We start from the raw sequence: 56334 nt of genomic DNA, 5'->3' as shown, positions 1-56334 counted from the left end.
GGTCCGCCGCTTCCACGGCCCGCGCCGCGACGTCGCGCACGACGGTTTCGTGCTCACCACCTACGGCACGATGCGCCTGGACGCCGACCGGCTCGCCGACGTCGACTGGGGCATGGTCGTCGCCGACGAGGCGCAGCACGTGAAGAACCCCGCCTCCGACACCGCCAAGGCACTGCGCCGCATCCCGTCCCGCGCTCGTGTCGCCCTCACCGGCACCCCGGTGGAGAACGCCCTGTCGGAGCTGTGGGCGATCCTGGACTGGACCACCCCCGGCCTGCTCGGCACGATGGCGCAGTTCAAAGCCCGCTGGGCCACGCCCATCGAGGCCGACCACGACCGGGAGACCGCGGACCGGTTCGCCCGCCTGGTGCGGCCGTTCCTGCTGCGCCGCCGCAAGACCGACCCCGGCATCGCGCCCGAACTGCCGCCCAAGACCGAGACCGACCAGCCCGTCGCGCTCACCCGTGAACAGGCCGCGCTCTACGAGGCGGTCGTGCGCGAACTCATGGCCGAGGTCCGTGAAGCCGACGGCATCGCCCGCCGCGGCCGCATCGTCAAACTCCTCACCGGCCTCAAGCAGGTGTGCAACCACCCCGCCCAGTACCTGAAGGAACCCTCGCCCAAGCTCGCCGGCCGCTCGGGCAAGCTGGAACTGCTCGACGAACTGCTCGACACGATCCTCGCCGAGGACGGCGCGGTGCTCGTGTTCACCCAGTACGTCGCCATGGCACGCCTGCTCGAACGGCACCTCGCCGGTCGCGGCATCGCCACCCAGCTCCTGCACGGCGGCACACCCGTCCCGGCCCGCGAGGACATGGTGCGCCGCTTCCAGGACGGCGAGTGCCCGGTGTTCCTGCTGTCGCTCAAAGCCGCCGGCACCGGCCTCAACCTCACCCGCGCCGACCACGTCGTGCACTACGACCGGTGGTGGAACCCGGCCGTGGAGGACCAGGCCACCGACCGCGCCCACCGCATCGGCCAGACCCGGCCCGTGCAGGTCCACCGGCTCATCGCCGAGGGCACCATCGAGGACCGCATCGCCGCGATGCTGCGCGCCAAACGCGACCTCGCCGACGCCGTGCTGTCCCGCGGCGACGCCGCGTTCACCGAACTGTCCGACGACGAACTGGGCAACTTGGTCGAACTCAGGAGCGGCACATGAGCGACCGCGTCAAAGGCTTCCCGGCGTTCGGCAAGGGCGTGCGCCGCGCCGGCTCCTGGTGGGGCAAGGCATGGCTGCAGGCACTGGAGGACACCTCCCTCGACCAGGCGCCGCTGCGGCAGGGCCGCAAATACGCCCACGCCGGGCTCGTCGGCACCATCACCGTCAGCCCCGGCCGCCTCGCCGCCACCGTCTACGACGTCGAGGACACCTACCAGACCTCCGTCCACCTGACCCCGCTCACCGACGACGAGTGGCGCCGGTTCCTCACCCAGATCGCCGCCAAAGCCGGCCACCTCGCCGCGCTGCTGGACCGCGAGATGCCCCGCGAACTCGTCGACGCCGCCGACGACGCGGGCGTGCCGCTGCTGCCCGGCATCGGCGACCTGGACCCCGAGTGCACCTGCCCCGGCTGGGAACTGCCCTGCAAACACGCCGCCGCGCTGTGCCACCAGGCGTCGTGGCTGCTCGACGCCGACCCGTGGGTGCTGCTGCTCCTGCGTGGCCGCGACCAGGACGAAGTCGTCGCCGGCGCCCGCCCCACCACCGGCGTGCTCGCCACCGCCGCCTACGCCGAACCCGTCCGGGACCTGCCCGACGACCCGCCACCCGGCGAACTCGGTCCACTACCGGAGTTCGAACCCGCACCCGGCCTGGACGTCGACGTGCTCCGGCTGCTCGTCGCCGACGCCGCCGCCAAGGCCCGCGACGTGCTCGCCACCGGCCACTGGCCCGCCCCCGACGACCGCCGCGACCACATCCGCATGGCCGCCACCCACCCCGCCCTGCGCGACCGCCTCGACGCCGAACCCCGCGCCGTCCGCGCCTGGCAACAAGGCGGCGCCACCGCCCTCGACGTCCTGGAACACCCCTGGACCCCCACCAAGACCGACACCGCCCGCGCCCGCGCCGCCTGGGACAGCGGCGAACTCCCCGAACCCACCGTCTGGCGCAACCGCTGGACCGTCCACGACCGCCAACTCCGCTACGGCCCCGACGGCCGCTGGTACCCCTACCGCACCACCGACGGCGACTGGTGGCCCACCGGCACCCCCCACCGCGACCCCGCCGCCGCCCTCACCGACACCGACTGACCCCGACCGCTCCCGGCACGGACCCCCGTCGGGGCGCAGTACCGCTGCACACCGGCCGGGGGGCTCAGCACGCAGGTGTGGTAACCGGTCACGCGGTCGTCAGGGCAGGACGGCAACGATCGCTGTGGCGAACTCGGTGGCGAGCCCGCAGACATCTGCCGCCGTCGCTCCTCTGCCCGGGCTCACGATGATCCGGAAAGACTGGTCGGTGCCGACCGAGACGTACATGGTGCGTCCGACATCGCGGCCGTGCGTAACGGTACCCGTCAGCGCCTTGTGCCCGCCGATCTGCGACGGCGTGAGGTGCTGGTACTCCGCGGCAGTCGTGTGGTCGATCGAGGCATACGGTGTGAACGCGATCAGCCCCTTGGCCGTGAACCACTGGCAGGACTCACCGTTGAGATCCGTCTCCGTCGGGTCGATGACCACGCCGAGTTCCACCGTGTTCTCCCGGCCGAGGGCCTGACACGGTTGCCGCTCCAGGTCGGCGAAAGACGTCACGGCGCCAGGTGCCGTCGTGGTGGCCTGTGACGGCGACGTGCTCGGGGGAGTTTCGCCGCTGCTCGCGGTGACGAAGCCTCCCGGTGAGTTGATGTAGAAGTGGATGTCCGCGGTCGGATCAGCCTGCTCCATGAGCAGGAGTTGGGCGACGATCCGGTTGCCTTGGGCGTCGTCGATCTCTGAGCCCAGCACGATCGTGCGTTCCCGCATCAGTCGCTGCGCGACTTCCGCGGGGATCGCCAACGCAGGGTCCACAGTGTCAGCCGGAAGAACATCCACCCACCGTAGGGCGGAGAGGAACACCGACGGGACCTGGTGACCTGATGCTGCCAGACCTGGCCGGCTCCCGGGGGGATCAACGGAACCGCGGCGCGACGTGCGCGTTCCCCCGGTCCGGAAACCGGTTGGCGGGCCGTGGGGGAGTCGGTACCTTCGGGTCGATCAGACGATCAAGGAGGATGACATGACGTGCATGGTTTCCCGTGGAGTCGCGACCGCTCCGACCAGGGAGCGCGCCGGCCGCTGACCCGCTGCCGCATCGGTGATCGGCAGCAGCTGTAGCGACGGCACGCACTCCTCGTCCGTGGGCGGTCTTCGCCGGCCCGGGTCCGTCTCCCGAGCCGGTCGGCACCGCGTTCGCGGTGCCATGAAGCCGTGAACCGCACTCCATGAGGAGAAAACCGTGCATCCCGCACAATCGTCATCCGCACGATCATCGTCATCCGCACAGCCGCTGACGGCAGCCGAAGGCGGGCCGAGCGCGGTCACGCGTTCCGGCGCGACCGTCACCCGTCCCGCCCAACGCTGGACCGCGACCGTCCACGCACTGCTGCGCCACCTGGAGGACGTCGGGTTCACCGGCGCGCCCCGCGTGGTCGGCGACGGTGTCGACGCCGACGGCAACGAGGTCCTGACCTACCTCGACGGCGCCGTCGTGCACCCGCACGCGTGGTCCGACGAGGGCGTCCGGCTGGCCGGCGCGCTGCTGCGCGACCTGCACGCCGCCACCGCCGACTTCCGGCCACCGCCCGACGCGGTGTGGCAGTCCTGGTGGATGCACCACACCGGCCCGGACACGGTGATCGGACACTGCGACGCCGGCCCCTGGCACATCGTGGCCCGCGACGGTCTGCCCGTCGGGCTCATCGACTGGACCCTCGCCGGGCCGGTCGACCGCCTCGACGAGATCGCCGCCGCCGCGTGGTGGAACGCCCAGTTGCACGACGACGACGTCGCCGAACGCAACAACCTGCCCGACGCGGCCCACCGCGCCCGGCAGCTGCGGCTGTTCCTCGACGGCTACGAACTGCCGGCGGGGGACCGGGAGGGCCTGATCAGCCGGATGATCGAGTTCGCCATCCGGGACTGCGCCGCCGAGGCCACCTACGCGGGGATCACCCCGGAGTCGACCGACCCGGGGCCGCTGTGGGCGCTGTCCTGGCGGGCCCGATCGGCGGGGTGGATGATCCGGCACCGCAACCTGCTGGAAGACGCCATCCGGCGTTGACCGGCATCCGTTCCCGCCACTAGGGGGTGGGTCGCGGACCATCGGGACTCCGGTGGTCCGCGACCCGGCCCCGCAAAACCCGGCCGCAAACCCGGATCGGAGGCGGCGCGGCAGGCCGGACGGGTCCGCCGTCACCGCCGAAGCGATGACGCCACCGGACCGCCGTCGGACCCGACCTAGGTGATCACGCCCGGCATCACGGCGGCCGTGCGCTTGCGGCGCAGCCACACCTTGCGGGAGCCGTCGCCGAACAGCAACGTCCGCGACAACTCCCACCCCGCGAACTCCGCGTGGATCGTCAGCTGCGTCGTCGCCGTGCGACGGGAGACACCGGCCGGCAGCCGCAGCGGCCGGTACTCCCAATCCCCGTCGACCACCCCGTCGCTCGTCATCCGATCACCTGCATCCCTCGGCCGTCCCCGGACGCGACGAACACGCGCCCGCTGGCTGGATCAACCGCCACCGAGTCCGGCTGGCGGACCGTGGCGAACCGGTGCCGCTCCACCGGCTCGGCGCCGGCCACGTCGAACGCCACGACCTCGTTGCGCTCGGTGAGGGTGATCCACACCAGGTCGCGCGTCTCGTCGTAGACCATCCCGTACGGCGCGCCCTGCAGCGGGTAGCGCAACCGCATGATCAACGGGCCGGTGGAGAACGCCATCAGCTCACCGCCGCGCGTGTCCACCACCCACACCCGGCCGAACCGGTCGGCCACCGCGTTCGTCGCGCCCTCGCCCGCGCGCAACCCCGCACCCGGGCCGTCGGCCGTCGGATCCAGGTCGAACACCGCGCTGCGCGGCCGGTCGAGCACCACTGCCGCGCCGCCCGCCGCGACCAGCCGGTCCGGGCTGGAGATACCGCGCACCACGTGGTCGCCCACGCTCACCTGCCGGGCGTCGCGCTGCGCCACCAGGGTCCGGCCGTCCACCCGGGCGATGTCCACCGGGCCGCCGTCCACGGCGCGCTGCGACGTCGTCCCGTCGGGCCGCACGGTCACCACGACACCGGCGGGCACCACCGCCTCCACCGCGTCGCCCGCGGCCACCAGCCGCTCCGCCGGACCGGGCAGGGACACCACGACCGGGTCACCCACCGGGTCCACCGGGTACAGGGCCACCGACGGGGGATCGGTCAACGCCACCGCCACACGTCCGCCCGCGACCGCCACCGCCGTCGCCCGCCCCAGCGGCACGATCCGACCCTCCGGCGCGGCGGACTGCTCCGGCGACACGGCCGGCCGGGCCGGCTCCAGCCTCGCGGCCACCTGCAACGGATCGCTCGGGCTCTCCTCGGTCGCACACCCCGAGACCACCACGGCCCCGGTGAGCACTACCGCCGCCAGTCGGCGCAACGTCGGACCTCCCAGTCAACCCGTCCAGCCCTCCCAGCATCCATCACCGGACCGTCATCGTCACGCAGGGGGCGGGTGTTGTCGTTGGTCTGGGAAGGTGATAGTCGGTCATCACCCGTACCCCGGAGCGCTTCACGACGACTATCCCCAGTGAACGGGGAGGCGTCGCGATGACGGTCGAGGAGCTGCGCAACAGGCACGTGCAACTGCTGAGGGACCGGCGGGTGGTCGACCACCTCGACCACCGGGACCACCGGGACGGTGTCGCCGACACCGCCGCGCGCTACCACACGTGGACCCAGGTGGCCGCCGATCCGCTGCCCGGCAGGCTCGCGCGCCTGGTCGACGTGCGCGTCCGGCCCGCCGCCTACCAGCCCGAACACCTGCACGACCGGCAACGCACCCTCGACGCCCTGCAACCCGAGGTGCTGCACCTGGCCCGCACCGCCGGCCACCCCGTCGACACACCGGTGTTCGCGGGCGTGTTCCCCACCGGCACCCTCGACGCGCTCAGTGTCCCCGTGCCCGGCCGCGGGGTCCTCGTCCTGGTCAACACCTCGCTGCTGGACCTGCTCGGCGCCGTGTTGAAGATCATGACCGGCGCGCTGCCCAACTACGGCACACCCCTGCTGACCTCCGAACAGGCGTCCTACGCGCTGGCCGAGGCCGTCAACGCCCACTTCTACGGCAACGGGGCGGTCCAGGCCCGGCCGCTGCCCGAACTGTCCGGACAACGCCTCGCGCTGGTCGGGCTGATGGCCCGGCGCGCCACCCAGTTCGTGCTCGCCCATGAGGTCGGGCACGTGCTGGCCGGACACCTGGTCCACGCCCAGCGCCGCACCGACCCCCACACACCCGTCGGCGCCCTCGACGCCCAGTCCGTCGGCTGGCCCCGCGAACACGACGCCGACCGCCTCGCCGCCACGATCATGCTGCACACCCTGGACGACCTCGGCCCCCGCGAACTCGACGCGCACGAACCGTGCCTGGTCGGGGCGGTGCTGCTGGTGCTGTTCCTGCACGAGGTCACCGACCGGCTCGCCGACGAACTCGGCCTGGCCGTGCCGTTCGCGGGCAACCACCCGCCGCCCGTGCGGCGCATCCAGACCCTCGTCGAACACCTCGCCGGCCGCGTCCGCACACCCCGCGCGCTCGACCTCGCCGCCGATGTCGCCACCTGGCTGGAAGACCAGCTCGGCGGCGTCCGCGAATGGTTCCGGCGCATCGACGAGGTCCTCATCTGACCGGGCACCGATCCGACGGCGGGCGCGCCCCGACAGCGCGCCCGACACCACGCCTCACGTCAGGCGGGTGACCTTGCCGGTGTCGAGCTGGTAACTGGCCGCCACCACCTTCACCCCGTGCTCGGCCACCGCCGTGCGGATCGTCGCCGACCGCTCCTGCATCAGCGACGCCACCCGCTTGGCCTGGTTGTCCACCGCGGTGGCCAGGAACCGCGCCTCGTCGGCGTCCGGCGGCGTGGACAGCACGGCCGGCTCGATCGACCGGACCAGCGTGCTCACCTCACCCGACACCTCCGCCCGGCCCCGCACCACGTCCACCGTCGCCGACACCGCGCCGCACTTCGCGTGGCCCAGCACGACCACCAGCGGCACGCCCAGGTGCTCCAGCGCGTACTCGACGCTGCCCAGCACGCTGTTGTCCAGCACCTCGCCCGCCGCGCGGATGGTGAACAGGTCGCCCAGACCCTCGTCGAACACCAACTCCGGCGGCACCCGCGAGTCCGCGCACCCGAGGATCACCGCGAACGGGTGCTGGCCCGCGACCAGCGACTCCCGCCAGTTCAGCGACTCGTGCGGATGGGTCTGGTGGCCCGTGACGAACCGCTGGTTGCCCTCCGCGAGCATGCGCCAGGCGCTTTCCGCGTCGAGGGAGGTGGCCCCCGGGACGGAAGATCCCGTCCGGGCCGATGCGGGCGCCCCGGCGGCCATCAAGGTCGCCGCGGTCCCAGCCGTGATGCCGAACAACCGCCGCCGCGTCACCGCGGTCGGCTCACCACTCGATTCACGCACAGGGCGAAAGTAGCCCCCATCCGGCCCAGCCGGTGACGCCGGGTCACGGAAGTCACAAATTCCATCACGGAAAGTGATAATCCGCCCACTCGGGGCTTTCGCGCCCAAACCCGACCGTTTCGGACAGGACGCCCGAATCAGCCCGTCAGCCCATCGGCCGTTCCGGATAGCCGAACTCCACCGCGCTCACGTCGTCCAACGCCGCCCGGATCGCCGGCGGCAACGTCAACTCCTCCGCCGCGAGCGACCCCAACAGCTGCCCGGTGTCCCGCGCGCCCACCACCGGCGCCACCACCCCCGGCCGGTCCCGCACCCACGCCAGCGCCACGCACAGCGCGTTCGTGCCCAACCCGTCCGCCGCCGTCGCCACCGCCTGCACGATCCGCGCCGCCCGCTCCGTGCGGTGCTGCTCCACGTACCCGGCGAAGTGCGCCGACGCGCCCCGTGAATCCGACGGCGTGCCGTTGCGGTACTTCCCGGTCAACACGCCCCGACCCAGTGGCGCCCACGGCAGCAGCCCGATCCCGTGGTGCTCCGCCGCCGGCACCACCTCCCGCTCCACGCCCCGCTCCAGCAGCGAGTACTCCACCTGCGTGGACACCAGCGGCGTGTGCCCCGGCAGCGCCGCCGCCGTGCCCAACTGCCAGCCCGAGTAGTTCGACACCCCCGCGTACCGGGCCCGGCCCGACGCCACCGCCGTGTCCAACGCCGACAGCGTCTCCTCCAGCGGCACGTTCGGGTCCCACGCGTGCAGCTGCCACAGGTCCACGTGCTCCACGCCCAACCGGCGCAGCGACCCGTCCAACGCGTGCAGCAGGGCGCCCCGCGACGCGCCGCCGCCGAACGGGCCGTCGTTGCGCCGCGCCACCGCCTTCGTCGCGATCACCAGCTCCTCGCGCGGCACCACCTCGCCCAGCAGCCCGCCGAGAATCCGCTCGCTCTCGCCCTCCACGTACACGTCGGCGGTGTCCACCAGCGTGCCGCCCGCCTCGGTGAACGCCAGCAGCTGGGTCGCCGCCTCGTCCGCGTCGGTGTCGCGACCCCAGGTCATCGTGCCCAGGGCGATCCGGGAGACCCGCAGTCCGCTGCGCCCGAGGTATCGCTGTTCCACGCGGGGGAGCCTAAGGGCTGATCGACTTCCGGTCGCTCGTGGCACGCGCTTGTCAAGGGCGAATCTCGCCACGATCGGGGACGGCATGCCCGGGACCGCCTTGGCCAACCAGGTTACCGGCGGGTAGGGTCCCGGTTCGTGCGACTGGGACTGAACCTCGGGTACTGGGGCGCGGGCAACGACGCCGCGAACCTCGAACTGGCCAGGGAAGCCGACCGACTGGGCTACTCGGTGGTGTGGGCCGCCGAGGCCTACGGCTCCGACGCCCCCACGGTCCTGGCGTGGGTGGCCGCGCAGACCGAACGCGTCGACGTCGGCAGCGCGATCCTGCAGATCCCGGCGCGGACACCGGCGATGACCGCGATGACCGCCGCCACCCTTGACTCGCTGTCCGGCGGCCGGTTCCGGCTCGGCCTGGGCGTGTCCGGGCCGCAGGTGTCGGAGGGCTGGCACGGCGTGCGGTTCGACAAGCCCCTGGGCCGCACCCGCGAGTACGTCGACATCGTGCGCACCGCGCTTCGCCGCGAGCGGCTGCGCTACGAGGGCGAGCACTACACGCTGCCGCTGCCCGACGGCCCCGGCAAGGCCCTCACCCTCACCGTGCACCCGGTGCGCGAACACCTCCCGATCTACCTCGCCTCCATCGGCCCCAAGAACGTCGAGCTGACCGGCGAGATCGCCGACGGCTGGCTCGCGATCTTCTTCTCCCCCGAGCACTCCGCCGACTCCCTCACCGCGCTCAAGGCCGGCCGCGAGAAGGCGGGCAAGACCCTCGACGGGTTCGACATCGTGCCCACCGTGCCGCTGTTCGTCGGCGACGACTGGCGCGCCTGCGCCGACCACGTCCGCCCCTACGCCGCGCTCTACGTCGGCGGCATGGGCAGCAGGCAGAAGAACTTCTACAACAACCTCGCCGCGCGCATGGGCTTCCCCGCCGAGGCCGCGGAGGTGCAGGAGCGCTACCTCGCCCGCGACTACGACGGCGCGATGGCCGCCCTGCCGGTGGACTTCCTCGACGCCGTCTCCCTGCTCGGCCCCAGGGAACGCATCGCCGAACGGATGCGCGCCTACGCCGAAGCGGGGGTCACCACACTCACCCTTTCGCCCATGCTGCAAGATCTCGAACAGGGGATCGCCGCGCTACGCACGGCGACCGAAGCTCTGGATCTGGCAGGAGTGGGTAGTTGAGCTGGTTGCAGGCCCTTGTCCTCGGACTGGTCCAAGGACTTACGGAATTCCTGCCCATTTCCTCGTCGGCGCACGTCAGGATCGTCAGCACACTGTTCTTCGGCAACGACGCGGGCGCGTCGTTCACCGCGGTCATCCAGCTGGGCACCGAAGTCGCGGTGCTGATCTACTTCGCCAAGGACATCGGCAACTTCATCGCGGCCTGGTTCCGCGGACTGTTCAGCAAGGCCGCGCGGGCCACCGACGACTACCGGATGGCCTGGTACGTCATCATCGGGTCCGTCCCGATCAGCGTGCTGGGCTACCTGTTCAAGGACGAGATCCGGTCCTCGTTCCGCAACCTGTGGATCACCGCCACCGTGCTGGTGCTGTTCGGCCTGCTGCTCGGCGTGGCCGACCACTTCGCCCAGCACCTGCGCTCCCGGCTCAAGCTCACCGACGCCGTCGGCATGGGCCTGGCCCAGGCCCTCGCGCTGATCCCCGGCGTGTCCCGCTCCGGCGGCACCCTCACCGCGGGCCTGTTCCTCGGCCTGGACCGCGCCGCCGCCGCCCGCTACTCGTTCCTGCTGGCCCTGCCCGCCGTGTTCGGCGCCGGCATCTTCAGCATCCCCGACGTGCTCGACCGGGGTGGCGAGCCCAACGCGGCGTCCGTGCCGCAGATGATCGTCGCCACGGTCATCGCGTTCGGCGTCGGCTACGCCACCATCGCCTGGCTGCTGCGCTACGTGTCCAAGCACAGCTACTCGGCGTTCGTCTGGTACCGGCTGATGCTCGGCATCGTCCTGATGGGGCTGCTGTCCATGGGGCTCATCAACGCCACATAGGGTGGCCCCGTGGCTACCGTCATCCTGCTGCGACACGCCCGGTCCACCGCCAACGGATCGGGCGTCCTCGCGGGCCGCCAGACCGGGGTGCGGCTGTCGGACCGGGGCGAGGACCAGGCCAAGGCCCTGGTCGACCGGCTCTCCGGCATCCCCCTGAGCGACGTGGTGACCTCACCGCTGGAACGCTGCCGGCAGACCCTCGAACCCCTGCTCGCCGAACGCGGCATCGACCCGAGCGTCGAACCCGACCTCGCCGAGGTCGACTACGGCCAGTGGACCGGCCGCGCGATCAACGACCTGCTCAAGGAACCCCTCTGGACGGTCGTGCAGCAGCACCCGTCCGCGGCCGTGTTCCCCGACGGGGAAGGCCTCGCCGCCGTCCAAGCCCGCGCCGTGGCCGCCGTCAGGGCCCACGACGCCCGCATCACCGCCGAACACGGCCCCCGCGCCGTGTGGCTGGTGTGCAGCCACGGGGACGTCATCAAGGCCTTGCTCGCCGACGCGCTCGGCGTGCACCTCGACGGGTTCCAGCGCATCGTGGTCGACCCCGCGTCCGTGTCGGTCGTCCAGTACACCGAGACCCGGCCGTTCGTGCTGCGCGTCAACGACAACGGCGGCGACCTGTCCGGCCTCGCGCCCGCACCGGAGAAGGGTGCACCGGAGAAGACCGACGAGCCGCCGTCCTCCGACGCCGTCGTGGGCGGCACCACCGGCGCCTGAAAGACCCACTCGGACAAGCAGCGCGTGGCCCCCGGACAGTGCAGGGTAGTCCGGGGGCCACGGTGTGTCTGGCCGGGGCGGGCGGCCAACTCTGGGACGATCGTATGGGCGTCGATGCGCGGGTGAATGCCCTCCCGAGGGGTGGGCGTACGGCGGTGTCGCGGCGGCCCGGGCAGGTCAGCTCGCCGCCTGCGCACCGCGATGCCGTTAAAACCGCAGCTCAAACTATGTGGAAACACCGTGGAAACAAACGGTGCAATCGGGCGGGTGCCCTAACCCGTTGGACTGTTCGGTCCCGCCCGGAAGGACCGCACGTGTTAGAAGTTAACGACGGACCGTGCGCCCTTGCTCACAGTCCGAGGCGGGTCACGGCGTTGTCCTCCAACGGGTTCGCCGTGCGGATGTAGCGGTGCACGGTGCGCGCGTTGGTCCACCGGCCCTGCCGCATGATCTCCCGGTCGCTCGCCCCGCCCAACGCCGCCTGGGTGGCGAACCCGGCCCGCAGCGAGTGCCCGCCGAACAACGCCGGGTCCAGCCCCGCCCGCTGCGCGTACCGCTTCACCAGGTCCGACACCGCCCGGTCCGACATCGACCGCTCGCCCACCCGGCCGTGCTTGCTCACCGACGGGAACAGCGGACCGCGCAGCGGACCCGGCCGGTAGGAGTGGCAGCGGTGCGTCGGCTCCGCGTCGCCCTCGTCCTCCAGCAGCGCCCGCCGGTCCGGCGCGGTCAGCACGTCCACCCAGTCGGCGAACGCGCACACCGGGCACGTCGGGCGGCGCGCGCCGCGGGGGAGCACCACCCGCTGCCGGTGCGTGCCGGTCTGGTCGGTCTTCGTGACGCCCAACTCCACCAGCAGCAGGGGCTCCAGCGTGCGCGGGTCCACGTCCACCGTGACGTCCTCCAACGCCACCGCGGCCAGCTCGCTGCGCCGCAACGCGCCCGCGAACCCCACGAGCAGCAGCAGCGCGTCACGGCGGCGCGCCAGGCCCGTCGGCCAGCCCGGCGCGGGCCGTTCCGCCAGCAACGCCTCCAGCGTGCTCAGCAGCACCGGCCGCTTGCGCCTGGGCTGCGCCTGCCGGGTGCGGCGGATACCGCGCAACGTCAGCCGCACCACGTCCGAGCGGGTGGGGGAGGGCAGGCCGCCGGCGGCGTGCACGGCGGCGATCGCCGCGGCCTTGCGCTCCAGCGTGGACGGCCCGAACGCGGGGGAGCCGTCGGCCTTCGTGGTGTCCGCCGCCACCGCCAGGTACACCGCGACGTCCACCGGGTCCGCGGGCAGCGCCACCCGGCCCTCGGCCTCGCACCACGCCGCCCACGCCACCCAGTCCGAGCGGTAGGCGCGCAGGGTGTTCGCCGACTGCGCGGCCCGCAGGTAACCCGACAGCGCGGCGGCCTGCTCCTCGTCGAACCGGCGGCGCACCTGCTCCAGCGCGGCGAAATCGACCAGCACCGCGTGCGTCACGCGGTCGAGTTCCGCACGCACCGGTTCCGGCAGGGTCACTGCATCACCCTAACAGTTTCGACATGTTAAATATCTTCAGTGTGGATTAAATAGGACCTTGACGACGGCCGCTACTATGCGAAACCGTGCGCGCCCTACAACACCCGGACGTGGGGGACATGGAACTGGCCACCGTGCTCAGTGCCCTCGCGGACCCCGTCCGACTGCGGATCGTCGCCGAACTCGCACGATCGGGCGGGATCGTCTGCGCGCAGTTCGACGTGCCGGTCAGCATGTCCACGTTGTCGCACCACCTGAAGGTCCTCCGTGAGGCCGGGGTGCTGCGCGTGACGCCCCAGGGCAGCTACCGCACCCACGAACTGCGCCGCGAGGAGATGGAACACCGTTTCCCCGGAGTGCTGGACTCCATCACGCGGGCGATCGGGTCACCCTGACCGCCCGCGTGGCAGCCCGAGTCACCTCGGCGGGTGCAGTTCGCCGACCTTCGGTCCGCTGCGCTGGAGTTCCTGCAACAGCTCGAAGTACGCGCCGTCGCCCTCGACGAAGCAGCCCCGGCCCATGGCCTGCGCGTATCGCGAGCACGTGCCGTCGAGCTGCCGGGTCATCTGCGAGTTCATCGCCAGCAGACCCAGCGAGTTGTCCGAGCGCGGCATGTACCGGTCGCCGATGGCCGACCCCGACGACGCCAGCAGCAGCAACAGCGCCGTGAACGCGCCGATCGCCACCGACCGCGACCCCGGCACCGAGATCGCGCGCAACGGGTCGACCCGGGCCAACCGGGCCGCGCCGAAGTGGATCGCGAACCCCGTGAGCAGCAGCAGGCAGTACAGCAGCTCGGCGGTACTGCGCGGGTAGAGCTGCACGGCGTCCTGGGCGTACATCTGGGAGCCGAAGTGGAACCGCAGGATCCACGCGCCCGCGAACACCGACGCCAGCATGATCACCGCGGTCCGCTGCCGGGCCACCGCGATCGCCAGGCCCAGGCCGAGCACGGCCAGCACGGTGAACAGGCCGACGCCGCCGAGTTCGCCCGGGGGCGGCCACGGGCCGGGGTTCATGCCCGGCAGGTCGCTGCGCCACATCGCCAGGTAGGCGGGCTCGCTCCAGGTGTCCCAGTAGAAGTACTGGTCCTTGATCGAGCGCGACGAGTCCAGCAGGCCGTAGAGGTGCCGTGCGGCGAGGAGTACGAACACGACGCTGGTCACGGCGACGAGCAGCAGGCCCTTGCGCCAGCCGGTGCGCCACGGGAACAGCACCAGGGCGGCGACGGCGAACCCCGGCGCGGACCAGACGAACCAGCCGGAGTAGGTCAGGAACACCACGGCGAGCGTGGCGCCGAAGGCGAGGCCGGAGAACAGGACCTGGCGGGTGGTCACCGTGGAGATCGTGCGCAGTCGCCGCAGCAGGAGCAGCAGCACCGGGATCAGCACGACCAGCATGATGTTGGTGTAGGGCTTGTAGGGGTCGATCAGCGGCAGGGCGGGCACGGTGCCCAGGCCCAGGGCCCACAGCGGTGGGAGCAGGCGTCGCCAGACGAGGTAGGCGAGGGGGCCGAACAGGGCGGTGGCGGCGACCTGGAGGGTCTTGAGCGCGTGCTCGGGCGGCGCGCCGGTGATGCCGGAGATCCAGGCGAGGGCGTGGGGGTAGCCGGGCGGGTAGTTGGCTTCCATCGTGCCGTGCCGCTCGATGTACTGGGCCATGCCGATCAGGGCGCCGGAGTCGCCGTAGGTGGCGTGCAGGCCGTAGTCGGTGCCGGCGAGGGCGACCACGACGGCGCCGGCGACCAGGCCGCTGAACAGGCCGGCGGCCGCGGCGGCGGCCACGCGTTCCACGACGGGTGCGTAGGCGCGCAGGCGGGCGCGGGCCGTGATGATGACCAGGGCCATCACGACCAGGGCGATGATCGCGTAGCGGAGTTGGAGGCCGGCGAGGCCGCTGACCTGGCCGATGCGGTCGAGCGGGTCGACCTCGACGCCTGCGGCGAGGAGCACCATGAAGGCCGCGGCGCCGAGGGAGGCGACGATCTCGGCGCCGATGAGCAGCGCGCGGCGTCCGCGGCTGCGGGGCGCGGGCTGCGGGTCGGTGACGGTGGGCTGGTCGGTGGGGGTGATCAGCACCGCGACCACTCCGCCCGGGGGTTCACCGGTCGGCCCGGTCGAGCGTTGCCGTGGTGTTCGGTTCCGTCTTCAGTGCACACTGCGTCGACACACCTTTTCCCCGAATTGGACACCTGACCCTGGGTGCCACCTTCGCGGTGCGAGGACTGCGGTGGGGTGGCGGCGCTGAAGCCTAGCGGGGCGCGGTGTGGTGATCGGTGCGGGTCCGGTGACCGCTGTGTCGCGCTTGTGTCGCGCTGTCGTCTAGGTGTTGGTCCAGAGGCAGAACGGGTGGCCGGCGGGGTCGAGGTAGACGCGGACGTCGTCCTGTGGTTGGAAGTCCGCGAGGATGGCTCCGGTGGCGACCGCGTGCGCGCCGGCGGTGTCCAGGTCGTCGACCTCGATGTCCAGGTGGGCCATCATCTGCTGGTCGGTGTTGCCGGCGGGCCAGGTGGGGCGGCGGTAGTGCGATTCGGTCTGGAACGACAGGCCGGCGCCGCTGTCGGGTGGGACGAGGGTGGCCCAGCCGGGTTCGTCGTCGCCGAGGGGCCAGCCGAGCAGGTCGCGGTAGAAGCGGGCGAGGGCTTGGGCGTCGGGTGCGTCGAGGACGGTCGCGGACAGCTTCATCACGTCCTCGATTTTCGTCCGCTGGTGTGGACTTCGCATTCGCGCGGAACGCTGTTGTCCGGGGTGCACTTCGTTGTGCCGCCGTGAGGGGTGGGACGGGCGCGGTCGTCGGGACGCCGGCTGTCGCGGGATCGGCGCGGTTCAGCGGGGCTTGCGTGTTCCCGATCGGCTGATCAGCAGGGTTTCGCCCGCTCGTGCGATGGGTGCCTGGGCGCGGGCGGTGGCTTCGGTGGTGGTGAGGGTGTGGCCGATGTGGGTGAGCAGCAGTCGGCGGGCGCCTGTGGCCGCGGCGGCGGCGTCCTCGGGTGAGCAGTGGTGCGGCCCGGTGCCGTCGGCTTCGCACAGGAACAGGTCGGCTCCGTCGGCGAGGTCGTCCAGTGCCGGGCACGGGCCGGTGTCGCCGGAGTAGGCGAAGACGGCGTCGCCGTGGGTGGCGCGCAGGCCGAACGCGGGCAGGCCGTGGTCGACGGCGCGGCTGGTCAGGGTGAGGTCGCCGACCTCGGCGCGGTGGCCGTCGTGCAGTTCGTGCACGACGAACGCGGCGGCGGCCGGGTTGGCGGACGCGCCGGCGAGGAAGGTCTCCAGGCGCGCGGCCAGTCCGGGTGGGCCGTAGAGCGGGACGGGGGCGCGTGGTTGTTGGCCGGCGAACAGCAGTGCGTAGTAGTAGGGCAGCAGGTCGGCGGCGTGGTCGGCGTGGGTGTGGGAGATCCACACCGCGTCGAGCAGGTCGGGTCGGTGGTGGCGTTGCAGCTCGGCGAGGGTGCCGGGGCCGGCGTCGACCCACACCGCGGTGTCCTCGGTGCGCAGCAGGTATCCCGAGCAGGGGTTGCCGGGGCGTGGGTAGGGCGTGGCGGTGCCCAGGACGGTCAGGCGGAAGGTCACGGGACAGTGTGACGCAGCACGTGCACTCCCGCCGCTGTTTTCAGGTAGGCCCAGGTGGTGGTGCCGGTGGTGGCCAGGCCGACGTGGGAGGCGGAGGTGCGGGCGAGTTCGTCGGGCAGCCGCACGGTGGCCCAGTCGTCGCCGGTCCACCGGTGGAAGGCGGGTCTGGTCTCGAAGGAGTGGCGGGAGGCGCGCACGCCCCAGGTCCACCCGGCCGCGACGCCGTGCACGCTGAGCCGGCCGGGGTCGTCGGGGGCTGGGACGGCGACCCAGTGTTCGCCGTCCCAGCGGTGCACGCGCAGGCCTTCGGTGTCGCGGACGTGGCCGAGCCAGACGTCGTCGGGTGCGGCGGCGGCGAGTCGGGCGATGTGGCCGCGTTCGAGGCGGGGTCCGGCGATGTCGGTCCAGCAGTCGCCGTCCCAGTGCACGAGCACCGGGTACTCGTAGTTGGCCGGTCCGGCGCCGGCGAGGCCGCCGCCGCCCGCCCACACGTCGTCGGGTCCGGCGGCGGTGATGGTCTGCAGGCCCTCGCGGGGTGAGGACAGCACGGTGCGCAGGTGCCAGGCGGCGCCGTCGTAGTGCAGGGCGTCACGGCCGGTGCCGACCACGTGCACGTCGCCGCCGTCGACCGCGGTGACGGCTTTGGCCCAGGTGATGTGGGGTGTGGTGACGGTGTGCCAGGCGGTGCCGTCGTAGTGCAGCACGAGCGGGCGGCCGGCGCTGTTGCCGACCGCCCACACGTCGTCGGGCGCGGCGGCCGACACCCCGGACAGGCTCGCCGCGGCGGGCAGGTCGGGCAGCGGTTCCTCGCGCCAGGTCTCGCCGGTCCAGCTCAGCACCAGGGGTGCCGAGGGACGGCTGGTGAACACGCCGGTGGTGCCCGCGAGCCACGCGTGGTGCTCGCCCGCGGTCGCCAGGTCGGCCAGTGCGGTGCTGGGCGGCAGCACGGGCACCGGCACGGGTCGGAACAAGCCAACTCCCCCTCGATGGGTCCCCCGACTCATCGCATGATCCAGCTCATCGGCCCTGGTGCCGGTTCGCCAGCCGCCGAACGGCGGTTTGTGGTTGGCGCATCAGCACGCCCCTATTCAGGACAGCTCTTGTCCTTTATGCCCTTCGAGCTGGTGTTATGGCTCGCACGGCCGCGTCGACCACGCACCGCGGTCCGCGTTCGGGTGAAGCGGCGATCCGCCGTCCGCCGAGCGCGGCGGGCTTCGTGTGGCCGATCCGCCCGCGCCGGACCGGTGGGCCGGTGGGCTGGTCGGGCCTAGCGGCTGGCCCTGGCGCGCTCTTCGAGGTAACGGCGCTCGGGCAGGCTGAGCGTGGCGCGGGCGGCCCGCGCGTAGTGCTCCCGGGCCTTCTCGCGGTCGCCCGCCAGCTCCAGCAGGTGGGCGCGCACCGCGTCCACCCGGTGGAGCCCGGCCAACGCCGTCTCCTCCCGCCGCCGGCGCGCGGTGTCCGCCTGCCACATCTCGATCCGCCGCCGCGACGCGACCGTGATGAGCCACCCTCTCGGATTGTCCGGCACCCCGTCGACCGGCCACCGCGTCGCCGCCGCGAGCAGGGCCTCCTGCACGGCGTCCTCGCACGCGTCGAACCCGCCGTGGTGGCGCACCAACGCGCCCAGCGCCTGCGGCGCGAGTTCCCGCAGCAGCGGACCGATGCCGGTCACGGCGCCCGTCCCCTTCACGGGTCGCGTCCCGTTCAAAGCAGGAAGTCGTCCAGCGAGGACAGCACCGGCCGCACCTCCACCAGCCCCAACTGCGCTTCGGGGATGCGTGCCGCGATCTCCACCGCCCGCTCCCGGGCCTCGCACTCGACCAGGTAGAACCCGGCCAGCAGCTCCTTGGCCTCGGCGAACGGCCCGTCGGTGGTCAACGCCTGCCCATCGCGCACCGTCACCCGCGTGGTCTGCGCCGGGTCCGCCAGCGCCTCGGTCACCACCAGCTCGCCGGAGGCGGCCAGTTCCTCGTTCAACGCGGAATAGGCCTCCAGACCGGTCGCCCGGTCCTCGTTGCCGATCGCGTCCCAGATCGCGCGGGACTCGGGGTTGCTGTAGATGAGGACCAGGTACTTCACCAGAACCTCCGAAAAACCGGCCCGGGATGTCGAGAATGCCCACCCAGCTTCTACGTCACCGGTGGAAGGCGCCCGACGGGGGTGCCGCACCGGAAGGGAGGACCGCCATGAGCTCGCACACCATGGTCCGGGACCTGATCGAGGAACGCGCCGCCGCGATGCGCGACGGCAACGCCGACCGCCTCGTCGCCGACTACCTGCCCGACGCCGTCACCTTCACCCTCGCACCGCCCCTGAAGCACACCGCGCCCGAAGTGCTCGACCCCGAGGCGCTGCGCGCCTGGTTCGCCGGGTTCGCGTCCCCCGTGGACTACGAGATCCGCGACCTGGAGATCACCGTCGAGGGTCGCCTCGCGTTCTGCCACAGCCTCAACCGCATGTCCGCCGTCCCGCAGGGCGCCACCGAGCCGTTCGACCTGTGGTTCCGCTCCACGGTGTGCCTGCGGCACGTCGACGGCACGTGGCGCATCGCCCACGAGCACACCTCGACCCCGTTCTACATGGACGGCACCTTCAGCGCGGCCCTGGACCTCAAGCCGTAACGCCGCACTCCACGCCAGGACCGGGGCCGACGTGTCCGGCGCGGCGCGGTGGGCGTGCTCGGCCGGAGTCGCGTACCCGACGATCACGCCCTGCCACGTCGCGCAGGACGGGTCGTGCCACGACACGGTGACCGACCCTGGTGACCGACTCCGGTCAGGAGCCGACGGGCTTCTCGGATCGTGCGCCGGTCGGCGTGATCGCGGGTTTCGCGGCCCGGTGTGTACGTAGTGTGGATCTACGCGCAGGACGAGACGATGTGGGGGATCGACACGTGACCGTGGACGTGAAGGCGGCGGGGGAGTTGCGGGCGTTGCACATCCCCGGCCTGCCCGTGGTGTTGCCGAACGTGTGGGACGCCGCGTCCGCGCGGGTCGTGGCCGACGCGGGCCACCGGGCCGTCGCCACCGCCAGCGCCGCGATCAGCGCCGCCCTCGGCTACCCCGACGGCCACGGCACGCCCGCCGACGAGGCGTTCGCCGCCGTCCGCCGGATCGCCTCCGCCGTCGACGTGCCGGTGACCGTGGACATCGAACGCGGCTACGACCTGTCGCCGGCACAGATCGCGGCGCGGCTGGCCGAGGCGGGCGCGGCCGGCTGCAACCTCGAAGACTCCGACCCCGCCACCCAGACCATGATCGACATCGCCGAGCAGGCCGAGTTCCTGGCCGCCGTGCGCGCCGCCGACCCCGAACTGGTCATCAACGCCCGGATCGACGTGCACATCCACGGCGACCGGTCCTTCGACGAGAGCGTGCGGCGCGCCCTGGCCTACTTCGAGGCGGGCGCGGACTGCGTCTACCCGCTCGGCCTGCCCGCCGACGACATCGCGCGGTTCGTGGACGCGGTCGGCGGCCGCCCGGTGAACATCGCCCACGGCCCCGGCTCGCCCACCCCGGCCGAGTTGGCCGCGCTCGGCGTGGCGCGGGTCAGCTTCGGCCCCGGCCTGCACCGGCTGCTCATGGCCCGGTTCAAGACCCTCGTCACCGATCTCGACGACGGCGCCAGCCCCTACCGCATCTGAACCACCGGCTCCGGACCACGGCGCCGGACCACCGGGTGGGCACCGCCGCGCCCGCCGTCCACGTGCGCGTCCGCCCAGTCCACGACCTCGTCGGCGCCCAACCGGCGGACGAAGTCGTGCTTGCCGGCACTGGCGGTGCCGATGACGTGGGCGCCGCGGGCCTTGGCGATCTGCACGGCGACGTGCCCGACACCGCCGGCGGCGGCGTGCACGAGGACCCGTTGGCCGGACTGGACGTCGGCCGTCTCGACCAGGCTCTGCCACGCGGTGAGGCCGACCAGCGGCAGCGCGGCGGCGTGCGGGTGGTCCAGCGTGCCCGGCTTGCGGGCGAAGTGGCGTGCGGGTGCGACGACGTGTTCGGCGTAGCCGCCGGCCTCGCGGGGGAACAGCGGCATGCCGAAGACCTCGTCGCCCGGCTTGTACAGGGTGACCCCGTAGCCGACCTCCTCGACCACGCCGGACACGTCCCAGCCCAGCACGAACGGCGGTTCGCCGAGCATTCCGGCGGCCCGGCGGGTCTTCGCGTCGACCGGGTTCACCCCGGCGGCGTGCACCCTGACCAGGACTTCGGTGGGGCCGGGTTGGGGTTTGGGGAGGGTGACTTCGTGCAGCACCTCCGGGCCGCCGAGTCGGGTCTGGCTGATGGCGCGCATGGGACTCATGACTTCGATCGTGGTCGATGTGCCGGGTTTCGGCCAGCAGCCGGACGGCCAACCTCCGAGAAGATCGCGCCAGTGGTGGCGGAGAGTGCTCCCGCCAGGCCGGTTCGGTGCATTCGCGTCCCGATTGGTGGATTTCGATCTACGCTAGCGGTGCGGCGAGTGGCGCCGATCACCTCGGGAAGGGGGCGGTCGTGCTGGTCGAGGCTCAGCGGAACCGCGGTGCCGTGCGCCGGGTGACCGGCTTGGCGCGCAGCACGCCGGGCCGGCTGAGCCTGCTGGCCCTGCTGCTGATCGTGCTGAGCCTGCTGGTCGGGGCGTTGACCGCGGGGGCGGTGCAGCGCCGGTCGGACGCGTTGGAGGCGTTGGCCGACCACAGCGAGCCGCTCGCGTTCGCCGCCCAGGAGGTCTACCGGGCGATGGCGGACGCCGACGCCACCGCGTCGAGCGCGTTCCTGTCCGGTGGTGTGGAGTCGGCGGATCTGCGCCGGCGCTACGAGGCGGACGTGGCGAAGGCGGCCGCGGCGCTGTCCGTGGCGACCAGCGAGATCATCCGCTCCCCCGAGCTGACCACGGCGCTGTCGACGTTGTCGGGCCAGTTGCCGGTGTACACGGGTCTGGTGGAGACGGCCCGCGCGCACAACCGGCAGGGCAACCCGGTGGGCGCGGCGTACCTGCGGGAGGCGTCCACGCTGATGCGGGACCAGCTGTTGCCCGCGGCACGGGAGCTGTACCGGGTGGAGAACGGGGACGTGGTGCGCGACCTGGGGGGCGCGGGGTCGCTGCCGTGGCTGGAGTTCCTGCTGGGCGTGCTGGCGTTGGCGGTGCTGGTGTTCGCGCAGCGGTACCTGACCCGCAGGACGAACCGGGTGTTCAACCCGGGTCTGGTGGTGGCGACCGCGTTGACCGCGATCTCGCTGCTGTGGGTGCTGGCGGCGAGCCTCGTGGTGGTCTACAGCGCCTCGGCCAGCAGGAACGAGGCGACGCTGGTGGACCTGCTGGCACGGGCGCGGATCGCGACGCTGACCGCGCGCGGCGACGAGACGTTGACGCTGGTGGCGCGCGGCAGCGGCGCGGCCTACGAGGCGAGTTACGTCGAGGTCGACAAGGAGTTGGGCGACCTGTTGGTGCGGTCGCGAGGGCTGACGCCGAAGGTGGAGGAGGCGCTGGAGCACCACGAGCAGTGGCAGCAGGCGCACCGCAGGGTCCGGGAGGCCGACGACAGCGGCGACTACACGACGGCGGTGGCCGTGGCGCTGGGGCGTGACCCGGCGGGCGCGGCCACGGCGTTCGACGAGTTGGACTCCGACCTGGTGGACGCGATCGGCGCGGCGCGGGCGGAGTTGACCGGGGCGATCGGGCGGGCGCGGGCCGGGTTGGGCGGCGCGGTGCCCGGGGTGGTGGTGCTGGCGTTGCTGGCGGCGGCGGCCTCGACGTTCGGGTTGTGGCAGCGGCTGAAGGAGTACCGATGAGACGGCTGCCCGCGGTGGTCCTGGTGCTGGTGTTGGCGGCGTGCGCGCCGGTGCCCAGTGGCGCGCCGCCGATCGGTGGCGGTTCGGCGGTGCCGCCGCGACCGGCGGACGTGGTGGAGCTGACCGCGCCGCCCAGCGCGCCGGCGGTGGCGCCCGCGTCGTGCGATCCGACGGCGAGCCTGCGCCCGACGGGGCCGTTGCCCGCGCCGGGGCAGATGCCGGCCGGCTCGACGATGGCGAAGATCCAGGCGCACGGCCGGCTGATCGTGGGGGTGGACCAGAACTCCTACCTGATGGGGTTCCGCAACCCGTTCTCCGGCGAGTTGGAGGGTTTCGACGTCGACATGGCGCGGGAGGTCGCGCGGGCGATCTTCGGCGATCCGGGCGCGATCCAGTTCAAGGTGCTGACCTCCGAGGAGCGCATCCCGGCGCTGGAGGAACGCCGGGTGGACATCGTGGTGCGCACCATGACGGTGAACTGCGAGCGCTGGCAGAAGGTGAACTTCTCCACCGTCTACTACCAGGCGGGGCAGCGGGTGCTGGTGCCGTCGAACTCGGACGTGACGGGCATCGAGTCGCTGGGCGGCAGGCGGGTGTGCGTGACCAAGGGGTCCAGTTCGCTGGCCAACGTGGCGGCCGCGCCGTCCAGGCCGGTGCCGGTGTCGGTGCCGAACTGGACGGACTGCCTGGTGATGCTCCAGCAGGGGCAGGTGGACGCGATCTCCACCGACGACACGATCCTGGCCGGGCTCGCCGCGCAGGACCCCTACACGAAGGTGGTCGGTCCGCAGTTCACCGCCGAGCCGTACGGGATGGCGTTCCCGAAGGCGGACGAGGACTTCGTGCGGTTCGTCAACGCGCTGCTGGAGCGGTTGCGCGCGGACGGCACGTGGGCGTCGATCCACCGGCGGTGGCTCGGGGCTCCCCCGGCGCCGCCCGTCGCCGTCTACCGGGACTGACATGAACACTCCCGACGAGGAGTTGGCGGCCCTCCTGGCGGAGAGCGACCGGGTGGCCGAGTCGCTGCTGGCCATGGACGACCACCCCGGTCACCGCCTGTTGCGGGGCGCGGCGCTGACCGGCGAGACCGCACGGCGGTGGGAGGCGGCGAACGCCGGCATGGTGCGGCTGTGGGAGTGGTTCGACGCCTACCGGGCGCTGCTGCGGCAGGCCGGGGACACGCGGGACCCGTTGGAGCGGGAGCGGTTGCTCCGCGAGCCCGCGGTCGTGCTGCACGAGCAGGCTGTGCCGGTGCGGACCCTGACCGGGCCGGCGGTGGTCGCGCGGCGGATCACCCTGCGTGAGCTGGTCGCCCGGATGAAGTCCGAGTACGCCGAGGTCACGGCGGTGTTGACGGAGGCGCACGAGGCGTGGACGCGGCGGCTGGAGCTGCTGGACCCGTTGACCGGGCAGTTGGCCGGGCTGGACTCGCCGGGCGCCGGGCGGCTGCGCGCGGAGGTCGCGGCGGCGCACGCCCGCGCGGTGGCCGACCCGTTGACGCCCGATCCGTCGGTGGCCGACCTCGCCGCGCGGGTGCGGGAACTGGGCACGCTGCACCGGACGTTCGAGGCGCGCACGGCGGCCGTGGAGCGGCGGATCGCCGAGGTGGAGTCGATCCGGGCGCGGGCCCGCGAGGTGCGGGAGCTGGTCGTGGCGAAGATCGCCGGGAACCACCCGCGGGTGCCGGGCGGAGACGTGGCCGGGGCACTCGACGGGCTGCGGCGACGTTTTCCGGACGTGGCGGAATCGGACGTGGCGGCCGTGGAGACGGCGGTGGGTGTGGCGCTGGAGCGGGCGCGGGAGGTGCTGGCGCACCTGTCCGGGTCGCTGGACCGGCGTGCGGAGCTGCGCGGCCGGTTGGACGCCTACCGGGCGAAGGCGACCGGCCGCGGGTTCGCCGAGGACGCGGAGCTGTCGGCACTGCACCGGCAGGCTCGTGACGTGCTGTTCAGCGCTCCGTGCGACCTGGGCGCGGGGACGGTGGCGGTGTTGCGGTACCAGCGTGCGGTGCTGGCGAGGACGGAGGCCCGATGAGGACGTGTCCACGAGCCGGCTGCGGCGGGGCGATCGACGACGACGGTTTCTGCGACGTGTGCGGTCTGGAGGCACCGGTCCTCGCCGTGACCGCCCCCGCACCCGGCCCGGGCAGTGGTCCTGCCGCCGATGCGGGTGGTGGCGCGGACAGCGGTCCTGCCACGGGCGCGTACAGCGGTCGGGCCAGCGGCCCCGCGACCGGGCCGGGCACTGCTCCGGGAACTGGTCCGGGGACGGCGCCGTGGTCGGCCGGGACGTCGTCGGGCGGGTCGGGTGGTCGGTCGCGGCGGGCGTCGGGGTCGACCCGGTCGTCGGGGCGCGGTCGGCTGGGCGCGGGGCTGGTGGAGGTGCCGCGGGTGCCGTACCGGGACCCGAAGGCGGCGGTGTTGACCGACCCGGAGGTGCCGGAGGGGAAGCGGTTCTGCTCCAGCTGCGGCAAGGAGGTCGGCCGCGGTCGGGACGGCAGGCCGGGTCGGGTGGAGGGGTTCTGCGCGCACTGCGGGCACCACTACTCGTTCACGCCGAAGCTGGAGCCGGGCGAGGTGCTGCACGGCCAGTACGAGGTGCTGGGGTGTCTGGCGCACGGCGGGCTGGGCTGGATCTACCTGGCCGCCGACCACGCGGTCAGCGACCGGTGGGTGGTGCTCAAGGGTCTGTTGGACTCCGGTGACGCGGACGCGATGGCCGCGGCGATGGCGGAGCGGCGGTTCCTGGCCGAGGTGGAGCACCCGAACATCGTCAAGATCCACAACTTCGTGCGGCACGCCGACCGGGTCAGCGGCGAGCTGGTCGACTACATCGTGATGGAGTACGTCGGCGGCACGTCGGTCAAGGACATGATCAAGCAGCTGCGGGCGGGCGGCACGGGCACCGAGTCGCTGCCGGTGGCGCAGGCGATCGCCTACGCGCTGGAGGTGCTGCCCGCGTTGGGCTACCTGCACGGCGTGGGCCTGCTGTACTGCGATTTCAAGCCGGACAACGTGATCCAGACCGAGGAGCAGCTCAAGCTGATCGACCTGGGCGCGGTGCGGCACATCGACGACCGGCACTCCCCCATCTACGGCACGATCGGCTACCAGGCGCCGGAGATCGGCACGGACGGCCCGTCGGTGGCCTCCGACCTGTACACGGTGGGCCGGGCGTTGGCGGTGATGAGCTTCCAGTTCGACTTCCGCGGCCGGTACAAGGAGTCGCTGCCCGATCCGGAGGAGCAGCCGTTGTTGCGCCGGCACGACTCGTTCCACCGGTTCCTGAAGCGGGCCACGCACACCGATCCGGAGCAGCGGTTCGCCACGGCCGAGGAGATGGCCGAGCAGTTGACCGGTGTGCTGCGGGAGGTGTTGGCGCAGCAGGACGACGTGCCGCGGCCGGGTGTGTCGCGGCAGTTCACGCCGGAGCGGCGGTCGTTCGGCACGGAGGGCGGGCTGGACGTGCGGGCGGCGGCGACGGGGCTGCCGGTGCCGCAGGTGGACACCTCCGACGCGGCGGCGGGGTTCCTGGCGACGGCGGCGACGACCGGTGACCCGGATCAGGTGGTGGCGGCGTTGCGCAGGGCGCCGGTGCAGACGGTCGAGGTGCGGTTGCAGGTGGTGCGGGCGTTGATCGAGGCGGGCCGGGTGGCCGAGGCGGACGCGGAGTTGGACGAGCTGACGTCCCCGTTCGACCCGGACGACCCGCGGACGCCCGCGTCGGACGACTGGCGGCCGGGCTGGTACCGGGGTGTGGCGGCGTTGGTGGACGGTCGGGGGGAACAGGCGCGGGCGGCGTTCGAGCAGGTGTGCGACGTGCTGCCGGGTGAGGCGGCGCCGAAGCTGGCGGTGGCGGTGTGCGCGGAGGCGCGGGGCGACGGCGACACGGCGGCGACCTACTACGAGGTGGTGTGGCGGACCGACCACGCGTACGTGTCGGCGGCGTTCGGGTTGGCCCGGGTGTTGTTGGCGCGGGGTGACCGGGAGGCGGCGGTAGATGTGCTGAATTCGGTGCCGGACACGTCGATCCACCACGTGGCGGCCCAGGTCGCGGCGGTCCGGGCGCAGATCGGCGCGGCCGGGACGGGTGTGGTGCCGGCCGGTGGGGCGGGGTCGGGTGTGGCGCCGGAGGACGTGATGGCGAACGTGATGGCGGCGGGTGCGAGGCTGTCGGGGTTGGAGTTGGACGTGGCGAGGCGGGCCGGGTTGACCGCGGAGTTGCTGCGCGTGGCGTTGGAGTCGTTGCCCGGCAACGGGTCCGCGCCGGCGGGGCGGCTGCTGGGCTGTGAGGTGAGCGAGTCGGGTCTGAGGTCGGGCCTGGAGCGCTGCTACCGGCAGTTGGCGCGGTTGGCGGACACCCCGGAGGAACGCATCGCACTCGTCGACCGCGCTAACGCGGTCCGGCCCAGAACGTTGGTGTGAACAGTATGGAGTCTTGTCCCGAGTGCTCGTCGCCGGTGTCGGCGCAGGATCGCTTCTGCGAGGCGTGCGGGCGCAACCTGCGCGTGCAGCGGACCCCGGTGGGTGGTCCGGGCGCGCAGTGGCCGCCGATGTGCGCGTGCGGTGGCGAGGAGTTCGATTCGGAGGGGTTCTGCGAGCAGTGCGGGCGGGCGCGTCCGTCGGCGCGGGACCGGGTCGAGTTCGTGCTGCCCGGTGTGGCGGGGGTGAGCGACCGGGGCAAGCGGCGGCAGCGCAACGAGGACTCGATGGCGTTCGGACGGGTCCGCGGGCGTGGTGTCGCGGTGGTGGTGTGCGACGGGGTGGCGTCGTCGGAGCGGGCCGAGCAGGCGTCGCAGACGGCGGTGGACACGGCGGTGGACGTGCTGCTGACCGGGTTGCAGTCCGGGTCGGACGCCGAGGTGACCACGACGGACGCGGTGGTGGCGGCGAACGAGGCGGTGGGCCGGTTGGCGCGGCCGGAGGCGGCCGAGGTGGCGCCGTCCTGCACGTTCGTGTCGGCGGTGGTCACCGACGATGCGGCGACGGTGGGCTGGGTCGGCGACAGCCGCGCCTACCTGGTGGCCGAGACGGGTGCGGCGCGGTTGACCACGGACGACACGTGGGCGGCGCAGCTGGTCGCGGAGGGCGTGCTGACCGAGGAGGAGGCGCTGACCGACCGGCGGGCGCACGTGCTGTCGCGGTGGTTGGGCGCGGACTCGGGGGTGGAGGCGCCGCAGACGGTGACGTTCAAGGTGGAGACGCCGGGGCTGCTGGTGCTGTGCAGCGACGGGTTGTGGAACTACGTGCCGGAGCCGGAGGACCTGCTGGCGGTGCTGCCGCGCGGGGTGACGCCGGTCGAGGTGGCTCGGGAGCTGGTCGAGGTCGCGTTGAAGGCCGGCGGGCACGACAACATCACGGTGGTCGTCGTTCAACTGCGGGGTGGGCATGGCGCTTGAGTTCGCCGTCGAGGTGTTCCAGAACGAGTACCTGCCGGAGGGGGCCGCGGAGGTCAACGCGATCGTCACGGTGACCGCGACCGGCACGGCGGCCGACGTGGCGCCGGTCGCGTCGGCGCCTGCGGACTTGCCGGATGGGGCCGAGGTGATCATCGTGGACACGTCCGGGTCGATGCGGTACCCGCCGACGAAGCTGGCCGCGGCGAAGCTGGCGACGGCGGCGGCGATCGACACGTTGCGCGACGGGGTGCGGTTCGCGGTGGTCGGGGGCACGGACTCGGCGCGCATGGTCTACCCGCGCGTCCAGGCGTTGGAGGTGGCGGGTCCGCGGACGCGGGAGGCGGCCAAGCAGGCGGTGCAGCGGTTGCGCGCGGACGGCGGCACGGCGATGGGCCAGTGGCTGCTGTTGGCCGACGGGCTGTTCGCCGACCACGTCGGCGGGCCGAAGCACGCGATCCTGTTGACCGACGGCGAGAACCAGCACGAGACGTCGCAGCAGTTGTCGCGGATCCTGGACCAGGTGGCGGGCCACTTCGCGTGCGACTGCCGGGGTGTGGGCACGGACTGGCAGGTGTCGGAGCTGCGCCGGATCTCCGAGGCGCTGCTGGGGACGGTGGACATCGTGGCCGATCCGGAGGGGTTGGCCGACGACTTCCGGTCCATGGCGGCGAACGCGATGGGCAAGGCGGTGGCGGACGTGTCGCTGCGGTTGTGGACGCCCGAGGGCGCGCAGGTGCGGTTCCTGAAGCAGGCGTCGCCGGGGCTGCTGGACCTGACCGGGCGGCGGGTGGAGGCGGGGCCGCGGACCGGTGACTACCCCACCGGGGCGTGGGCCGGTGGGGAGAGCCGCGACTACCACCTGTGCGTGGTGGTGAGGCCGGCGAAGGTCCGGGAGCGGATGCTGGCGTCGCGGGTGAGCCTGGTCGGGCCGTCGGGCGAGGTGCTGGGGCAGGGTCGGGTGATGGCGACGTGGACCGACGACACGGCGTTGTCGACCCGGATCAACTCCGAGGTCGCCCACTACACCGGGCAGGCGGAGCTGGCCGAGGCGATCCAGGACGGTCTGGAGGCGCGCAAGGCCGGTGACGTGGGCCGGGCGACGGCGAAACTGGGTCGGGCGGTGAAGCTCGCGCACGAGTCGGGCAACACGGACACGGCGAAGCTGCTGGCCAAGGTGGTGGACGTGGAGGACCCGAAGACCGGGACGGTGAAGCTGCGGGCGCGGGTGGCCGACGCGGACGAGATGACGCTGGACACCCGGTCCACCGTGACCAAGCGGGTCGGGAAGGGCTAGGGATGGCGACGTGCCCGGCCGGCCACGACTCGGCGACCGACGACTACTGCGACGTGTGCGGCGCGCCGATGCCGGACGGTTCCCCGGCCGCCACCTCCGTCGCCGCGCCCGACGCGACGTCGACGGTGGTCGAGGAGACGTGCGCGGCGTGCGGCGCGGTGCGGGTGGGCCGGTTCTGCGAGGAGTGCGGGCACGATTCGTTGAACCCGGTGGTCGCACCGCCCCCGGCGGTGGAAGCGCCGGTGTCGTGGCACGTGACGGTGGAGGCGGACCGGGCGTACTTCGACCGGGTGGTGGCGGTGGGTGGTCCGGACGCGGCCGCGATGGCGTTCCCGCAGTTCTGCCCGCCGCGCCGGTTCGAGTTGTCGGGTCGGCAGGTGTCGATCGGGCGACGCAGCCGGTCGCGGGGCATCTACCCGGGCATCGACCTGCTGGGCCCGCCGGAGGACCCGGGTGTCTCGCACAACCACGCGCTGCTGGTGGCGTCGGGTGACGGCTGGTCGGTGGTGGACCTGGATTCGACCAACGGCACCACGGTGAACGAGGGCGACGACCCGTTGCCGCCCAACCGCCCGCACCCGCTGGAGCCGGGCGACCGCGTCCACGTGGGCGCGTGGACCACGATCACCCTGCACCGGTCGGACGGCTAGCCCCAATACCAGTGACTTAGCGGCTACAGGTGTTGAAACGCTGGCATTACGGCGGTTCTGATTCGAGGTTCAGTCCGGCATGAGCGAAGAAGGCGTCGATCAGGTCGGGTCGGTACTGGATCCGTTTGAGCCGGTTCTTCACGATCGCGGCCAGGTGGTCGATGCCGTACTCCTGCGTAGACCAAACGCCGATCACGACCACGCAGGACACGCCGAGAACCGCACGATCAACCATGGCCTTTCAAAATCCGTAGTCGGCTCTCGCCAAACGTTCCCACCACCCTGGAGTGATGTTGTTACGATAACCACTTCCGTGATCGCCGGGAAACGTTCCCATCGAGCCACTGAATGACTTCTCCCGTTCAGGTGTTCGCGCGCCAGACGCAGAAATCGAGGAGACTACCGGCGGCCAGTGTGCCAAGATTTGAGAATGGAGATGTCCGACGTTACGCGTGCGATGGCGGCTGCGACTTCGGCCGCCGCATCGCTCGGCCTGCCGGTCAGCGGCGCAACCGTGCTCCACAACTCGAACAAGCTGGCACTGCGGCTGACGCCATGCGACGTCTTTGCCCGGGTCGCCCCTGTGGGACAAGAGGTTGCGCAGTTCGAAGTCGAGCTCGCTCAGCGGCTCGCCGAGGTCGGATGCCCGGTGTGCCCCTTGGAGCCTCGGGCGGACCCGCGTGTGTACACGCGCGATGGCTTCACAGTGACGCTGTGGACCTACTACGAGCCCGTGACACCTCACGTCTCACCAGTCGACTGCGCCAAGGCGCTGGAACTGCTGCACGTCGGCATGCGCAAGGTCGATGTGCCGAGCCCACGGTTCACGGACCGGATCACGGAGGCGGAAGAAGTCGTTGCCGACCCGGATCGCTCGCCGGAACTCGCCGACGCAGACCGCGTCTTCCTCAGCGGTAGACTGGCAAGCCTGCGACGAGCGATCGAGGAGCGCGGCGCCGTGGAGCAGCTGCTCCACGGCGAGCCGCATCCAGGCAATGTGCTCAGCACGAAAAACGGCCCGTTGTTCATCGACCTCGAGACGTGCTGCCGTGGACCCGTCGAGTTCGACCTCGCCCATGTTCCCGAGGCGGTCTGCGAGCACTACCCGAACATCGACCAAGGGCTGCTGGACGAGTGCCGACAGCTCGTCCTCGCGATGGTCGCAGCGTGGCGTTGGGAACTTGGCGACGAGTTTCCGAATGGGAGGCTGTTCGGAGAAGAATTTCTGCGCGCGCTGCACGACGGTCCTCCTTGGCCGACACTCGACACGATGAACAAGCGAGTGGGCGGCCTGTAGAAGTCGCCGAAGGTCAAGCAGTACAAGATTGCTGAGGTCAGCCGACTCGTCACCGCCCGGCCGGGGTCGAAATCGGCCTGAGCTGCGAAAACTGCTTAAGTCACTGGAATTGGGGCTAGCCGTCGCAGATCCTGACGGCCGGCCGGGCCCTGCCAGCCTCCCGGTTAGACTCCGTGTGCGTCGGATAAGATACGGAGACCATATCGTATGAGTTCCACAAGTCCTGGGCGGGACCGGCGGCGGACGGTGACGGTCATCAAGGACGCGCTGCGCGAGCTGCGCAACCAGTTGTCGCTGCTCAACCACCAGGTCTCACGGCGGCTGGAGCTCAAGGACGTCGATCTGGACTGCCTGGAGCTGGTGCTGGAGCACGGACCGATGACGCCGGGCGAGTTGGCGCGGCGGGCGGGGCTGCACCCGGCGACGTTGACCGGCATCCTGGACCGGTTGCAGCGGGCGGGGTGGGTGACGCGCGAGCGTGATCCGCAGGCGGCGGACCGGCGGGCGGTGACGGTGCGCGCGTTGAAGGACCGCAACGCCGAGTTGTTCGGGTTGTACGCGGGGATGAACTCGGCGCTGGACGGCCTGTTCGAGGGCTACAGCGAGGCGGAGCTGGCGTTGCTGGCCGACTTCCTGCGCCGGACGGCGGAGTTGGGCCGCACGGCGACGGAGGAGTTGGCCGGCGACTAGGACGACCCGGCCGCACGGGCCGCGGCCCGCTTTCCGCGGGTGCGGTCAGCGGGGAACGGCGTCGAGGGCTTTGAAGATGCGTTTGTCGGAGACGGTGTAGCGGGTGCCGATGGTCTGGGCGAAGTAGCTCAGCCGCAGTTCCTCGATCATCCACCGCACCTCGTCGAGCTCCTCGTGCGGTTCGTCGGCGGGCAGGGAGGCGCGCAGTGCGCGGTACTCGGAGTGGACGGCGTGGACGCGGTCCATCCACTCCTGGTCGCGGCGGACGTTCTCGGTCAGCTTCTCCAGCCGTCGCGCCATGCCCTGCAGGTAGCGGTGCACGTCGGCGAGCCGGTCGGCGCCGGCCTCGGTGACGAAACCGTTGTGCACCAGTCCGGTGAGCTGGGCGCGGATGTCGGCCAGCGATTCGTCGAACACCGCGCCGCGCACCCCGTTGATCCGCAGTTCGACGTCCTGCGCGGCCTCCAGCACCCGGCGGACCTTGTGCACCACGTCGAACGTGGTCTCGCCCAGGCCGCGGCGGACGTGGTCGGTGAGCTTGGTGAACGCGGCCTCGTCCCACACGGGTCCGCCGGCGTCGCGCAGGAGTTTGTCGACGGCGGCGGAAATGCAGTCGGCGAGCAGCGGGGCCACGCCGCCGTGCGGGTTGCGGGTGAGGGCGAGTTTCTCGGCGTTGTTGAGGCCGCGTTGCAGGGTCTTGACCGGGGAGGGCACGTTGAGCAGCAGCAGTCGGCGGGTGCCGCGCCACATGGCCTGGCGTTGCCGTCCGGGTGTGTCGAGGATTTCCACCGCGACCGTGTCGCCCTTGTCGACCAGCGCGGGGTAGGCGGTGACGACGATCCCGGACCGCTGCCGCTGCACCGTGCGGGGCAGGTCGCCGATGGTCCACGTGGTCAGGCCGGTGCGGGCGAGGTTGCTCGCGGCGGCGGCGAGGGTGGCCCGCAGCTGGCCTTGGAGCTTGGCCTTGAGCGCGGCGAGGTCCTTGCCCTGGGCGAGTTCGCGGTCGTTCTCGTCGACGATCTGGAAGGTGAGCTTGAGGTGTTCGGGCACCTGGTCGAGCTGCCACTGGTCGCGGGGCACGACGACGCCGGTCAACGTGCGCAGTTGGCGTTCCAGCGCGGGCAGCAGCGGTTCGTCGGTGGCGATGCCGGCCAGTGCGGCGGCGGCGACGTCGGGCACGGGCACGAAGTTGCGGCGCAGCGGTTTGGGCAGTGACCGGATGAGCGCGACGACGAGTTCGGTGCGCAGACCGGGGATCTGCCAGGACAGCGAGTCGTCGGGCAGGGTGGTCAGCGCGGGCAGCGGGAGGCGGACGGTGACGCCGTCGACGGCGGTGCCGGGTTCGAACCGGTAGGTCAGCGGCAGGCTGAGCCCGCCGCGGCGCAGTTCGTCGGGGTAGGCGTCGGGGGTGACTGCGGCGCGGTCGTTGACCAGCATCGCCTTGTCGAAGGTGAGCAGGTCGGGCTCGGTGTGGCGGGCCTTCTTCCACCAGGTGTCGAAGTGCCGGGCGGAGACGATGTCGGCGGGCACGCGCTGGTCGTAGAAGTCGTAGAGGGTCTCGTCGTCCACGACGATGTCGCGGCGCCGCGCCCGGTTCTCCAGTTCCTCGACCTCGGCGAGCAGTTCCCGGTTGTGGTGGAAGAACTTGTGGTGGGTGGTCCACTCCCCCTGCACCAGGGCGTGCCGGATGAACAGCTCGCGGGACAGCTCGGGGTCGATGCGCCCGTAGTTGACCTTGCGGGACGCCACGATCGGCACGCCGTAGAGCGTGACCTTCTCCAGGGCGACGACGGAGCCGCGCTTGGCTTCCCAGTGGGGTTCGCTGTAGGTGCGTTTGACGAGGTGTCCGGCCAGGTTCTCGGCCCACTCGGGTTCGATCTTGGCGACGGTGCGGCCCCACAGCCGGGAGGTCTCGACGAGTTCGGCGGCCATGACCCACTGGGGTGGTTTGCGGAACAGCGCGGAGCCGGGGAAGATCGCGAACTTCGCGTTGCGGGCGCCCAGGTACTCGGTGGCGGCGCGCTTGCCCGGATCGCGCTTGGGGACGTCCTTGACGCCGATGTGGGACAGCAGCCCGGACAGCAGCGAGATGTGCACGTTGCGCGGGTCGGCGGGCTGGTCGTTGACGTGCACGCCGAGGGTTTTCGCGACCTGCCGCAGCTGCTGGTAGATGTCCTGCCACTCGCGCACGCGCAGGTAGTTGAGGAACTCGTTGCGGCACAGCCGGCGGAACTGGTTGGACGACAGCGCCTTCTGCTGCTCGCGCACGTACTGCCACAGGTTGAGGAACGCGGTGAAGTCCGACTCCGGGTCCTTGAACCGGCCGTGGAACTCGTCGGCGGCCTGCTGCTTGTCCGACGGCCGTTCGCGCGGGTCCTGGATGGACAGCGCGGCGGCGATGACCATGACCTCGCGGACACAGCCGTTGCGGTCGGCCTCGATCACCATGCGCGCCAGGCGCGGGTCGACGGGGAGCTGGGCGAGTTTGCGGCCCAGCGGGGTGAGCTTCTGCTCGGCGGGCAGCAGCGCGCCCAGTTCCTGCAGCAGCTGCACGCCGTCGTTGATGTTGCGGGCCTCGGGCGGGTCGATGAACGGGAACGCGGCGATGTCGCCCAGGCCGATGGAGGTCATCTGCAGGATGACCGAGGCCAGGTTGGTGCGCAGGATCTCCGGGTCGGTGAACTCCGGGCGCGCGTCGAAGTCGTCCTCGCTGTAGAGGCGGACGCAGATGCCCTCCGACACCCGGCCGCAGCGGCCCTTGCGCTGGTTGGCCGAGGCCTGGGAGACCGGTTCGATCGGCAGCCGCTGCACCTTGAGGCGGTGGCTGTAGCGGGAGATGCGGGCCGTGCCGGGGTCCACGACGTACTTGATGCCGGGCACGGTCAGCGATGTCTCGGCGACGTTGGTGGCGAGCACGACGCGGCGGGCGGTGTGCGGCTGGAACACGCGGTGCTGCTCGCCGAACGACAGCCGCGCGTACAGCGGCAGGATCTCGGTGTTGCGCAGCTCCAGGGCGGCCAGGGCGTCGGCGGTGTCGCGGATCTCGCGTTCGCCGGACAGGAACACCAGCACGTCGCCGGGTCCCTCGGCCTGCAGTTCGCGCACGGCGTCGCAGACGGCCTGGGTCTGGTCGCGGTCGGGGTCGGCGTCCGGGTCGTCGGGGTCCACGATCGGCCGGTAGCGGACCTCGACGGGGTAGGTGCGGCCGGAGACCTCGATGATCGGGGCGTCGCCGAAGTGGCGGGAGAACCGCTGCGGGTCGATGGTCGCGGAGGTGATGACGACCTTGAGGTCGGGGCGGCGCGGCAGGAGCTGTTTGAGGTAGCCGAGCAGGAAGTCGACGTTGAGGCTGCGTTCGTGGGCCTCGTCGATGATGATCGTGTCGTAGCGCGACAGCATCCGGTCGGTCTGCAGCTCGGCCAGCAGGATGCCGTCGGTCATGAGCTTGACCAGGGTGTCCTCGCCGGACTGGTCGGTGAACCGGACCTTGTAGCCGATCGCGCTGCCCAGTTCGGTGTCCAGCTCCTGGGCGACGCGTTCGGCGACGGTGCGGGCGGCGAGGCGGCGGGGCTGGGTGTGGCCGATCTGGCCGAGCACGCCGCGGCCGAGTTCGAGGCAGATCTTGGGCAGCTGGGTGGTCTTGCCGGAGCCGGTCTCGCCGGCCACGATCACGACCTGGTGGTCGCGGATGAGCGCGGCGATGTCGTCCTTGCGGTTGCTGACGGGCAGCTCGGCCGGGTAGGTGATCTTCGGCACGGCCTCGCGGCGCAGCGCCACGCGCAGCTCGGCGGCCTCGATCTCGGCTTCGATCCCGGCCAGGACGGCGTCGCGGGCCGTGTCGTCGCGGACCTTGCGTGCGCCGTCGAGCCTGCGTTCCAGCCTCCGCTGGTCCCGCGACATGAGTTCGGACAGGCGTTTGCGCAGGTCAGCGTGCGACATCGTGTTCATTTGGGGTCAAGGATATCGGGGCCGGACCGGTGGGGCCGCCGATTATCGGATGGGCGACAGGACGAGTCGGGAAGGTGCCGGGCGGCGAGCCGGTCCGACGCTACACGGCGGTCGACTTCGCCGACGCGGTGCGGGACGTGGACGTCGTGTTCGACACCGTCGGCGGCGACCTCGCGGCCCGCTCCGTGCCCACCGTCAAGGACGGCGGCATCGTGGTGACCATCCTCGGCAACGGCTACGACCAGCTGGTCGAGGCCGCGGGCACTCGCGTGCGCACCGCCGTCCTGCTGGTCGAACCGGACCGGCAGGGTCTGCTCGCCCTGGCCGAACTCGCCGAGAACGGCGCGCTGCGCCCCGAACTGGACTCCGTGCTGCCGCTGGCCGAAGCCGCCAAGGCCCACGAGCTGATCGACTCCGGCCACACCCGCGGCAAGATCGTGCTCACCCTCGTCTGAGCCGGTCCCGCACGTCCATCAGGGCCTGACCGAGCAGGTTCAGGCCCAACCAGGTGCTCGGGTCGGCCGCGCGCTCGTCGTCCGCGGCCAACCCGATGCCCCAGATCCGGTCCAGCGGGCTCGCCTCCACCAACACCCGGTCCCCGGTGCCCAGCAGGTACTCGCGCGCGTCGTCGTGCGCACCGAACTTCGCCAGGTTCCCGCGCACCACGACGTCGAGCCGATTGGCCACCCACGTGCCTTCGTCGAACCCCCGCACCTGCTGGCCCAGCGACCTGGCCTCGCCGGGCGTGGATGCCGCGAGCACCCGGGCGGCGGTGTCCTCGTCGCCGAACAGCAGCGCCTTGCCGCACATCATGAAGTGCTCGGCGGTCCGGTAGGTCCGCCCGTCCACCGTGAACGGCCCTTCCCACCACTGGCTCAGGCATTCCGCGCCGACCGGCGCGCCCGGCACCCCTTCGGGCTTCCAGAAGAACACGTAGTCCGTCACGGCGCAGACGATGTCACACGACAACCGCACAGCGGACCACAAAAGACAAAAGCAAAGGCAAGGAGGTTGCCCACTCCTTGCCACTCTCAACTTATAGCGCACAGGGGGTCTTGCCGCAAGACCCCGGTTGTGCTGCAGAATCTCCGGCCGAAGCCGGTACCTGCGGAAATCAGGGTCTTGCGGGACGTCGAAATACAGCGTTGTCGAATGGGGGGTTTTCATGATTGACGTGATCGTTGCCGGTGGCGGACCGACCGGCATGATGCTGGCCGGTGAATTGCGGTTGCACGGCGTGCACGTGGTCGTGCTGGAGAAGGACGCGGAGCCGACCAGGATCGAGCGCTCGCTGGGCCTGCACGCGCGCAGCGTCGAGGTGATGGACCAGCGCGGACTGCTGGAGCGGTTCCTCGCGCTGGGCCGGCAGTACCCGCTCGGTGGTTTCTTCGCCGGCATCATCAAGCCCTCGCCGGACCGGCTGGACACCGCGCATCCGTACATCCTCGGCATCCCGCAGACCACCACCGACCGCCTGCTGACCGAGCACGCCACCGAGGTCGGTGCCGAAATCCGGCGCGGCTGCGAACTGGTCGGGCTGAGCCAGGACGAGGACGGGGTGACCGTCGAGCTGGCCGATGGCACGCAACTGCGCTCTCGCTACCTCGTCGGGTGCGACGGCGGCCGCAGCACGGTGCGCAAGCTGCTCGGCGTCGGTTTCCCCGGCGAGCCCGCCAGGAAAGAGTGGCTGCTGGGTGAGGTGGAGTTGACCGCGTCGCCGGAGACGGTGGCGGCCGTGGTGGCCGAAGCCCGCGAGACCCACAAGGGGTTCGGCGTCGGGCCCATCGGCGACGGGGTGTACCGCGCCGTCGCGCCCGCAGCCGGAGTGGCCGAGGACCGCACGGTCCCGCCGACCCTGGACGAGCTGAAGCAACAGATCCGGGAGGTCGCCGGCACCGACTTCGGCGTGCACTCGCCGCGCTGGCTCTCCCGGTTCGGCGACGCCACCCGGCTGGCCGAGCGGTACCGGGTAGGTCGGGTGCTGCTGGCCGGCGACGCGGCGCACATCCACCCGCCGATGGGCGGACAGGGCCTCAACCTCGGCATCCAGGACGCGTTCAACCTCGGCTGGAAGCTGGCCGCCGAGATCAACGGCTGGGCACCGGAGGCGCTGCTGGACAGCTACCACACCGAACGGCACCCGGTGGCCGCCGCCGTGCTGGACAACACCCGCGCGCAGGCGGAGCTGATGTCCCCCGAGCCGGGTGCCCAGGCGGTGCGTCGGCTGCTGACCGAGCTGATGGACTTCGAGGACGTGAACCGGTACCTGATCGAGAAGATCACCGCGATCGGGGTCCGCTACGACTTCGGCGAGGGCCACGAACTGCTCGGCCGGCGGATGCGGGACGTGGCGCTGAAGGGCGGACGCCTCTACGGGCTGATGCACGGCGGCCGCGGGCTGCTGCTCGACCAGACCGGCCGGCTCTCGGTGGCGGGCTGGGCGGACCGGGTCGACCACGTCGTGGACGTCAGCGAGGAACTGGACGTGCCCGCCGTGCTGCTGCGGCCGGACGGCCACGTGGCGTGGGTCGGTGAAGACCAGCAAGACCTGCTCGGCCGGCTGCCCACGTGGTTCGGCGCCGCCACCGGCTGAGCGCGCAGTGGTCCGGTCGAGCCGGCGCGGTCCGGTGCCGTACCACGCCGCCTCGAACACCAAGGGACTAACGCGGCGGCAGGGGCAGCGGCAGCGCGGGCAGCCCGTCCATGCTGACCGCGTTGTAGTCCTTGCTCTGGCAGTACGTGTTGAACTCGTCGTCGGACTTGCGTCCGAAGTAGTCCGCGTGCAGCGTCCGTTCCCCTTGGTAGTCCATGAACGGCACAGCGAACCCACAGGTGTCGCTGATCAGCTTCGCGGTCACCACCACGACCGCCCGCAGCGCGGGTCCGTCCGCGTCGCCGAACCCGGCCACCAGCTCGGGGAACCTCGGATCGTCGCGGAACACCGGCTCACCCGTGCCGTGCACGCGCACGATGTTCGGCGGACCGTCGAACGCACACCACATCAACGTGATCCTGCCGTTCTCCCGCAGGTGGGCGATGGTCTCGGCGTGGCTGCCGCCGAAGTCCAGGTACGCCACCCGCCGGTCGTCCAGCACCCGCCACGTGCCCCTGCGGCCCTTCGGCGACACGTTTACGTGCCCGTCGGCCGACAGCGGCGCGGTGGCGGTGAAGAACACCGGCTGCGCCTCGATGAACTCGCGCAGGCGTCCTTCGATGCGTTCATAGGTCTTACCCATGCCGCCAGTATCGCCTTACTCGCCGACGACCCGGTAACGCCGGACGCCGCCGCCCTTGAGACCGGGGAACGACTGGACACGCTGCCACACCGCCGACAGACCGACCGCGCCGTTGCCGCGCGCCAACGCGTCCTCGTGCGCCTCGGCCGACGTCCACTCGGCGTAGTTCAGCATCCGCATCCCGTCCTCGCTCACGTGGAAGGTCGCGGAAATCCCGCCGGGATGCGGCACCTCCTCGTCCGCCAACGCGGCGAACACCAGGTCGATCCACTCCTCGGCGACATCGGGCCGGTCGAACTCCGCCTCCACCAGCACCACGCACCCCACCGGCCGTTCCGGGTCGGCCATGACACCGGACCGGTAGCGGCGGTAGGCGACGGCCCCGTCCACCTCGGCCGGGCCGGACCACTGCGAGTAGGTGACGATCCCGCCGTCGTCCAGGCTCTCCAGCCACCGCACGTCCAGCAGGCCGTCGGGGCGCGGGTCGAACGGCACGCGGCCGTGGTTGACGAGCACGAGCTTGGCGTCTTCACGGTTCAGATCCATGCCGACGACGCTAGGTACGGCAGCCTGGCCCCTGAATCCGTCACATGACTGGCGCAACGTTATTGCAAATAATTGGCGGCAAGATCAGACTCCGATCATGGCACCCGAGATCCGCCGTTCCCTGGTCCAGCACTCCCTGCTCCGCCGAGACCCGCACGCGGTGCTGCGCCGACTGCTCGAACACGTCCCGCCCGGCACCCGCCCGGACGCGCCGGGCAAGGAGTTGGAGCAGCGGATCGCCGACCTGCTCGGCAAACCGGCCGCCCTGTTCTTCCCCTCCGGCACGATGGCCCAGCAGACCGCGCTGCGCGTGCACGCCGAACGCACCGGCCGCCGCACGTTCGCCGCGCACCCCCAGTGCCACCTCGCGGTGTGGGAGGAGGAGGGCTACAACGCCGTCCACGGCCTGCGCCACAAACAGGTCGGCGACCACCACGGCCTGATCACCTTCGACGACCTCGCCGAGGTCCGCGAACCCCTCGCCGCGCTGCTGCTGGAACTGCCTCAGCGCGACATCGGCGGCCTCCTGCCCACGTGGGAGGACCTGGTCGCGCAGACGAAGTGGGCGCGGGACGGCGGCGCCGCGGCGCACATGGACGGCGCCCGCCTGTGGGAGGCGCAGACCTACTACGAACGGCCGTTCGCCGAGATCGCCGACCTGTTCGACACCGTCTACGTCTCCCTCTACAAAGGACTCGAAGGCGTGCGTGGCGCGGTGCTCGCGGGCGATCAGGAGACGATCGACGCCGCGTCGGTGTGGCGGCGCAGGCTCGGCGGCGCGACCCCGGACGCCTGGCCGCCTGCCGTCACCGCCCTGATGGGCCTGGACGAGGTGCTGCCGAGAATGGCCGAGTTCCGCGACCACGCCCGCGCGGTGGCCGCCGCGATCAACGCCGACGGCTACGCCCGCACCCGTCCGGAGGTGCCGCAGACGCCGCTGTTCCACATCCACCTGCCCGCGTCGAAGGACGCCGTCGCGGCCGCGGCGAAGCGCATCCTGGAGGAGACCGGCGTCGAACTGCCGCAGCACCCCAAGGCGTCCCCCGATCCGACGCGGTGCGGCATCGAGCTGACCATCGGCGTGGCGTCACTGGAGTTCACCCCGCAGGAGGTAGCCGACCTGATCCGACAACTGCGCTGATCCGGCACCAGCGCTAGCCCGGCGATTCCGCCTGGCCGGCAACCGTGTCCGCCTGGCCGGCAACGGCGCCGAGCCGACGTCGCAGCAGGTCGCGTTCGGCGGCGTTCCCGGCCAGGCTCAACGCCGTCCCGTAGGCCTCGGCCGCCGCCGAATCCCGCCCCATCCGGCGCAGCAGATCGGCGCGGACGGCGTGGAACAGGTGGTAGCGGCCCATCGGGGAGTTCTCCGGTGCCAGGCCGTCGACCAGCGCCAACGCCGCCTCCGGCCCGTCGACCTCGGCCACCGCGACGGCCCGGTTCAACGCCACCACCGGCGTCGGCGTCAACGCCAGCAGGTGGTCGTACAACCGCACGATCTGCGTCCAGTCCGTGGGTGGCGGGTCGCTGTGCACGGCGTTGATCGCCGCCTGCACCTGGTACGGGCCCGGCCGGTTGCGGCGCAGGCACCGCCACACCAACTCCCGGCCCTCCGCGACCATCGCGCCGTCCCACCGCGACCGGTCCTGCTCGGCCAACCGCACCAGCCCGCCGTCCGGGCCGGTGCGCGCCGGACTCCGGGCGTGCAGCAACAGCATCAACGCCAACAGCCCCACGACCTCCGGCTCGTCGGGCATCAGCTCCGCCAGCACCCGCCCGAGCCGCACCGCCTCCGCGCACAGGTCCTCGCGCACCAGCGCGTCACCCGAACTGGCCGAGTAGCCCTCGTTGAACACGAGGTACACCACCGCCAGCACGGCACGCAGCCGGTCGGGCAACTCCGCCTCGCCCGGCACCCGGTAGGGGATCCGCGCGTCCCGGATCTTCGCCTTCGCCCGCACCAGCCGCTGCGCCATGGTCGCCTCCGGCACCAGGAACGCCCGCGCGATCTCCGCCGTGGACAACCCGCCGAGCAACCGCAACGTCAACGCCACCCGCGCCGGCGCGTTCAACGCCGGGTGACAGCACGTGAAGATCAACCGCAGCCGCTCGTCACCCACCGCGTCCACCTCGAAAGCCTCGTCGACGGCGTGCTCGGCACCGGCGTGCAGCAACGCGGCCTGGGCGTGCTTGTCGTCGCGCGACGCCTCCCGGCGCAGCCGGTCGATCGCCCGGTTGCGGGCCGTGGTGATGATCCACCCCGCCGGGCTCGGCGGCACACCGGTCGCCGGCCAGCGCCGCACGGCCTCGGTGAACGCGTCCTGGACCGCCTCCTCGGCGATGTCGATATCGCCGAAGACGCGGACCAGGACGGCCACCGAACGGCCGTACTCGGCCTGGAAGACCTGTTCGACCGACGTCACGTCAGCCGGGGTCAGCCGGGGAGGTCCTGGAACGGCCGCACCTCGACCGGCAGCGTGCACGCCACGCTCATCCGGCGCCCCCACTCCAGCGCGGCGTCCAGGTCCGGCACGTCGATGATGTTGAAGCCACCGATGTGCTCCTTCGACTCGGTGAACGGCCCGTCGGTGACGATCACCTCGCCGTTCTCCTGCGGCCGCAGCGTGGTCGCCGTCTCCGGCGCGTGCAGGCCACCGGAGAACACCCACACCCCGGCCGTCCGCATGTCCCCGTCCACCGCCTCCACGTCCTTCATGATCCGCTCCAGCACCTCCGGCTCCGGGATGCCGTAGCCGGTCGGCTCGATCACGCTGATCAGGTACTGGGTCATCTCGTCCTCCACAGGTCGGGGTTCCTGCCCTCTACACGAACGGCCGACGACCCGATCGACACGACGCCGAAGAAAATTCTCGGCCGACCCGGACGAGCCCGCTGGGGGAGGGGCCGGCGGGTGGTCGCGCGGTCCTCGTTGTTTCAACCGACGTTCCACCGTCCGGATAACGGCGTTTTCGTACGTTGTCGGGCGACGATCACCCGATCGTGCGACCGAACCGTCCGGCGCCCAGGATTCTGACCAGGGAAAAGGTGACCCGGGCAGATGAACCCCGCCGTGCCCGGCGGCGGTTCGGACACCGGCGGCTCCACCACGGACAGGTTCTCCACCGGCCCCGGCCCGCTCAGCACGACCGCCCGAGCATCGCCCCGGTCAACCGTGGTGCTCCAAGACGGCGTTGAGCATCCGCACCAACTCCTCCCGCTCGGCCACCGACAGCGGCGCCAGCAGCGCGTCCTGAGCCTGCCCCAACACCCGGTCGAGGTGGCGCAGGTGGGCCATCCCCGACGGGGTGATGCTCACGATGTTGCGCCGCTTGTCCGCCGGGTCGGGCCTGCGTTCGAGGAACCCCTTGTCCGCCAGCTCGTTCACCGTGGCCACCACGTCACTGCGGTCCAGCCCGCACCGTCGCCCGAGGTCGGCCTGACTGGCCTCGCCGAACTCGTCCAGCGCGGCCATCAGCGAGTAGTGGTAGCGCCGCGCGTCGACCGCGCCCAGGGCGTCCGACACGAGCCGGTGCGCGTGGATCGTGGTCTGGCCGAGCAGCCAGGTTGCCGCGCCGCGCAACCGTCGGGGCGCACCTCTGGTCTCCATGCCGCCGCAGTCTACCCACTTGTTGGCCATGCCAACGACCGGCTCGACCACGTCCGCGACCAGAGGGACAGCGGCATCCGTCCACTAACCCCTCGAACTGGCGAAAAATGTTTAACAATCTCGAATGACCGTGCGTTCGCGACGATTCACCCGGCTGAGTATGCTTTTTCAGCCAGCCGGGACTCGACCGAAGTGCCCGGTCACGATAAGACTTGGTGCGGTGTCCGCGCCGAACCCGACGGTCGGCGCGGGTTTCGAGTCCCACGTTTCGGTGGCGCCCGGCCGGAACGGCCGGAGTCGATTCGATAAACGACATGGAGTTTCAATGATGAAAAAGGCTCGACTTGTTGCGGTGTCGTTCGCCGCACTGCTCGCACTGTTCTCGCTCTCCGGCATCGCCCAGGCGTCCCCGGCCCTCAGCACGGCCACCGACGCTGTCACCGAGGTGGCATTCGCGCAGGTAGACACCCGGACGGCCGCCGATGACGCGACACGGGGACAGAAATATTGCGGCAAATGGAGCGACAAGCACGTCAAGGTCACCTGCCACTACGACGTCAAACCCGTTAGAGTGACAATCAAGATCTTCTTCAAGGGGCATCTGGTCAAGGAGTCGACCCTGAAGAAGGACGACAGGGTCTGCGTCGAAAAGCACGGCCACAAGATCTGCGTGAAGGTCGATTTCGACCGCAAGGACAAGTGCTTCAAGGTCGTTATCGTGCACGACGGCAAGCACGTGTGGAAGAAGGAGACCTGCTGGAAGGACTGACGTAGGGCCGCAGGGGTGGTGTGGCATGCCGAGTCACGGCATGCCACACCACCCCGGTGCCGACCTCGGCACAGGTTCAGGCGTGCCCGCCGACCGCGACCGCGCCGATGGTCAACTCCGGCCGCCCCTCCAGGAACCCGCCGACCCACGCCACCTGCTCGTCCAGTTCGGCCAGGTGCGCCTTCGACAGCGTCCCGAACGGCTCCACCGTGACGACGATCCGCTTGCCCGACCGCTTCTGGTGCCACACCCCGGCCACCACACCGTCCACCAGCAGCACCGGGAAGTTCCCCGCCTGCCCACCCGACAGCGCCCGCTCGAACGCCCGACCCGGGAACACCACCTCACGCGGGTGACTGCCCACCACGTACGCGTCGAAGTAGGGCAGCAACCGCACCCCGCCCGGTGGCTCGTCCGGCCACTGCGTGTCGCCCCGCACCACCCAGCCGCCGTCGACCTCCTCCAGGTCGGCCCGCTCGAACAGCTCGTTCACCCACCGCTTCGGCGCGGCCAACCACTTCGCGAAGTGCGCCTGTGTCGCCGGCCCGTAGGACCGCAGGTAGGCGTGCAGCAGCTCCACCGCGCCGTCCGCGGCCGGCGTGAAACCCGGCAGCCACCGCTGCGGGCTGGTGTAGGCGGTCTTGCGGCCCTTGTTCGGCGCGAAACACATCGCGCCGAGATTCGACGCCGTACCCATCGCCTCCACCCACCGCGGCCACGGCGTCCCGCCGAACGCCTCCATCACCCGCTCGCCCGCCCACGGCCCGGTCCGCTCGACCACCGCCTCGGTCAGCTCGTCGGCGGTCAGCTCCGCGTCCCGCAACGCGTCCGCGATCGCCGCCACCACCTCGGCGGTCTGCTGCGGCGTGAGCAGCATCAGCCGATGCGGCAACTGCGCCAACGCGCCCGTCCACATCGGCAGGTCCACCGCGGGCAGCAGGTGCACCGTGCCGCGCGGCCCCCGCGTCTTCACCAACGTCCGGTCCACCCACAACGCGTCCCGCACCTGCTGCCGGGTCAGGTTCGTGCGCAACCCGACCGACAACTCCGCCGCCGACATCACCTGGGCGTGCACCCCGCACATCGCACGCACCACGCCGACCGGGTCGTCCGACGTCTCGATCAACGAGTGCCGACGCAACCGCCGGCCGATCACCCGGTCCATCAGAGCTTCCCGAAGAACGCGCGAACCTCGCCCGCGAACAACTCGGGCACCTCCAACGCCACGAAATGCCCACCGGGCCTGGCATCCGGCCAGTGCGCGATGTCGTTGTGCCGCTCGGCCAGCCGCCGAATCCCCGGCACACCGCGCCGCCACCCGTCACCCGGCGACTGCTCCACCCAGCGGGCACGGTCGGCAAGGTCGGCAAGGTCGGTCTGCGGCACGGCGATGCGGAAGTCTCGGATCTCGGTCACGACACCGACGCTAGAAGCCATCCAGGTCAGAAACCGTCCTAGATGGGCCCCGGATGCCCGAACCGCGCGATCCGCAGCCCACCCTCCACCACCACCGTGTCGACCAACCGGAACCCCAGACCCTCGTACAACGCGATCGCGGGCGCGTTGTCCGCCCCCGTCGACACGATCACCGGACCGCCCTCGGCCAGCACCTGCTCCACCAACCGACGCGCGAATCCCAGCCGGAAGTGGCTCGGCGCCACGCACAACCGGTCGATGTCCAGCACACCGTCGACCTTCGCGTAGCCGACGAACGCCACCAGATCACCGTCGACGTACCCGCCGAGCCACCGCAACGGCAGTCTTCTGACGTCGTCGACCGACTCGTGCAACGGCGGCATCGCCGTGCTCCCGATCAACTCCGCCTCCACCGCGTAGGACTGCAACGCGATCCGGTGCACGGCCTCCGCCGTCGTGTCGTCGGTGAGGTCAAGAGGAACGATCATGCGACCACCGCCTGCTGTGCGTGGGAAAGGTGAGACGAAGGTTGCCATTCGGTGATCGATCCAACCATCGCTCAACGATCGTCCGGGCGCGGCGCCCACCGGACCACGGGCGGGGCGCTGCCGCCTACCGGCGTGTGTGCGAGCTGTTCGTGGTGTCCGGTGGACCGGCGATCGCGGCGAGCTGCAGCTTGGTCTCGTCCGCGCTGCCGGGCACGGCAGTCATGATCACGATCTTGAGCTCGGAGTCACCGTCGGTCAGCACATCGCAGTCCACGGTGATGGGCCCCACCGAGGGGTGCTCGATCGTTTTCCGGTCCTCACGGTGAGCGGCCACCGTACCGATCGCCCACAGCTCGGCGAACCGTCGGTTGCCTGCACTCAACACGCGGATCAGCTCCGCCAGTCGCGTGTCGTCGGGGAAGCGGCCGGTGGCGCGGCGCAGGTCGGACACGACGGCGAGGTCGGTGGCGTCGGTGGCCCCCTCGTCCAGGATGGTCACCGGCCATAGCGAGAGGTGGGCAGGACCCGCACTCACCGGGAACCTGTCACGGGCGAAATTGCGCAGCTGCGGTGGTGACGACGAGGGGTCGCCCAGCAGCCCGGCCCAATGGCGGTTCCACCAGATCAGCTGCCAGTCCGCCGCGAACACGGCGACCGCGACGTTCCCGAGCCGGCTGAGCACACGGTGAACGCCGGGTGGGATGTGACCGGAGATCGCGCCGTCCGCCGGCGGGACGAGGTGGGCCAGCCGGTACAGATGATCCCGCTCGGCGGTGGACAGTTGCAGCGCGCGTGCCAGGGACGCCACCACCGACGCCGAGGGCCTCATGGCCCGCCCCTGCTCCAGGCGCACGACGTAGTCGACCCGACACTCCGGCGAGTTCGGCGAGCTCCTCGCGGCGTAGCCCGACCGCGCGGCGCGATCTGCGTCTGCGCTCCGGTCGGTTCGTTGGCCGTCGCCGCCGGCCTGGTGGGGCCGTCGTACGGCCAGGTCGTCACCGTGGCCGGCACCGGCTCGTCGTAGTCGACATGGGAGACCGCGACGGCGGCCGGCCTTTCCGCGTAGATCGTCAAGGTCGTGCAGTGGCCGTCGGGCAGCTCCTCAAGTCCAGGGGTAGGGCCGCCGCGGCGCGGTCCACCAGCCGAGAACCGGCCACGCCACCAGGTCGATGCCGGTCAGCAGCAACGGGAACCAGACGCCCGGCTTCCCGGCGTGCACCTCTCGTGCTTTCAAGAGCAAACCGGCGATCACCAGCGAGATCGACGCCTCGACCGGCGGGCCGTCTTCCCACAGCGGGAGGACGAGCCCGACCAACACCGGTAACGCCCACACGACTACCCCCACAAGCGCGCCACCCTAGCGGTCCGCCATGGCGCCGGACGGGGCGTGAGGGACACCGGGTTGGCGCCCCTCACGCCCACGGTCGTGCTACTTCGGGGGCGGCGGGACCAGGCAGGTCACCGGCGTCGACTGGTTGCCCGACGCGTCCACGCCGTAGACGAGGGCGTCGCCGTTGAGCGTGATGCGCCAGTCGATGTCACCGACACCGGGCTTCTGGGTCGGCGTCGCGCCCGGCGCCTGCATCAGCTTGATCTTCGTGCCGGTCGGGAACCCGCCGAACACGGCCGGGCTGGCCGAGTCCGCGACGAAGATCTGCGGGTTCGGGTCGACCGCGTCGGTCGCGCTCAGCACGAAGAAGCCGTCCTCGTTGTCGGCCGGCGGGATCGTGCCGCCGGCCGGGTTGTTGGTGGGCGAGCACGTCACGACCGGGGGAGTGGTGTCCACCCAGTCCTTCAGCACGTCATCGCACACCTGGTGGCCGGCGGCGTGGGTGAAGCAGCCGCGGATCGAGTCCGTGCCGAGGCCCGAGAGGCCCTGGGTGGCCGGGTAGGTGAAGTCGGCCGTGCCCGCGGCGGAGGTGTTCGCGCCACCGGCCGCGCCCGCGTTCGGGCCGTTCAGGATGGAGAAGGCGACCGCCGTGTCCGGCACCGGGTCACCGAAGTCGTCGGTGACGGTGGCGGTCACGGTGTGCGTCTGGCCGGGCGTGCCCAACTCGTTGACCTCGTGCTCGGGCTCCACGTCGATGGCCGCGGCGCACCCGCGCACGTTCACCGTCGGGTTGTCGAACGCCACGACGTGACCCTCGGCGTCGGTGTAGGCGACCGACGGGTTGACCGCGAGCGCACCGCCACCGGCGGCCGGGAGGTGGGTCGCGGTGAACGTCAGCGTCACCGATTCGGTGCCCAGCTTGTCGATCGTCCAGGTGAGCTGGTTGCCCGCCTGGTTGACGACGCCCTTGGAGACCGCCGCGCCGCTGATCGAGAACTGCGGGGCGACCGTGTCGACCACGGTCACGCCGGTCGCCGCGGGCACCACGATGGCCGCGCCGATCGCTTCGAAGACCTCCTGCAGGTCGTCCGCGCCGGGGGCGAAGAAGTAGTGCGTCCCGTCCGGGTCGGTGGTCCAGTCCTGGATCTCGGCTTCGTTGACCGAGCCGAGGCCGATGCCGAAGATCTCGGTGCCGGCCGCGCGTGCCGCCGCCGCGTCATCGCTCGCGTCGCCGCCCTCGGTCGTCTCGCCGTCGGTCATGATGACCATCTTCTTGGCGTTGCCGGGCAACGAGCCGGCGAGCTGCGCCTGGCCGGTGGAGATGGCGGCGGAGTGGTTCGTGAGGCCGTCGGCGACCAGCGCGTCGATGGCGGCCTTGACCGCGTTCGCGTCGGACGTGAGCGGCGTGTCCACCGAGGCGGCGGAGGAGAAGCTGACCACTCCCAGCCGGCTGCCGTTGGCCACGACGCCGTTCAGCGAGCCGTCGGTGGCTTCGTCGATGATGTCGACGAACGCCTTGGCGGCCACCTTCAGCGCGTCGATCGGCTGGCCCTGCATGCTGCCGGACCGGTCGAGGACCAGTTCGACGTCCACCGGGTTGCCGGCGATGCCGGTCTCGGCGTCGAGCGTCACGGTGACCGGGACCGAGCCGCCGCAGACGATGTCCGTCACGCCGAGCGTTTTCGAGCCGGTCACCGTGCCACCCGCGGCCGTGGCGGCGGGGGTGGTGGCGAGTGGGGCGGCGAGTGCGGCCAACAGGACCGCGGTCACGCCGAAGGCCCGTCTTCGGGTGTTCTCGTGCATTCGGGATCGCACCTCCTCGTGCGTGCGCCGACATAACGCGGATTCCCCTCTGGAAGCACGCGTACGCATTCCGGCGAAGCCGGGTTTCGTCAATTCTTGAACCGGTGCGGACCAGCGAAGATTCGACTGGATGACAGTTCCGTGCGGGCCGGGATGGTGTCGGCAGAGTGAGATTAGTTGCGGTGGGGTCGAATGCCCAATACATTCACCCGATCGGGGGAGTTTGAATTGCGTGTTCGTTCAAGGCGGGTTGATCGTTACATTGATTTGCCGAATTGCGGGGACAGCACACTGCTGTGTGGTCGGGTCGCACATTTGTACGACTGATATCGGCGGAAGACACACTCTCTGTGGCCTCAAGTCCGGCCAGGCAGTGGCGACCGTCCCACGTACGACGCGTTCCGAGCCGCGACCGGCTGAGAGGCCGGGCCGGGACCGGGGGGCCAACGCGGTCGCTCCGGCGTGCGGCGGGCTCTCCCCTTGCGCCATGGCGGTCGAAATCCACTGGCCCTACGTCCGCCGGGCGGCCGGACAGCGGCTGATCTCGATCACATCAGCGCGTTGACCGGCATCTTCCACGACCGGCTCAAGAGCACCGTGCCGTTCCCCGTGGACATCGCGTCGGACGCACTGGTCCGATGACGCTCGACAGGGCCGCCCACCCGGAGGTGGACGGCCCTGTCGAGCGTGACGACAAAGCTGCGGACCATCCTGCGCAGCACGTACTGCATGATGCCGCCGTTGCGGTAGTAGTCGGCCTCACCGGGGGTGTCGATGCGGACCACCGCGTCGAACTCCACCTTCGAGCCGTCCGACTTCGTCGCCGCCACGTGCAGTCGACCAAGATCCGATGCCCCGACCGGAAGCCTCGCCGTGCTGTCCTACCCTGCCGCGATTCCGCTGTCCAACCACACCCTCATCCGCCTGGCCGATCTCATCCGCGCGGAGCGGGCGCGGCGTCGGTCCCGCTGGCGGCGTCTGGATCCCGGTCGTCAGGCGCTGCTCGTGCTCGCGCACCTGCGCAACGGCGACCCCCACGTCCGCCTCGCCGTCGGGTTCGGCATCTCCCACAGCACCGCCCGGCGCTACGTCCGCGAAGCGGTGGACCTCCTCGCCGCCCTGGCCGACGACCTCCACGCCGCCGGTGAACGCGCCGCCCGCCTGGCCTACGCGATCCTGGACGGCACCCTGGTCCCGATCGACCGCGTCACGAACCAGAAGCCGTACTACTCGGCAAACACCGACGCCACGGCGTCAACGTCCAGGTCCTCGCCGACCCGGCGGGCCGGTTGGTGTGGGCCTCGGCGGCCCTGCCCGGCGCCGTCCACGACCTGACCGCGGCCCGCGCCCACGGCCTGATCGACATGCTGACCGCCAACGACGTCACCACCTTCTCCGACAAGGCGCATCAAGGTGCGGGCGGCACGGTGCGCACTCCGTTCAAGCGCCACGCCACCCGACGGCGGTTGTCACGAGGTCAGAAGGCGGTCAACCGGGCACATGCCCGCATCCGCGCACTCGGCGAACGCGCCGTCTCGCTGCTCAAGGGCTGGAAAGTGCTGGTCAAACTGCGCTGCTGCCCACGCCGGGCCACCGCCATCGTCGCGGCCATCCTCGTTCTGCACCACATCGAGAACCGCCGCCAACCACGATGAAAAGGGTTCAGCGAATCACGTTGTCCTGCGGCTCATGACCGATCTCGCAGGAACGCGAGCACCGCGAGCACCCGGCGGTTGTCAGTTGCCGTGTCGGGTAGGTCGAGCTTGCGGAAGATGTGCTGGATGTGCGTGCCGACCGTGTTCGCCGAGACGTACAGCCGCTCAGCGATCCCCTTGTTCGACAGCCCTTCGGCCATCAGTCGAAGCACCTCGCGCTCCTGGCCGGTCAGCAGGTCGAGCGGGTCGCCGCCGTGTTTCAACACGAGGAGTTCGCCGACGACATCAGGATCGACGACGGTGCCACCCTCCCCGATGCGTTGCACCGCCTGACTGAGTTGCAGGGGTTGCAGGATGCGGTCCTTCAGCAGGTAACACATTCCGCGGGCACCGCCTTCGAGCAGCCGGGTGGCGTACTCGGGTATGACGTACTGCGACAGCACCAGAATCCCTGGTGCCGGTGTGACGTTGCGCAGCGCCGTGGCGACCTGGATGCCCTCGTCGGTGAAAGTCGGCGGCATCCTGATGTCCAGCACGACGACGTCGGGTCGTGCGGCTGTGACTGCATCATCGACTTGCTCTGGCCGTGCGGCCGTGCCTGCCACCTCGTGCCCTTCGGCCTCGAGCAAGCGCCGTAGCCCCTCCCGGACGATGACGGAGTCGTCGACGACGATCACCCGCATGGCAGCTCCGCGCGGATGAGCGTGCCGTGTCCAGGTGCGGACTGGATCTGGAAACGCCCGCCGACGGCCTCGACGCGGTCAGCCAGGCCACGTAGACCGTTGCCTGTTCGCATGGACGCTCCGCCGGGACCGTCGTCGGCGACGTCCAGTACCAGCAGACCTGCCTGGTGGACCAGTCGGACTCGCCCACCGGCGCCGGCGGTGTGCTTGGCGATGTTCTGGAGTGCCTCGCTGACGACGTAGTAGGCGGCGGCCTCGATGGAGGGATCAAGCCGCTGTGTGAGGCACGTGTCCAACGTGACGCGGTTGCCGGACCTCCGGATGAGTCCGGCCACGGCGGCGGGCAGTCCCTGGTCGGTGAGCACCGCCGGGCGAATGCCGTGGGCGAGGTCGCGCAGCTCGCCGATCGCGGCTCGCAGTTCCTGTTCCAGTTCGTCGACCAGGTCCCGGTCCTCGGCGGCCAGCCCAGTGCGCAGCGCGCCGAGTGCGAGACCGACGCCGAGCAGGCGTTGCTGGGCACCGTCGTGCAGGTCCCGTTCCAGCCGCTGCCGCTCGGCGTCCGCGGCCGCGGTGATGCGCTGGCGGGAAGCGCGCACCTCGGCGAGTTGGGCGCGCACCTCGGCGTGCAGCCGGGCGTTGTCCAATGCCAGGCGAGCGGCGGTGGCCGCGGCATCGAGGAGTTCACGGTTCTCGCACAGCTCGGGATCGTGCACGAGCACCGCCACCGGTGGATCACCCAGCGGCGTCACCGACACCGAACCGTCGGACGGCACCTCGTGAGGCCTTCCCTCGACGTCCAGCAACCCGTTGTCCGTGGGGAACGCCACCCGCAGGGACGGGTCGCGCAGCGTGGTTCCCAGTTCGGCCTCCACCCTGTCCGCCGAGACCTGTTCGAGCTTGCCCACCAGCGAGCCGACCGAAGCGAAGGCCAGCCGTTCCCGCAGCAACCCCACGAGGAACGCCCCCGGGAGCGCGGCGACCGCGACCCAGCCCGCCGCGAGGCTGACCTGTTGTCCTGTGGTACCACCACCGGCTCCGCCGTACACGGCGAGCAGGAGCACATGAGACGCCGCGATCAGCAGCACCGTCGCTCCAGCGGTGACGATCATGAAGCCGAGCACGTTGCGCTGTCTCGGTGAGGACCGCACCATGCGCCGCGTCAGCAGCGTCAGCACGACACCCGCCAGCGCGACCGTGATGACGACAAGGGTCGACCTGATCCCGATGTACAGGCCCGCGTCGGCCACGATCTGCACGGGGCTCGGGCCACACCAGTCGGCACACTGCGGGACCGGGGTCTTCGTCACGAGCAGCAGTCCGGCGCCAACGGTGTAGACCACGAACAAGGCGACGACCAGCCGTCGTTCGAACAGGTTCTCCACCCGCCCGGTGGGATAGCCGAGCAGCAGCTGCCCGCCGACCGCGTACTTCAGCCACACGGCCGGTACGCCCACCAGCACGAGGAGTTCCCGTCCGGGCATCTCGGTGGCGAGCCCGAGGCCGTTGCTCAGGTTCTCCAGGTGCAGGACCAGGCCGAGCACGATCATCCACAGGCCGGTGTTCTCCAGCGCCTTCGCGGAAGCCCCTGCTGCGCGCTGTTCCTGGGTCACGGTTTTCTGCACGGGGGCCTGTGGCCCTCCCTCATGACGACCGGGCCGGTCGCTGACATCCGGCGTGCGCTTCCACTGACGGTTCGTGTGCGCATCCGCGGACATGCCGCCGCGTCTGCCCCCAGTTCAAGCGCCGCCCGCGCGCCCGTCACGGCAGCCAAGTCAAAACCGCTGGTCATGCGCAGCTACTGACACGAATGACCGCTTCGCACTGACACGAGATGCCCGTTTCTGCTGACAACTTCGTGCCTGGTCTCACCCCATGTGATGCGCACCAGAAGTGTCATCCCCTGCGTACCTGAAGTGTCAGTGAACGATTCAGCCTGATCACGGTATCGCGAGGCCTGCGTCGCTACGCGTTTGCGTAGGCATGCTCGTGGCGGGGCGGACGTCTCGCCCTGGTCGCCTGTTCGTTCGCGGCGTCGACGGTCTGTGGACATCGATGGTCCGGCCGCCCCAGCGCCGCACGTGCCAAACAGCGGCCATCAACTGCACCGCTCCGGCGTCACCGCTGGTTCGCTGACCTGGGCGCTCGGGTCCACATTGGACTACGCCATGCGGTCGTTTGCGGTCGGCGACCGAGTCGCCTCGTCCGCCGGCCTGTGATTGTCGGTCGAGGGACCGGTGCGCCGAACGACCGCGGCCTCTGTCGGGAGAGTTGGACGCGGGGCGTTCGCCTGTCTCGCAGGGGAGCGGTAGATGATCAGGTGGTCGCCTGGTCGCCTGGTCGCCTGGTCGCCCTGGTCGCCCTGGTGCACCGCGGCGGCCAGGCGTTGCACGCGGGCCACGATCACCAGGTACAGAACGTCGCGGACCAGACCGGGATCGCGGCGCAGCCGGTCGATGATCGCGTAGGCAGCCGCGGGGGTTGATCGCTGCCGGTGGTGAACAGGTCTCCCGCCATCGGCAGCGCCGCCTGCATCGTGCACAAGCCGCTCGGCTGCGATCGCGGTCGGCACACGCGGTTGCGGGCCCGTCGGTCGGCACCGCACGGCGGTGGATAGGGTCGCTCGAATGACGACTCCAGCCGTGGTGCCGGTCGAGCAGTACGTGGCCGGCCTCAACCGCAAGCGCACCGTCGCCGGTGTCCTGTTCCGCGACGCGCGGGACAGGGTGTTGCTCCTGCAACCCTCCTACAAGGCGAATTGGGAGATCCCCGGTGGCGCGGGCGAGGCCGACGAGTCCCCGTGGGCCACCGCGACCAGGGAAGTCGCCGAGGAGCTGGGCATCACCGACCGCCCGTTGGGCGCGCTGCTGGTCGTGGACTACGTGCGGCCCCAGGACGGCCGTGACGAAGGCGTGGTGTTCGTCTTCGACGGCGGCCTGCTCGACGAGACGGACCTGGTCGGGTTGTCGTTCACCGACGGGGAGATCCTCTCCGCCGAGCTGTGCGCCGAGCAGCGGGTGCGTGCGGTGGCCAAGCCGCTGCTGGCCGACCGGATCTCCTCGGCGCTGCACGCGGTGAGGACGGGCAGGACCGTGTTGTGCGAGCAGGGCCGCCCACTGGGCTGAGCAGCCCTGCTCGCGTCGGGGTCACGTGCCGGCGGCCGTCGGCATCCCGACCTCCCCACGCGCGGTTCGGGGCTCGGGCACCGTCGGGACGGGCACGGTGTGGTACTTGCCTGCGGTGCGGTAGAGCGCGTCGTGGATTCCGTCGGCGTAGAGCAGCCCACTGAGGTCGCGGCCGGTCTTCACGGTCTGGCACGAGGACTGGAAGCCGGCCGCCCCCAACAGCACCGCGAGGTCGGCCACGACGCGGTGCGCGGTGTCGACGCCGTGTGCCTTCATCACGCACCCGAACAGTTCGGCGCGTTCGTCCCCGACGGCCGCGAGCCGTGAGGCCGTCGCGGCACCCAATAGCGCGGTGATCAGGTGGGCGTGGCCGCGGCCGAGGCTGACGAGGCTGGAGTCCCGGATCCGCGTGATCCGGCCGTCGGCGCGGCGGTCTGCCAAGTTCTCGGTCACCGTGTCGAACACCGCGGCCGCGGCACCCAGGGCGGTCGCGGTGACCAGCGGCCGGTAGGCGGCGAAGTGGCCGCGCAGCATCGCCATGCCGTCCTGGGCGAGCACGTCGTACGGGTGGACGGGCACCTGGTCGAGGTCGAGCACGCCCCACGTCCACCCGGCCAACCCGGCCGGGGACAGCGGTTGGCGGCGCAGCCGGGGATCGGTCGCGTCCATCGCCGCGGCGGCGAGACGGCCGTGTGGGGCGCGGAAGAACACCACGAACACGTCTGCCTCGGTCAGCCTGCTGATCCAGGTCTTGCGGCCGGTGAGCAGCCACGTTCCCGCCGGGCCTTCCACCGCGTGAGTGCGGGTCCGGACGACCTGGGAGCCGCCGTGTGGTTCGGTGATGGCGATCCCGGCCAGCGCGCCCGCGCGCAGCGTCGGCAGCCACCGTCGCCGGGTGTGCTCGGTGCCGTGGCGGGCGATCAGGTCGCCGTGGCCCAACCCTGTCGTGTCGCGCAGGTCGATGTCGCGGTACCCGGCCACGAACTGCGCGAGCAGCTGGAACGCGAGCGGATTGTCGGTGAACCCGGAGTCCGCGAGCACGGCACGCACGCTCAGCAGACGCCTGCTGCGTTCCGGGCCCGCGAGCAGGTCCGCCCCCACCGGGTAGCGGGTCAGTGTGTCGTCCAGGCAGTCCGCGAAGTCCCGCAGCCGTGGCCAGGACACCTCGCCCGCCGGGTCGAGCACCGCGCGCAGCGGGTGCAGCCAGGCGTCGATCTCCTCGCCGCTCACCGGGCAACCCTCCCGCGGACCGTGGCCGGGGTGCCGTAGACGACCACGCCGGGCGCGACGTCGCGGGTGACCGTGGACCCCGCGCCGACCAGGGCCTGCTCGCCGATGGTGACGCCGGCCAGGATCGTGGAGCCGGACCCGACCTTGGCGCCGACGTCGAACCGCGGTGGGTCCAGCACGGCCTGGTGTTCTGGGTCTCGCCAGGTCAAGGTCTTGTCGTTGACCGTGCGGACCCCGGCGCCGAGGAACACCCGGTCTGAGATCAGGGTGGAGCTGGTGATGTGGGATCCGGGGGAACAGCGCACCGAGCTGCCGATCACGCTCGCGCGCTCCACGGTCAGGTTGTGCCCCAGTTGGCTCTCGTCCCCGACCCGCACCGCGCTGCGCAGCAGGGTGTGGTGGCCGATCACCGTGCCGCTGCCGACCCGGGCGTCGGCGTAGAGGATCGCGCCCGCCCTGATCACCGCGCCCTCCCCGATGATCGTGTCCGCCCCGGCACCGGGGTAGTTCGCGCCCACGGCGTAGCCGAGTTCGGGTCGGCCGACGATCACGTGCTCCTCCACGCGCGCCTCGCGCAGCATGATCGTTCCGCCGTGCACGACCGCGAACGCGCCGATCACCGCGCCCGCCCGCAGCAGCACCGGCCGCGCCTGCCCGGTGGCGTCGACCGGCACGAACACAGCGAACCGGCTGATCCGCACCCCCTCCTCCACCATCAGCAGCCCGGCTCGCTCCAGTTCCGCCGCAGTCATCTCGGTTGTCTGCTCTGTCCTGATCCGTTCTGTCGTCATCACGGTCCCCTCCCTGGCCCGGCGGCGATCGCGGCCGGACCACCTCAGG

54 protein-coding genes and 3 pseudogenes (1 of these 57 cut by a window edge) are annotated in these 56334 nt (G+C 71.3%); 25 read left to right on the top strand and 32 right to left on the bottom strand.

Translation table 11 applies throughout. The annotated features are described in order from the left end of the window. Together ALI22I_RS24505 and ALI22I_RS24500 are read left to right on the top strand one after the other, a co-directional pair. A protein-coding gene (locus tag ALI22I_RS24505) for a DEAD/DEAH box helicase (RefSeq protein ID WP_143532408.1) crosses the window boundary here: on the top strand, positions 1 to 1162 show its 3' end. Its footprint begins 1541 nt before the window's first position; the window shows 1162 of its 2703 coding nt (coding positions 1542-2703); its start codon lies beyond the left edge, outside the window; it ends in the stop codon at positions 1160 to 1162. After that, a complete protein-coding gene (locus ALI22I_RS24500) occupies positions 1159 to 2256 on the top strand; it encodes an SWIM zinc finger family protein (RefSeq protein WP_077007874.1) in 1098 nt (365 codons plus the stop codon). The genes ALI22I_RS24505 and ALI22I_RS24500 overlap by 4 nt, the downstream gene beginning before the upstream one ends. A gap of 99 nt (positions 2257 to 2355) precedes the next feature. Here the strand turns inward: ALI22I_RS24500 and ALI22I_RS24495 are convergent, their stop codons facing one another. Next, a complete protein-coding gene (locus tag ALI22I_RS24495; protein ID WP_179118343.1) occupies positions 2356 to 3000 on the bottom strand; it encodes a ClpP family protease in 645 nt (214 codons plus the stop codon). Positions 3001 to 3439: 439 nt separating this feature from the next. Between ALI22I_RS24495 and ALI22I_RS24490 the strand changes: the two genes are divergently transcribed. Next, positions 3440 to 4264, top strand: a complete 825-nt coding sequence (locus ALI22I_RS24490) for a hypothetical protein (protein WP_202971060.1) — start codon at positions 3440 to 3442, stop codon at positions 4262 to 4264. Between the two features lie 176 nt (positions 4265 to 4440). On the opposite strand, the gene ALI22I_RS24485 is transcribed toward ALI22I_RS24490, so the two are convergent. Together ALI22I_RS24485 and ALI22I_RS24480 are read right to left on the bottom strand one after the other, a co-directional pair. Beyond that, the gene (locus tag ALI22I_RS24485) at positions 4441 to 4656 is read right to left on the bottom strand and encodes a DUF5703 family protein (RefSeq protein WP_077007872.1); all 216 of its coding nucleotides are present in this window, start codon (positions 4654 to 4656) and stop codon (positions 4441 to 4443) included. Then, complete coding sequence (locus ALI22I_RS24480; protein WP_083751973.1) at positions 4653 to 5615, bottom strand: YncE family protein; 963 nt, start codon at positions 5613 to 5615, stop codon at positions 4653 to 4655. Before ALI22I_RS24480 ends, ALI22I_RS24485 begins: the two co-directional genes overlap by 4 nt. 170 nt (positions 5616 to 5785) lie before the next feature. Between ALI22I_RS24480 and ALI22I_RS24475 the strand changes: the two genes are divergently transcribed. Then, a complete protein-coding gene (locus tag ALI22I_RS24475) occupies positions 5786 to 6859 on the top strand; it encodes a M48 family metalloprotease (RefSeq protein WP_077007870.1) in 1074 nt (357 codons plus the stop codon). Positions 6860 to 6913: 54 nt separating this feature from the next. Here ALI22I_RS24475 and ALI22I_RS24470 read toward each other — a convergent pair whose 3' ends face one another. Beyond that, on the bottom strand, positions 6914 to 7648 hold the full coding sequence (locus ALI22I_RS24470; RefSeq protein WP_202971059.1) for a carbonic anhydrase: 735 nt from the start codon (positions 7646 to 7648) through the stop codon (positions 6914 to 6916). A 145-nt stretch (positions 7649 to 7793) separates the two neighbouring features. Further along, positions 7794 to 8759 (bottom strand): aldo/keto reductase, encoded by a 966-nt coding sequence (locus ALI22I_RS24465; protein WP_077007869.1) that lies wholly within the window; start codon positions 8757 to 8759, stop codon positions 7794 to 7796. Positions 8760 to 8897: 138 nt separating this feature from the next. On the opposite strand from ALI22I_RS24465, the gene ALI22I_RS24460 reads away from it, so the two are divergent. From ALI22I_RS24460 to ALI22I_RS24450, 3 genes are read left to right on the top strand one after another with little or no spacing between them, the layout of a single operon-like run. Further along, positions 8898 to 9947: an LLM class F420-dependent oxidoreductase gene (locus tag ALI22I_RS24460; protein ID WP_077007868.1), complete on the top strand. Its 1050-nt coding sequence runs from the start codon at positions 8898 to 8900 to the stop codon at positions 9945 to 9947. Continuing rightward, positions 9944 to 10771: an undecaprenyl-diphosphate phosphatase gene (locus ALI22I_RS24455; protein ID WP_077007867.1), complete on the top strand. Its 828-nt coding sequence runs from the start codon at positions 9944 to 9946 to the stop codon at positions 10769 to 10771. Before ALI22I_RS24460 ends, ALI22I_RS24455 begins: the two co-directional genes overlap by 4 nt. 9 nt (positions 10772 to 10780) lie before the next feature. After that, complete coding sequence (locus ALI22I_RS24450; protein ID WP_077007866.1) at positions 10781 to 11491, top strand: histidine phosphatase family protein; 711 nt, start codon at positions 10781 to 10783, stop codon at positions 11489 to 11491. Between the two features lie 349 nt (positions 11492 to 11840). On the opposite strand, the gene ALI22I_RS24445 is transcribed toward ALI22I_RS24450, so the two are convergent. Continuing rightward, positions 11841 to 12995 (bottom strand): site-specific integrase, encoded by a 1155-nt coding sequence (locus ALI22I_RS24445; protein WP_077007865.1) that lies wholly within the window; start codon positions 12993 to 12995, stop codon positions 11841 to 11843. A gap of 86 nt (positions 12996 to 13081) precedes the next feature. Here ALI22I_RS24445 and ALI22I_RS24440 point away from each other — a divergent pair, with 86 nt between their 5' ends. Beyond that, a complete protein-coding gene (locus ALI22I_RS24440; protein WP_077007864.1) occupies positions 13082 to 13390 on the top strand; it encodes an ArsR/SmtB family transcription factor in 309 nt (102 codons plus the stop codon). A 21-nt stretch (positions 13391 to 13411) separates the two neighbouring features. Here the strand turns inward: ALI22I_RS24440 and ALI22I_RS51130 are convergent, their stop codons facing one another. From ALI22I_RS51130 to ALI22I_RS24410, 6 genes and pseudogenes are all read right to left on the bottom strand, one after another. Beyond that, positions 13412 to 15073 (bottom strand): hypothetical protein, encoded by a 1662-nt coding sequence (locus ALI22I_RS51130; RefSeq protein ID WP_179118342.1) that lies wholly within the window; start codon positions 15071 to 15073, stop codon positions 13412 to 13414. 243 nt (positions 15074 to 15316) lie between these two features. Beyond that, positions 15317 to 15718, bottom strand: coding sequence for a VOC family protein (locus ALI22I_RS24430; protein ID WP_443216960.1), 402 nt, complete (start codon positions 15716 to 15718; stop codon positions 15317 to 15319). Positions 15719 to 15820: 102 nt separating this feature from the next. Continuing rightward, complete coding sequence (locus tag ALI22I_RS24425) at positions 15821 to 16561, bottom strand: MBL fold metallo-hydrolase (protein WP_077007861.1); 741 nt, start codon at positions 16559 to 16561, stop codon at positions 15821 to 15823. Then, positions 16558 to 17532, bottom strand: coding sequence for a hypothetical protein (locus tag ALI22I_RS24420; protein WP_077007860.1), 975 nt, complete (start codon positions 17530 to 17532; stop codon positions 16558 to 16560). The genes ALI22I_RS24425 and ALI22I_RS24420 overlap by 4 nt, the downstream gene beginning before the upstream one ends. Before the next feature lie 458 nt (positions 17533 to 17990). Then, a pseudogene (locus ALI22I_RS24415) lies at positions 17991 to 18233 on the bottom strand (sigma factor); the annotation flags it as partial. Between the two features lie 32 nt (positions 18234 to 18265). Next, positions 18266 to 18640 (bottom strand): YciI family protein, encoded by a 375-nt coding sequence (locus ALI22I_RS24410; RefSeq protein WP_077007859.1) that lies wholly within the window; start codon positions 18638 to 18640, stop codon positions 18266 to 18268. A gap of 107 nt (positions 18641 to 18747) precedes the next feature. On the opposite strand from ALI22I_RS24410, the gene ALI22I_RS24405 reads away from it, so the two are divergent. Next, on the top strand, positions 18748 to 19182 hold the full coding sequence (locus tag ALI22I_RS24405) for a YybH family protein (RefSeq protein WP_077007858.1): 435 nt from the start codon (positions 18748 to 18750) through the stop codon (positions 19180 to 19182). Between the two features lie 272 nt (positions 19183 to 19454). Continuing rightward, the gene (locus tag ALI22I_RS24400; protein WP_238598542.1) at positions 19455 to 20204 is read left to right on the top strand and encodes an isocitrate lyase/PEP mutase family protein; all 750 of its coding nucleotides are present in this window, start codon (positions 19455 to 19457) and stop codon (positions 20202 to 20204) included. Between the two features lie 71 nt (positions 20205 to 20275). Here ALI22I_RS24400 and ALI22I_RS24395 read toward each other — a convergent pair. After that, positions 20276 to 20857, bottom strand: a pseudogene (locus tag ALI22I_RS24395) (NADP-dependent oxidoreductase); the annotation flags it as partial. Between the two features lie 200 nt (positions 20858 to 21057). Here ALI22I_RS24395 and ALI22I_RS24390 point away from each other — a divergent pair. From ALI22I_RS24390 to ALI22I_RS24360, 7 genes are read left to right on the top strand one after another with little or no spacing between them, the layout of a single operon-like run. Further along, entirely contained in the window at positions 21058 to 22335 is a 1278-nt protein-coding gene (locus tag ALI22I_RS24390) for a hypothetical protein (RefSeq protein WP_077007857.1), read from the top strand. Then, entirely contained in the window at positions 22332 to 23294 is a 963-nt protein-coding gene (locus ALI22I_RS24385) for a glutamate ABC transporter substrate-binding protein (RefSeq protein ID WP_077007856.1), read from the top strand. Before ALI22I_RS24390 ends, ALI22I_RS24385 begins: the two co-directional genes overlap by 4 nt. Position 23295: 1 nt before the next feature. Then, entirely contained in the window at positions 23296 to 24369 is a 1074-nt protein-coding gene (locus ALI22I_RS24380; RefSeq protein WP_077007855.1) for a hypothetical protein, read from the top strand. Beyond that, positions 24366 to 26759 (top strand): serine/threonine-protein kinase, encoded by a 2394-nt coding sequence (locus ALI22I_RS24375; RefSeq protein WP_077007854.1) that lies wholly within the window; start codon positions 24366 to 24368, stop codon positions 26757 to 26759. Before ALI22I_RS24380 ends, ALI22I_RS24375 begins: the two co-directional genes overlap by 4 nt. 5 nt (positions 26760 to 26764) lie before the next feature. After that, positions 26765 to 27733 carry a protein phosphatase 2C domain-containing protein gene (locus tag ALI22I_RS24370; RefSeq protein ID WP_077007853.1) on the top strand — a complete coding sequence of 323 codons (969 nt, stop codon included), beginning with the start codon at positions 26765 to 26767 and terminating at the stop codon, positions 27731 to 27733. After that, positions 27723 to 29027 (top strand): vWA domain-containing protein, encoded by a 1305-nt coding sequence (locus ALI22I_RS24365; protein ID WP_077007972.1) that lies wholly within the window; start codon positions 27723 to 27725, stop codon positions 29025 to 29027. The genes ALI22I_RS24370 and ALI22I_RS24365 overlap by 11 nt, the downstream gene beginning before the upstream one ends. A gap of 2 nt (positions 29028 to 29029) precedes the next feature. After that, positions 29030 to 29677, top strand: a complete 648-nt coding sequence (locus ALI22I_RS24360; RefSeq protein WP_077007852.1) for an FHA domain-containing protein — start codon at positions 29030 to 29032, stop codon at positions 29675 to 29677. A gap of 46 nt (positions 29678 to 29723) precedes the next feature. Here the strand turns inward: ALI22I_RS24360 and ALI22I_RS51125 are convergent, their stop codons facing one another. Then, on the bottom strand, positions 29724 to 29912 hold the full coding sequence (locus ALI22I_RS51125; protein ID WP_179118341.1) for a hypothetical protein: 189 nt from the start codon (positions 29910 to 29912) through the stop codon (positions 29724 to 29726). Positions 29913 to 30107: 195 nt separating this feature from the next. Here ALI22I_RS51125 and ALI22I_RS24355 point away from each other — a divergent pair, with 195 nt between their 5' ends. Both ALI22I_RS24355 and ALI22I_RS24350 read left to right on the top strand, forming a co-directional pair. After that, positions 30108 to 30974 carry a phosphotransferase gene (locus tag ALI22I_RS24355; protein WP_179118340.1) on the top strand — a complete coding sequence of 289 codons (867 nt, stop codon included), beginning with the start codon at positions 30108 to 30110 and terminating at the stop codon, positions 30972 to 30974. 207 nt (positions 30975 to 31181) lie between these two features. Then, a complete protein-coding gene (locus ALI22I_RS24350) occupies positions 31182 to 31664 on the top strand; it encodes a MarR family winged helix-turn-helix transcriptional regulator (RefSeq protein ID WP_077007851.1) in 483 nt (160 codons plus the stop codon). A 45-nt stretch (positions 31665 to 31709) separates the two neighbouring features. Here the strand turns inward: ALI22I_RS24350 and hrpA are convergent, their stop codons facing one another. After that, positions 31710 to 35612 carry an ATP-dependent RNA helicase HrpA gene (hrpA, locus tag ALI22I_RS24345; protein WP_077007850.1) on the bottom strand — a complete coding sequence of 1301 codons (3903 nt, stop codon included), beginning with the start codon at positions 35610 to 35612 and terminating at the stop codon, positions 31710 to 31712. Between the two features lie 74 nt (positions 35613 to 35686). Here hrpA and ALI22I_RS24340 point away from each other — a divergent pair, with 74 nt between their 5' ends. Next, on the top strand, positions 35687 to 36067 hold the full coding sequence (locus ALI22I_RS24340; RefSeq protein ID WP_077007849.1) for a zinc-binding dehydrogenase: 381 nt from the start codon (positions 35687 to 35689) through the stop codon (positions 36065 to 36067). On the opposite strand, the gene ALI22I_RS24335 is transcribed toward ALI22I_RS24340, so the two are convergent. Beyond that, complete coding sequence (locus tag ALI22I_RS24335; protein ID WP_238598541.1) at positions 36054 to 36557, bottom strand: NADAR family protein; 504 nt, start codon at positions 36555 to 36557, stop codon at positions 36054 to 36056. The genes ALI22I_RS24340 and ALI22I_RS24335 overlap by 14 nt on opposite strands. A 220-nt stretch (positions 36558 to 36777) precedes the next feature. Here ALI22I_RS24335 and rox point away from each other — a divergent pair, with 220 nt between their 5' ends. Then, positions 36778 to 38205 (top strand): rifampin monooxygenase, encoded by a 1428-nt coding sequence (gene rox, locus ALI22I_RS24330; protein WP_077007848.1) that lies wholly within the window; start codon positions 36778 to 36780, stop codon positions 38203 to 38205. A 67-nt stretch (positions 38206 to 38272) separates the two neighbouring features. Here rox and ALI22I_RS24325 read toward each other — a convergent pair whose 3' ends face one another. Together ALI22I_RS24325 and ALI22I_RS24320 are read right to left on the bottom strand one after the other, a co-directional pair. After that, entirely contained in the window at positions 38273 to 38848 is a 576-nt protein-coding gene (locus ALI22I_RS24325) for a pyridoxamine 5'-phosphate oxidase family protein (protein ID WP_077007847.1), read from the bottom strand. Positions 38849 to 38863: 15 nt separating this feature from the next. After that, positions 38864 to 39394 (bottom strand): antibiotic biosynthesis monooxygenase, encoded by a 531-nt coding sequence (locus tag ALI22I_RS24320; RefSeq protein ID WP_077007846.1) that lies wholly within the window; start codon positions 39392 to 39394, stop codon positions 38864 to 38866. A 97-nt stretch (positions 39395 to 39491) separates the two neighbouring features. On the opposite strand from ALI22I_RS24320, the gene ALI22I_RS24315 reads away from it, so the two are divergent. Next, positions 39492 to 40535, top strand: a complete 1044-nt coding sequence (locus ALI22I_RS24315; protein ID WP_077007845.1) for a threonine aldolase family protein — start codon at positions 39492 to 39494, stop codon at positions 40533 to 40535. 13 nt (positions 40536 to 40548) lie between these two features. On the opposite strand, the gene ALI22I_RS24310 is transcribed toward ALI22I_RS24315, so the two are convergent. The 3 genes from ALI22I_RS24310 to ALI22I_RS24300 form a co-directional block, all read right to left on the bottom strand. Beyond that, the gene (locus tag ALI22I_RS24310; RefSeq protein ID WP_238598540.1) at positions 40549 to 41814 is read right to left on the bottom strand and encodes an RNA polymerase sigma factor; all 1266 of its coding nucleotides are present in this window, start codon (positions 41812 to 41814) and stop codon (positions 40549 to 40551) included. Between the two features lie 11 nt (positions 41815 to 41825). Continuing rightward, on the bottom strand, positions 41826 to 42182 hold the full coding sequence (locus ALI22I_RS24305; RefSeq protein ID WP_077007969.1) for a YciI family protein: 357 nt from the start codon (positions 42180 to 42182) through the stop codon (positions 41826 to 41828). A 375-nt stretch (positions 42183 to 42557) separates the two neighbouring features. Continuing rightward, the gene (locus ALI22I_RS24300; RefSeq protein ID WP_077007967.1) at positions 42558 to 42998 is read right to left on the bottom strand and encodes a MarR family winged helix-turn-helix transcriptional regulator; all 441 of its coding nucleotides are present in this window, start codon (positions 42996 to 42998) and stop codon (positions 42558 to 42560) included. Between the two features lie 220 nt (positions 42999 to 43218). Here ALI22I_RS24300 and ALI22I_RS24295 point away from each other — a divergent pair, with 220 nt between their 5' ends. Further along, a complete protein-coding gene (locus ALI22I_RS24295) occupies positions 43219 to 43767 on the top strand; it encodes a hypothetical protein (protein ID WP_143532405.1) in 549 nt (182 codons plus the stop codon). Between the two features lie 76 nt (positions 43768 to 43843). Here ALI22I_RS24295 and ALI22I_RS24290 read toward each other — a convergent pair whose 3' ends face one another. From ALI22I_RS24290 to ALI22I_RS24260, 7 genes are all read right to left on the bottom strand, one after another. Beyond that, entirely contained in the window at positions 43844 to 44932 is a 1089-nt protein-coding gene (locus ALI22I_RS24290; RefSeq protein WP_077007843.1) for a winged helix DNA-binding domain-containing protein, read from the bottom strand. Further along, on the bottom strand, positions 44932 to 45183 hold the full coding sequence (locus tag ALI22I_RS51120) for a hypothetical protein (protein WP_077007842.1): 252 nt from the start codon (positions 45181 to 45183) through the stop codon (positions 44932 to 44934). The genes ALI22I_RS24290 and ALI22I_RS51120 overlap by 1 nt, the downstream gene beginning before the upstream one ends. Before the next feature lie 38 nt (positions 45184 to 45221). After that, positions 45222 to 45671 (bottom strand): GNAT family N-acetyltransferase, encoded by a 450-nt coding sequence (locus ALI22I_RS24280; RefSeq protein WP_077007841.1) that lies wholly within the window; start codon positions 45669 to 45671, stop codon positions 45222 to 45224. 124 nt (positions 45672 to 45795) lie between these two features. Beyond that, positions 45796 to 46500, bottom strand: a complete 705-nt coding sequence (locus ALI22I_RS24275) for an MmyB family transcriptional regulator (RefSeq protein ID WP_338013510.1) — start codon at positions 46498 to 46500, stop codon at positions 45796 to 45798. Positions 46501 to 46773: 273 nt separating this feature from the next. Further along, on the bottom strand, positions 46774 to 47016 hold the full coding sequence (locus ALI22I_RS24270; protein ID WP_143532403.1) for a hypothetical protein: 243 nt from the start codon (positions 47014 to 47016) through the stop codon (positions 46774 to 46776). 84 nt (positions 47017 to 47100) lie between these two features. Further along, on the bottom strand, positions 47101 to 48804 hold the full coding sequence (locus ALI22I_RS24265) for a VWA domain-containing protein (RefSeq protein ID WP_077007839.1): 1704 nt from the start codon (positions 48802 to 48804) through the stop codon (positions 47101 to 47103). Between the two features lie 548 nt (positions 48805 to 49352). Next, complete coding sequence (locus ALI22I_RS24260; RefSeq protein ID WP_077007838.1) at positions 49353 to 49634, bottom strand: hypothetical protein; 282 nt, start codon at positions 49632 to 49634, stop codon at positions 49353 to 49355. Positions 49635 to 49677: 43 nt separating this feature from the next. Between ALI22I_RS24260 and ALI22I_RS24255 the strand changes: the two are divergent. Continuing rightward, a pseudogene (locus tag ALI22I_RS24255) lies at positions 49678 to 50459 on the top strand (transposase family protein). Positions 50460 to 50491: 32 nt separating this feature from the next. On the opposite strand, the gene ALI22I_RS24250 reads toward ALI22I_RS24255, so the two are convergent. Both ALI22I_RS24250 and ALI22I_RS24245 read right to left on the bottom strand, forming a co-directional pair. Continuing rightward, positions 50492 to 51142 (bottom strand): response regulator, encoded by a 651-nt coding sequence (locus ALI22I_RS24250; protein ID WP_077007837.1) that lies wholly within the window; start codon positions 51140 to 51142, stop codon positions 50492 to 50494. Next, positions 51133 to 52764: a sensor histidine kinase gene (locus tag ALI22I_RS24245; RefSeq protein ID WP_077007836.1), complete on the bottom strand. Its 1632-nt coding sequence runs from the start codon at positions 52762 to 52764 to the stop codon at positions 51133 to 51135. Before ALI22I_RS24245 ends, ALI22I_RS24250 begins: the two co-directional genes overlap by 10 nt. 1002 nt (positions 52765 to 53766) lie before the next feature. Between ALI22I_RS24245 and ALI22I_RS24240 the strand changes: the two genes are divergently transcribed. Then, the gene (locus ALI22I_RS24240) at positions 53767 to 54264 is read left to right on the top strand and encodes an NUDIX domain-containing protein (protein ID WP_077007835.1); all 498 of its coding nucleotides are present in this window, start codon (positions 53767 to 53769) and stop codon (positions 54262 to 54264) included. A gap of 21 nt (positions 54265 to 54285) precedes the next feature. Here the strand turns inward: ALI22I_RS24240 and ALI22I_RS24235 are convergent, their stop codons facing one another. Together ALI22I_RS24235 and ALI22I_RS54780 are read right to left on the bottom strand one after the other, a co-directional pair. Next, positions 54286 to 55494 (bottom strand): acyl-CoA dehydrogenase family protein, encoded by a 1209-nt coding sequence (locus ALI22I_RS24235; protein ID WP_077007834.1) that lies wholly within the window; start codon positions 55492 to 55494, stop codon positions 54286 to 54288. Beyond that, positions 55491 to 56285 (bottom strand): DapH/DapD/GlmU-related protein, encoded by a 795-nt coding sequence (locus tag ALI22I_RS54780; protein WP_077007833.1) that lies wholly within the window; start codon positions 56283 to 56285, stop codon positions 55491 to 55493. Before ALI22I_RS54780 ends, ALI22I_RS24235 begins: the two co-directional genes overlap by 4 nt. Positions 56286 to 56334 lie beyond the last annotated feature (49 nt).

This window comes from Saccharothrix sp. ALI-22-I (assembly GCF_001984175.1).
In the GTDB taxonomy this organism is placed as follows: domain Bacteria; phylum Actinomycetota; class Actinomycetes; order Mycobacteriales; family Pseudonocardiaceae; genus Actinosynnema.
The sequence above is the reverse complement of the archived record's forward strand: the minus strand, read 5'-3'. Positions and strand labels throughout refer to the sequence as shown.

What these genes read in the sequence shown, in the direction of transcription:
- ALI22I_RS24405 (WP_077007858.1), top strand. Translation starts at nt 18,748, where the DNA reads ATGAGCTCGCACACCATGGTCCGGGACCTGATCGAGGAACGCGCCGCC.
- ALI22I_RS24315 (WP_077007845.1), top strand. Translation starts at nt 39,492, where the DNA reads ATGGCACCCGAGATCCGCCGTTCCCTGGTCCAGCACTCCCTGCTCCGC.
- ALI22I_RS24290 (WP_077007843.1), bottom strand. Translation starts at nt 44,932, where the DNA reads ATGGACCGGGTGATCGGCCGGCGGTTGCGTCGGCACTCGTTGATCGAG.
- ALI22I_RS24370 (WP_077007853.1), top strand. Translation starts at nt 26,765, where the DNA reads ATGGAGTCTTGTCCCGAGTGCTCGTCGCCGGTGTCGGCGCAGGATCGC.
- hrpA (WP_077007850.1), bottom strand. Translation starts at nt 35,612, where the DNA reads ATGAACACGATGTCGCACGCTGACCTGCGCAAACGCCTGTCCGAACTC.
- ALI22I_RS24355 (WP_179118340.1), top strand. Translation starts at nt 30,108, where the DNA reads ATGGAGATGTCCGACGTTACGCGTGCGATGGCGGCTGCGACTTCGGCC.
- ALI22I_RS24240 (WP_077007835.1), top strand. Translation starts at nt 53,767, where the DNA reads ATGACGACTCCAGCCGTGGTGCCGGTCGAGCAGTACGTGGCCGGCCTC.
- ALI22I_RS24350 (WP_077007851.1), top strand. Translation starts at nt 31,182, where the DNA reads ATGAGTTCCACAAGTCCTGGGCGGGACCGGCGGCGGACGGTGACGGTC.
- ALI22I_RS24305 (WP_077007969.1), bottom strand. Translation starts at nt 42,182, where the DNA reads ATGACCCAGTACCTGATCAGCGTGATCGAGCCGACCGGCTACGGCATC.
- ALI22I_RS24380 (WP_077007855.1), top strand. Translation starts at nt 23,296, where the DNA reads ATGAACACTCCCGACGAGGAGTTGGCGGCCCTCCTGGCGGAGAGCGAC.
- ALI22I_RS24275 (WP_338013510.1), bottom strand. Translation starts at nt 46,500, where the DNA reads ATGAGGCCCTCGGCGTCGGTGGTGGCGTCCCTGGCACGCGCGCTGCAA.
- ALI22I_RS24365 (WP_077007972.1), top strand. Translation starts at nt 27,723, where the DNA reads ATGGCGCTTGAGTTCGCCGTCGAGGTGTTCCAGAACGAGTACCTGCCG.
- ALI22I_RS24485 (WP_077007872.1), bottom strand. Translation starts at nt 4,656, where the DNA reads ATGACGAGCGACGGGGTGGTCGACGGGGATTGGGAGTACCGGCCGCTG.
- ALI22I_RS24280 (WP_077007841.1), bottom strand. Translation starts at nt 45,671, where the DNA reads ATGATCGTTCCTCTTGACCTCACCGACGACACGACGGCGGAGGCCGTG.
- ALI22I_RS24385 (WP_077007856.1), top strand. Translation starts at nt 22,332, where the DNA reads ATGAGACGGCTGCCCGCGGTGGTCCTGGTGCTGGTGTTGGCGGCGTGC.
- ALI22I_RS24320 (WP_077007846.1), bottom strand. Translation starts at nt 39,394, where the DNA reads ATGGATCTGAACCGTGAAGACGCCAAGCTCGTGCTCGTCAACCACGGC.
- ALI22I_RS24265 (WP_077007839.1), bottom strand. Translation starts at nt 48,804, where the DNA reads ATGCACGAGAACACCCGAAGACGGGCCTTCGGCGTGACCGCGGTCCTG.
- ALI22I_RS24250 (WP_077007837.1), bottom strand. Translation starts at nt 51,142, where the DNA reads ATGCGGGTGATCGTCGTCGACGACTCCGTCATCGTCCGGGAGGGGCTA.
- ALI22I_RS24430 (WP_443216960.1), bottom strand. Translation starts at nt 15,718, where the DNA reads ATGCGAAGTCCACACCAGCGGACGAAAATCGAGGACGTGATGAAGCTG.
- ALI22I_RS24500 (WP_077007874.1), top strand. Translation starts at nt 1,159, where the DNA reads ATGAGCGACCGCGTCAAAGGCTTCCCGGCGTTCGGCAAGGGCGTGCGC.
- ALI22I_RS24375 (WP_077007854.1), top strand. Translation starts at nt 24,366, where the DNA reads ATGAGGACGTGTCCACGAGCCGGCTGCGGCGGGGCGATCGACGACGAC.
- ALI22I_RS51125 (WP_179118341.1), bottom strand. Translation starts at nt 29,912, where the DNA reads ATGGTTGATCGTGCGGTTCTCGGCGTGTCCTGCGTGGTCGTGATCGGC.
- ALI22I_RS24360 (WP_077007852.1), top strand. Translation starts at nt 29,030, where the DNA reads ATGGCGACGTGCCCGGCCGGCCACGACTCGGCGACCGACGACTACTGC.
- rox (WP_077007848.1), top strand. Translation starts at nt 36,778, where the DNA reads ATGATTGACGTGATCGTTGCCGGTGGCGGACCGACCGGCATGATGCTG.
- ALI22I_RS24475 (WP_077007870.1), top strand. Translation starts at nt 5,786, where the DNA reads ATGACGGTCGAGGAGCTGCGCAACAGGCACGTGCAACTGCTGAGGGAC.
- ALI22I_RS24300 (WP_077007967.1), bottom strand. Translation starts at nt 42,998, where the DNA reads ATGGAGACCAGAGGTGCGCCCCGACGGTTGCGCGGCGCGGCAACCTGG.
- ALI22I_RS54780 (WP_077007833.1), bottom strand. Translation starts at nt 56,285, where the DNA reads ATGACGACAGAACGGATCAGGACAGAGCAGACAACCGAGATGACTGCG.
- ALI22I_RS24325 (WP_077007847.1), bottom strand. Translation starts at nt 38,848, where the DNA reads ATGGGTAAGACCTATGAACGCATCGAAGGACGCCTGCGCGAGTTCATC.